Origin of the sequence: Mycolicibacter arupensis (genome assembly GCF_002086515.1) — a bacterium.
GTDB lineage: Bacteria > Actinomycetota > Actinomycetes > Mycobacteriales > Mycobacteriaceae > Mycobacterium > Mycobacterium arupense.
Map to the genome: position 1 here is coordinate 1 of NZ_MVHH01000004.1, position 57,343 is coordinate 57,343.

A 57,343-nucleotide genomic window follows, 5' to 3' on the forward strand; every position below is an offset into this window, starting at 1 on the left:
CCCGACGATCCGGCCCCCCGACCGACGCAGCACTCTTCTCGCTCAACTCAACCTCCCCGAGAGCTGCGCGAGCAGCTCGTCATCGCATCACACAGACCGAGCAGAAGCATCCAGTCGGTCGAAACCGTCCCGTTGGTAGAGCTCAACGCAGCTGGAGCGCCGGATCTTGCCGCTGGTGGTGATCGGGATCGCACCCGGCGGCACCAGGACCAGGTCACCGCTGACCAGGCCGTGCGCCTTGGAAAGCGCGGCCGTTACCTTGCGACGCACCTCAGTCAGCCTGTCCTGGATCTCCTCGTCGGATCCCCCCTTGTTCTTGAACTCGGCGATCGTAACAAGCTGCTCGGACTGGCCGTTCGGGATCGAGACCGCGGCCACGCGCCCACCGGTGATCTCCTGAACGGTGGCTTCGATGTCATCCGGGTAGTGATTGCGCCCATCGACGATCAGCAGGTCCTTGATACGTCCGACGATGTAGAGCTCGCGGTCGGAGATCACGCCGAGGTCGCCGGTCATCAGCCAGGGACCCTGTGGGGTGCCGGGTGACGGGTTCACCAGCTTGCCGCCGAAGGTGGCCTCGGTGGCCTGCTGGTTGTGCCAGTATCCGGCGGCCACGTTGGGACCGTGTGCCCAGACCTCGCCGACCTTGCCGTCCGGGTTCTCGGTGTGGGTCTCCGGGTCCACGATCCGGATGGTGCAGGCCCGGGGCACGCCACAGCTGACCAACTCGACTCCGCCGTCGGGACCGCTGAGCTCGGCCGTACCGGCGGCCAGTTTGGTGTAGTCGAACCGGGGTGTCGGCGGCGGGGTGCCGGGGGTGTTCGACGTGAGGTACACGCTGGCCTCGGCCAGACCGTAGCCCGGGCGCAGGGCGGCCGGGTTGATGTCGAACTTGGCGAAGCGATCGACGAAGCGGCGCAGGGTAGCGGCGTGGATACGCTCCGCGCCGAGACAGAACGTGTGCACATTGGCCAAGGTCAGTCCGGCCATGTCCTCATCGGAGGTACGCCGCACCGCCAGCTCGTAGGCGAAGTTGGGTCCACCGGTGAAACCGACCGGCTGGCGCGCCAACTCCTGCATCCAGCGTGCCGGCTTGGCCAGGAAGGCCATGGGGCTCATGTGGACGGTGTGCCGGCCCAGGACCATCGGGTAGATGACGGTGCCGAGCAGACCCAGATCGTGGTAGAAGGGCATCCAGGACACGATGTTGAGCTCGGGCGGCGGCGTTCCGCCGGTCAGCTCGAAGGTGTCTGAGGCCATCTGCAGCATGTTCGAGACCGCGTTGGTGTGGGTGACCATGACACCGGCGGGTGTGCGGGTCGACCCGGATGTGTACTGCAGAAACGCGATCTTCGTCTGCGCCGTGGCAGTGGGCGCCGACGCCGGTTCGGAGTCCAGATCCAAGGCGTCGATCTCGATCACCACGGGGGGTTTGCCGCCCAGACCCTTGATCGAGCTGGCGATGTCCCCCACCGCCGCCGAGGTGGTCAGGATGGCGACCGGGGCACTGTCGCGCAGCGCCGCCGACACCCGCTCGTCGTGCACGCCGAACATGGGAACCGGCAACGGTACGGCGATCAGACCTGCTTCCAGCGCGCCATAGAACCCGACGATGTACTCCAGGCTCTGCGGAGCCAGGATCGCGACGCGGTCACCCGGTGAGGCGCAGGTCGCCAGCTCGGCAGCAACCACCCGCACGCGGTTGCGCAACTGAGCCCACGTCACCGTTTCGCGGTAACCGGACGGGTCGACGTCGTAGTCGATAAAGGTGTAGGCCGGAGCGTCCGGCCTATCCCGCTCGAGGTTGGCCAGGATGGTCGGGATGTGCGTTTCAGTGACGGACATTGGTATGCCTTCTCCTTCTGCGCTGCCAGGTCTGGGACCTCAACCTGCTGATTAGTTCGTCCCCCGTCGAGAGTCGTGTACACGTGCTCTCCGAACTGACGGTTTCGCTGCGCAAGGTCCCTACGCAGCGGAAGTATGCAATTGGATTAGCGACATTGGGGATGCTGGTCCCGCGGGTTGAAGTCTCGCGGACACCCCTAGCGGAATGCTCAGCTGAAAGTGTCGGCCGCTACGCAGGCCGGCTGGATGCACTGCCGGATGAGAACTGGGGCGGGGACTTCCGGGCGCAGCGATCGCCCGGCCGACACGGCCGGTGCGGAGAATTCGACCAACGCCACGGGTATCCCTTCTGGATGTTTGCAACGTGCGCTAAAACTCCTTGGACCCCGACATCCCAGGCGTTTCCCTCCGCGGAGGCTACCACGTAAGCACTGCTGACAGGCAATTTATGGCCCACATACAGCGCAAACGCAGCAGATCCGCCATAGTAGCGGACAAGTCTTTAGCCCGCACCACAAGCAACTTCGGCAACAAGAGTTAATTCACATGCGGATTACCGAATCGCGCGTCAGACCTGGCAATATTGCGTGATCTTGTTCTCGATATCGCCGACCAGTTCCGGCAGGTGATCATTGACGTAGAAGTGGTGTCCCGGAGCGGTGAACACCCTCGCACTGAACTCGCCGGTCGTGCGTTGCGCCCACGGACCCACCTTTTCCTCGGTGGCGACGTCATCTTCGTCACCATGGAACGCGAATATGGGACAGGTCACCCGAGCGTCGGGGGGGCAGTCGTAGTTCGCGATGGCTTTCAGCCCGCGCAACGTCGGAAGAATCTTCGCCGCGAACTCTTCATTTTCCAAGAATTCGGGGTTAACGCCCGTCATGCTGCTGACCGCATCAAGCAGGCCACGATCGGATTCGGGAATGTTGTCGTAGCCGGCTCGTCCCGGTGCCCCGGCCGCCGACACGAACAGCGCCGCGATCCGGTGCCCGTCCGCCTCGAAGCGGCGGGCTACCTCGAAGGCCAGCAGCGCCCCCATGCTGTGGCCGAAAAAAGCGACCGGCCCATCGCCCGGGCTCGGCGGGGCAACCGTCTTACAGACCTGGTCGGCAAGGTCTTCGATACTGGTGAAGGCGCCAAGATCGTGTGTTCCACCCTTACCCGGGTACTGCACCCCGATGCGCTTGACATCGGTGGTGAACGCCTTGGAGAACGGAACGTAGTACTGCGGCGATCCGCCGGCGTGCGGGAAGATGTAGAGCTTCGGCGTACGGTCAGTCACCCGGCAACCCTACCGGCGTAGCCCAGCGGCCAAAGCACTGCGAGCCGGGATGTCAGCCCGCCGCCGCATCCCGCTCGACAAACGGTGAGCCCAGCCGCGGGATGCCGGCGTAACCGTGCCGGCGGCCGCGCGCGGCTCCGCGGCGGATCAGGGCGGCCGTTCCGACGAATCCCGCGTGGTCGACCGCGACGAACGGTGTCAGCAGTCGGTTGTGCACGAATCCGATCGCCAGACCGGAAGCCGGATCGGCCCAGCCCATGGACCCACCCAGACCGACGTGGCCGAATCCGGGCAACGCAGTCCCATAGGGGATCGCGTGATAGCCGAGATGGAATGCCAGTGGAAGCCCGATGGTGCGGTCCAGCTCGAGGGTGCGCCGGCCGGTCAGGCCCCCCACCAGGCGACGCGACAGCAGCTGGGTGCCATTGATCTGCCCACCGTTGGCCAGTGCGCCGTAAAGCCGGGCCAGACCCCGGGCGGTAGTCACCCCGTTGAGGGAGGCGGCCTCGGTGTCCAGGAACGGGGTGTCGCCGCGCACGGTGTCCATCACGCCCGGGAAGTAGAACGCGCCGAACCCTCCCGACCGCCGCATCCCTGCGGCCCGGGGCGCCAGCAGATCCACGAGCGGGCGCCGCCGGCTGCGCTGGGGCATGATGATCTCCGCCGCGACAGTCGGCGCACTGACCGGCGGCCTGCCCAGGTGCAGGCCATCGGTGTCCAGCGGCCCGGCTAACTCGCTGCGGAACAGCTCACGCATGCCCATTCCGGTGACGGAACGCGCCAGCCCGGAGACCAGCCAGCCATAGGTGAGCGCGTGATAGGCGGGTTTGCCGCGTTCGGGTCCAGGCTTGGCGGCCGCCATCCGGGCCTCCATCGTCATGTGGTCGAGAAGGTCTGACCGCCTGGCGCCGTTGAGGTGGGTCAGTCCCGCCCGGTGGCCCAACAGCTCGCGAACCGTGATCGCAGCTTTGCCGTTGGCCCCGAAGTCCGGCCAGTACTGCGCCACCGGCACGTCATACTCGATCAGTCCCCGGTCCACGAGCCGGTGAATGACCGTCGATGCCGCACCCTTGGTCGCCGAGAACACCATGGCCCCGGTATCGACCGACCACGGCACCCGTCCCGCCCGGTCCGACCACCCGGTCCAGACGTCCACAACGGGCTTGCCGTCGAGGTAGACCGCGAGAGCACCACCACCGAACCGGCGGCCTGGGAACATTGCCGCGAAAGCGCGCACAGCACAAGCGAAATTGGGATCGGCAGCGCCGTGCACGTTCGCCGGCAGCGCTGCCCCGCGAACCCTGAGATGCTGTGTCATAGCGGGGAATCTACCGCGCCGACGGTCCAACATAAGTTGGATTACGGCCATTGAGTCCAGATCGTGTCCGCTACTCCCAGATGGCGCCGAGAATGCGCTGCGCAGCCAACGCGGGAGTCAGGTCCCCGCTGAGCACCTGCTGCTCCACCTCGGCACGCAGTGCGCGCACGGCCGGACCCGAGAGCGCGCGGTCGAGTACAGCGTCACGGACCAGCTGGCGCGTCCAATCCACCTGTTGCGCCCGTCGCCGGGCATCGAACTCGCCGGCGTCGATCAGCGTTTGTCGATGCCGCTCCACCGTGTCCCAGAACTCCGTCAGCCCCGTTCCTTCGATAGCGCTCATCGTCAGAACCGGTGGTAGCCAGAGCGTTTCGCGGGGATAGATGAGCCGGATCGCGGTGGACAACTCCCGTGCGGCGAGCCGCGCCTCGGCGAGGTGGTTGCCGTCGGCCTTGTTGACCACCACGATGTCGGCCAGTTCCAGCACACCCTTCTTGATGCCCTGCAACTGGTCGCCGGTGCGGGCCAGCGTCAAGAAGACGAAGGTGTCGACCATGTTGGCCACCGTGACCTCGGACTGACCGACGCCGACGGTCTCGATCAGGATCACGTCGAAGCCGGCGGCCTCCAGCAGCACCACCGTCTCCCGAGTCGCCTTGGCGACCCCGCCCAGGGTGCCCGACGTCGGCGACGGACGGATGTAGGCGCGTTCGTGCGTCCCCAACCGCTGCATCCGGGTCTTGTCGCCCAGGATCGAACCACCGGTGCGGGTCGACGACGGGTCGACCGCCAGTACCGCGACCCGGTGGCCCTGCTCGATGAGATGCATGCCGAGGGCTTCGATGGTGGTCGACTTGCCCACGCCGGGTACGCCGGTGATCCCCACCCGTCGAGCCCCACCGGCGTCCGGCAGCAGCGCCAGCAGTAGTTCCTGCGCCTGCTGTCGGTGGTCGGGGCGGGTGGACTCGACCAGGGTGATGGCCCTGGGCAGCACGGACCGGTCCCCGGAGCGCACCGCTGCCGCCAGCTCGGCAACGGTGTCAGAAACGTTGTCGGCCATCTATTTCTGGTCTGCCGCCGGTTCCGTCTGGTCGGCGAGCTCGTAACCTCGCCGGGACGCGAGCGTGTTCAGCAGATCCACCGCGGCGTCGGCGATCACCGTGCCGGGCGGGAAGATCGCGGTTGCCCCCGCGGCGTACAGCTCGTCGAAGTCGCCGGGCGGGATGACTCCCCCGACCACGATCATGATGTCGGGCCGGCCCACCTGCGCCAGTGCGTCCCGCAGTGCCGGCACCAGCGTCAGGTGTCCGGCGGCCAGCGACGAGACCCCGACCACGTGCACGTCGTTGTCGGCGGCCTGGCGCGCCACCTCGTCGGGGGTGGAGAACAGGGCGCCCACGTCCACGTCGAAGCCGATGTCGGCGAACGCGGTGGCGATCACCTTCTGGCCACGGTCGTGGCCGTCCTGGCCCATCTTGGCCACCAGGATGCGGGGCCGACGGCCATCGGCCTCGGCGAACTTCTCCACCAGAGCGGTTGCGCTAGCGATGTTGCTGCCCTTCCCGACTTCGTCACGGTAGACCCCAGAGATCGTACGGATCTCGGCCTGATGGCGACCGTAGACCTTCTCCAGGGCGTCGGAGATCTCCCCGAGGGTGGCCTTGGCCCGGGCGGCGTCGATGGCCAGCGCCATCAGGTTGTTGCCCAGCCCGTCCTCGCCGGCCGGACCGGTGGCGCCGGCCGCCCGGGTCAGCTCGGCCAGCGCGGCCTGGCAGGCCGCCTCGTCGCGCTCGGCGCGCAACTGCTCGAGCTTGGCCAACTGCTCGGCGCGCACCCGGCTGTTCTCGACCTTGAGGACTTCAATCTCCTGGTCCTCGGCGACCTGGTACTTGTTGACGCCGATCAGCGGCTGACGCCCGGAGTCGATGCGGGCCTGAGTGCGGGCAGCGGCCTCCTCGATGCGCAGCTTCGGGATGCCCTCGCTGATGGCCTGGGCCATACCGCCGTGCGCCTCGACCTCCTCGATGTGCGCCCGTGCCCGCTGCGCCAACTGATGGGTCAGCCACTCCACGTAGTAGGAGCCGCCCCACGGGTCGATCGGCCGGGTGGTGCCCGACTCCTGCTGCAGCAGCAACTGTGTGTTGCGGGCGATGCGGGCGGAGAAGTCGGTGGGCAGCGCCAGCGCCTCGTCGAGGGCATTGGTGTGCAGCGACTGGGTGTGGCCCTGGGTGGCGGCCATCGCCTCGATACAGGTGCGCGCGACGTTGTTGAAGACGTCCTGCGCAGTCAGCGACCACCCCGACGTCTGCGAATGGGTGCGCAGCGACAACGATTTCGCGCTCTTGGGGTCGAATCGAGCGACCAGCTCACTCCACAGCAGGCGGCCCGCACGCAGCTTGGCGACCTCCATGAAGAAGTTCATCCCGATGCCCCAGAAGAACGACAGCCGAGGCGCGAACTTGTCGATGTCGAGCCCGGCTTCCAGACCGGCCTTGATGTAGTCCACGCCGTCGGCAAGCGTGTACGCCAACTCCAGATCGGCTGTGGCACCGGCTTCTTGGATGTGGTAGCCCGAGATGGAGATCGAGTTGAACTTCGGCATCTTGGCGCTGGTGTAGGCGAAGATGTCGGAGATGATCCGCATCGACGGCTTGGGCGGATAGATGTAGGTGTTGCGCACCATGAACTCTTTGAGGATGTCGTTCTGGATGGTGCCGGCCAGCTTCTCCGGCGGTACCCCCTGCTCCTCGGCGGCCACCACATACAGCGCCAGGATCGGCAGCACCGCACCGTTCATGGTCATCGACACGCTGACCGCGCTCAGGTCGATCCCGTCGAACAACTGCCGCATGTCCAGAATGGAATCGATGGCCACGCCGGCCATTCCGACGTCGCCCTGCACCCGCGGGTGATCAGAGTCGTAACCGCGGTGGGTGGCCAGGTCGAACGCGACCGACAGCCCCTTCTGGCCGGCGGCCAGGTTGCGGCGGTAGAACGCGTTGGAGTCGGCCGCCGTGGAGAATCCCGCGTACTGGCGGATGGTCCACGGCTGGTTGACGTACATCGTCGGGTACGGCCCACGGACGAACGGGGCCTCGCCGGGAAAGCTGTCCAGCGGGTAGCCCTCGGCTACCGCGGCAGCGCGATCGGCGGCGGTGTACACCGGCTTGACCGCAATGCCTTCGGGCGTCTGCCATTCGAGCTGCTCGGGTGTGTAACCGTGCGCTGCCGCTGCCGCGGCGATGTGCTCGGCCACGGCACTTTCCGTGACTTCGGCGACCGGGGACGCGTCCGGATCGCCGTGCAGCGCCACCTCGGCAAAGCTGCCGATGGTGCCATGTGAGGTGCTGGTGGTCATGGCTCTTAGGCCCCCAATCGGTTCAAAATGTCCGACAATGCCTGCACCGCATCAATTTTCATGGTCAGGTAGTCGTCCGGCTTCGGATCGTCGTCAGCGCCGCCAGCCAGCGCTTTCGCCGGCCCAGCCAGGTAAACCCGGTCGACACCGGCGGCCCGAGCCGCCGCGATGACGCCGGCCGCCTCCGACCCGTACCGGCCATCGGTCCCGCACAGCACCGCCACACCTGACCCGCCGGCCTGCGCCACCGCCGCCGCCACCTGCTCGGCCTCCACCGGGCCGGGGTTGATCACCGCGATTCCGCCGGAGGCCAGCAAGTTGGCGGCGAACGTGGTCCGAATGTTGTGCTCGGCCATCGGCCCCAAGGGCAGCAACAGCGCCTGCGGCCGGGCGCCGGTGCGTGCCAGGAAGGCGTCGGAGCGGTCACGCAGCGCCTCGAATTGCGCGGCGTAGCGGCGCAACCCGGCCGCACTGGCTTCGGTCGCCGCAGGCGGCAACGGCGGTTCGTCCAGGTTCGGGTACTCGTTGACCCCGGTGATCGCGCTACGCCGGTGCGCGATGTCCTCGGCCCTGGCGGCCGCCACCTCGGCGATCCGCTCGCCGATGTGCCCACGCGCGGCCTCAAAGCCGCCGAGTCCTTCGATCTCCTGGAACTGGCTCCACGCCTGCTGAGCCAATTGCTCGGTGAGGTCTTCGACAAACCAGGACCCGCCTGCCGGGTCGAGGACCTGGCCCAGGTGCGACTCCTCCAGCAACAGCAGCTGGGTGTTGCGGGCGATCCGGCGGGCGAAGCTGGCCGCGGTGCCGGGCTGGCCACCCGGGATCACCGAGTCGAACGGCCACACCAGCACGGTGTCCGCCCCACCGACGCCGGCACCGAAGGCGGCCAACGTGGTGCGCAGCATGTTCACCCACGGATCCCGTTGGGTCATCATCGCCAGTGACGTCTCGGCATGCACGACGGCGGCACCGGCTTCCGGCGCCCCGGCCACCTCGGCGACCCGCGCCCACAGCTGGCGCGCCGCGCGGATCTTGGCGATGGTGATGAACTGGTCGTCATCGGCGGCGATCCGGAAGCTGATCTGACGTGCCGCGTCGGCGACCGACAGGCCGGAATCGGTGAGCAGGCGCAGGTAGGCCACCGCGGCGGCCAGCGCACCCGCCAACTCCCCGGATGCCCCGGCGCCCAAGTTGTGAAGGGCCGGGCCGTTGACGGCGATGGCCCGAACCCCGTGGCGACCGGCCGCGCGCGAGGCCACCGCGAGCACCTCGTCGATCGACGGTGCCTGGTATCCACCCAGCGGCGCGATCAGCGGGTCAGCACCCAGGTCCACCGAAAGGCCGGCGCGGCTGTCTGGGGCAATCGCATCGATCAACGCCAGCATCGTGTCTGCGGCCGTCGTGTAGTCGCCGGCCTGCGCCCCGTCCAGGAGCACGGGAACGAGCTCCAGATAGACGTCGCTGAAGACCCCCCGCAGCTCGGCTGCCGGCACTCCCCCGTCCCCGACCCGTAGGGTCACCGCGCTGGTTCCGTCAGTCAGAGCGCTCAGTACGGCCGCGTTGACGTCGGCCGCAGACCCCGGCCCGCCGGCGGGAAAGACCTCGGCAACCTTCCATCCGCTGAGGACGTCACGCCGGGCGTCCGCGCCGCGCACGTAGGGCCAGTTTCCCGGCAACGGAGGCTCGGGCAGCGCGTCGAACGCGGTGTAGAGGGGTCGAATGGCGAACCCGACCTGGCCCGCCAATCCCTCCACGGCGGTGTCCAGCAGCCGCTCGGGCTCACCACCGGTCTGTGCGTCGATCTCGGCCGGCTCGCGGCGCGCGCTCTTGGCCAGCACCCCGGCCACGGCGGCACGCCACCGGGCCCGGGCCTGCTCCATGCCGGCGGATTCGGCGGACACGTCGATGGACACCGGCGACTCCTGTGGTTACTCGCGAGTAGCTGATGAATCGCTACTCGACACGTGCCAACCAGGCTAAATGATGCCGCTCGGCCGACACGGACGAGGTACGTCGAGCGTGGAAACGCCCATTGCGCGACGCCGGCCGTTAACCCCCGGGCCGTAGGCTGGGGACTTGTGACGTCCGCTGCGACCCGAATCCCGCAGGTGCTGCGTGGCGCGTGGGCGGCGTTCATCGGCACCGCGCGCCAGGTGGCACTGCGGCGGTTGGCGTTGACCACAACCGTGCTGGCGAGCCTGGTCGCGGTGGCGTTGCTGGTGCCGGTCCCCACGGCTGTGCAATTGCGGGACTGGGCGCAGACCTTGGGCCCGTGGTTTCCGCTAGCGTTTCTGGCGGCACACACCCTGGTCACCGTTTTCCCCTTCCCCCGCACCGCCTTCACGCTGGCCGCCGGACTTCTGTTCGGCCCGTGGCTCGGCGTCGTCCTGGCGGTGGTCGCCAGCGCGCTGAGCGCGGTAGCGACCCTGATCCTCATGCGGGTGTTCGGGTGGCAGGTGAGCCGGCTGGTGCGACACCCGCGACTGGATGCGGTCAACGCTCGGCTGCGTCGGCGTGGCTGGCCCGCGGTGGTGTCGCTGCGGTTGATTCCGGCGATCCCCTTCTCGGTGATCAACTATGCCGCCGGCGCCTCGGCGGTGCGAGCGCTGCCGTACACGCTGGCCACCTTGGTCGGACTGCTCCCGGGCACCGCGGCTGTGGTGGTGCTCGGCGACGCCCTGACCGGTGAGGTGAGCCCGCTGTTGTTCGCGGTGTCGGCATGCACCGCCGCTGTCGGGGTGGCCCTGTTGGCCTATGAGATCCGCATGCACCGCCGGCACCGGCCTGGCCCCGACACGCAGGCATATCGCATCGATCCCGCCGAACCGGCGGCCATCGGCTGATCGCGGCCGATCAGGCCCGACGCACCTGCGGAATCAGGCGTACCTTGCAACCGTGAGCTGATCTAGCGTTAGGGCGTCTGATGAGCAGGTGGCGGCGGCGTTCGGCGCAGCGATCCCCATCGGTGGCCGTGCTCGCCGATCTGGGACCGGGGCAGCGGGCCACCATCACCGGTGTGATGGCGCATGCTCCAGATGCGGTGGCGGCCCGCCTGCGCCAACTGGGTTTTCGTGCGACCGCTCGCGTCGACGTGATCCGCCGGGCGCCGCTGGGCGACCCCACGATCTACCGCGTCCAGGACACCGAACTGTGCCTGCGGCGCCGAGAGGCCCAGCTGATCCGGATCGACGCCGAGGGTGATGGCCGGCCATGACGAATTGTCACGACGACGCCGCCACGTCCATCGAACTGGCACAGGCACGCCGAATCGCCCTGGTCGGTAGCCCCAATGCCGGCAAGACCAGCCTGTTCAACCACCTGACCGGGTTGCGGGCAAAGACCGGCAACTATCCCGGCGTCACCGTGGGCCGCAGCGTCGGAGTGCTGACCGTCGGCGACGTCGAATTGGCCATCGAAGACCTCCCCGGCACCTACAGCCTGGATCCGATCAGCCCGGACGAGCAGGTGGTCGCCGACGTGCTGACCGGGGGTATCGGCGGCATGGACCGGCCCGACGCGGCCGTGCTGGTCGCCGACGCCACCACCCTGCGCCGCTCGATCGTGCTGGTGGGCCAGGTGCTGCGGCTGGATCTCCCCACCGCTCTGGTGCTGACCATGACCGACGAATTGCTTGCCCGGCAGGGCCGGATCGACCTCGATTCGCTCGCGGCCGCGCTGGGCATCCCCGTCCTCGCCGTCATCGCGAACCGCGGATCGGGCATCGAAGAGCTCCGCACCCTGTTGGAGTCCAGCCCCGCCTGGTCGCGTCCCGCAGTGCTGCCCCCCGCCGATCCAGATGCCCTCGAAGACTGGGGCAGGTCGGTGCTTACTGCCGCCGATTACGTTGCCCCACACCGTGATCAGCGAACCAGCCGAATCGACGGGGTGGTCCTGCACCCGCTGTGGGGCATCGTCATCTTTTTCTCGGTGATGTTCGCGTTCTTCCAGATCATCTTCACCGTCGCGGCCCCGCTGCAGGACCGTGTGGCCGCCGGACTGGACTGGCTGGGATCTGAAGTCAACACGCACCTGGGCGGCACGGCGGCCGGTGGCCTGATCGGCGACGGCATCATCGGCGGCGTCGGGACCGTGTTGCAGTTCCTTCCGCAGATCGTGCTGCTGTTCTTGATGATCGCGCTGCTGGAGAATGTCGGATACATGTCGCGCGCAGCGTTCCTGATGGATCGTGTGATGGCCCGAACGGGGCTGGAGGGCCGAGCATTCGTGGCGATGCTCTCCTCGTTCGCCTGCGCGGTCCCCGGGATCATGGCCACCCGCACCCTGCCGTCATCGCGTGATCGGATCGCCACGATCATCAGCGCCCCGCTGATGACGTGCTCGGCGCGACTGCCGGTCTACACCCTGCTCGTCGGGCTTCTGGTGGCCCCACAAGACCGGTGGTGGGGCTTCAGCGCCCAGGGCGTCACCATGTTCGGCCTGTACCTGGGCGGTGGCATCTCCGCCCTGCTGGCCGCATCGGTGTTCAAGTCGACGATTCTGCGCAGCGACCTGCTGCCGTTCACCATGGAGCTACCGCCGTATCGCTTTCCTTCCCCCACCGCAGTTCTGGTGGCGATCTGGTCTGCGGCAAAGATCTTCTTACGCAAGGCCGGAACCATCATCTTGGCGACGTCCATGGCGCTCTGGGTGTTGATGAATCTGCCGACTCGCTCCGCCGAGACCGCGCAACTGAGCCCGCCGCAGGCCTCCGCCTACGTCCTGGACCACAGCTATGCCGCAGGAATCGGCAGAGCCGTTGAGCCGGTCTTTGCCCCCCTGGGATTCGACTGGCGGATCGACATAGCGCTGGTCGGCTCCTTGTCGGCGCGGGAGGTGTTCGTCTCTACCCTCGGCCAGGTCTCGGCGGCGACCAACCCCACCGACCCACACCAGGCGCTGGCCGCGATGACCGACGAGCACGGAAACCGGGTCCTGACCACACCGACGGTGATCGCCCTGCTGGTCTACTTCATGTTCGCGCTGCAGTGCATGTCCACCGTCGCGGTCATGCGCCGCGAGACCAATACTTGGCGCTGGCCCGCCTTCGCCTTCGGCTACATGTTCGCCTTGGCCTGGGCGATGGCATTCGTCGCCACGTCGATCGCGACGGCGGTGGGCACATGATCCCCCTGCACGCCGAGGCGACCGGCGACCCGCAACGGGCCCGATGGGTGGTGATCAGCGACCGCATGCCCGCCGGTGGGCGGGTGCTGCGGGCACCGGGCCGGCTGGGCTCGTTGCAGGACGACGGCGTGATCGAGGAAATGACGGTCCACGCCGGCGACGTCGTGATCACGCTGGGCCCCGCGCAGCGTTGGCGGGACCGCGGCGACGAGATCCGCGTCGCCCTCGACGAGGCCCTGCGGGCGCCGACGCAGTGGCGAGTGGAGCCCATCGAGCCCGCCGGCGACCTGACGCAGATGGTTCAGGAGCTGCTCGCAGGGCCGATCAGCGCGATCGCCGCAGCCCACGGCGGAGCGATCGAGCTGGTGGGGATCAGCGGCGATCAGGTGCGGGTGCGGACGTCTGGGGCCTGCCGAGGTTGCCCGGCTTCGGAGACCACGCTGCACGACAGGCTCCAACACGAGTTGCGGCGCCGCTTCGGCGACCAGGTGACGGTCACGGTGGCGAACCCCTCGACCGCGGTGACGGTCGGTAGGAAACTGCTGACGTTGTTCGTCCGCTGAGGCCCGGCGGTCAATGGCGACCGCGCCGATAGCCAAAATTCCCGGCAAACAACACGAACCCCTGCTAAATCCAGCAACAATTCGGTGAAAGGCGGTCTAGCAATAGCCGACTGGGGTCCGTTCGCCGTTACAGTCTTCTTTAGTGCCATGTGCTGGCACAGCACAAATTGGATAGTGCTCGACGGAGTGAAGGGACCGGATCAATGGCTGATCGGAACGCCGCGGTGCGCAAGTATTTGACCGAAATGATCGGGACGTTCGTTTTCATGTTTGCCGTGCTCGGAATCGTCTTGTCCGGCACTGACTGCCTTGCCGCCGTCGCACTGGGTATCGGCTCGGTGTTGATGGTGATGGTCTACGCCAGTGGGCACATCTCGGGCGGCCACCTGAACCCGGCGGTATCGGTGGCCGCGTATCTGCGTGGCGCACTGCCCTTGAATGATCTGGGCCCCTATATCGTTGCGCAGTTAGTCGGAGCACTCGCCGCGTTCGGTGTCGGATTCGGGTTGTGGCACGACAGGTACGCCGCCGAGACACTCGACCTGAGTGGCGCGGTCTGGCCGGCATTTCTGGCCGAATTGGTATTCACCTTCGCTTTGTGCTATGTCGTATTGCACACCGCGACCAGCAAAGACAGCGCCGGCAACAGCTTCTACGGTCTGGCGATCGGATTCGTGGTGACTGTCGGTGTCGTCGCGGTCGGCGCCATCTCGGGCGGCGCGTTCAACCCGGCCATCACCTTCGGGCTGATGCTGTCGGGTGTCTTCGCCTGGAAGTTCCTCTGGGTCTATCTGATCGCCCAGGTGCTCGGCGCGGTCGTGGCCGCCTACGCCTACAAGGCGACCACTCTCGACGAGCACACCAGCGCCAGTCGACGAGGCTGAACTCCCGAAGCTACGACTCCAGGGCCCGTACGCCGCCGCCGGCGGTGTGCGGGCCTTGGGCCGTCATGGCGGCGAACACCACCAAGAGCAGCACCGCGGGCACAATGTTGGCGGCCCGGTTCCGCACCCGCAGGTGGATGCCGAGCGCACCGGCGAAGTACGCCGTCAACAGGCCGGTGGTGAGCCGGGCGACACCCGGGAAGCGGAACACCGACACCAGCCCCAGCGCGGTGGCGGCCTTGGCCACCGGAACCGCCCAGCGCACCTCGGCGGGAATCCGCATGGCGTCCATGTTCTTGGCGACATAGGGCACCGGGATCGCCGATGCCACCGCGTCACCGGCCAAGAACGCTGCCAGGGCCGCGTACGTCGGCCGAGCCGTCAGAACGCTCATGCCAGCCCGGGATCGAGTTGCGGGGGCAGCACGGTGCCCTCGACGGGCTTGCGGGCATCGGCCTCGGCCTTGGCGACCGCCTGCGCTATCGCCGGGTCGGTCTGGGTGGTGAACCAGTCGGCGACTTCCTCGCTGTCGTCTTCATGCCGGTTCGGGTGGTCGTCCACCGGTGACGGCTGGTAGCGGAAGACGCCGTCTTCGCCGGGAGCACCGAGCAGCTTGGTGAAACCCTGCAGGGCAGTGCCGAAATCGCTGGGCACCACCCAGACCTTGTTGGCCTCCCCGCGCGCCATCTCCGGCAGCACCTGCAGGTACTGGTAGGCCAGCAGCTCGGGCGTGGGCCGCGCGGCCTTGATCGCCGCGAAGGTCTTCTCAATGGCCTTGGCCTCGCCCTGCGCCTGCAGGTAGGCGGCGGCCCGCTCACCTTGGGCCCGCAGCATCCGCGACTGCCGATCCGCCTCAGCGGCCAGGATCGCCGCCTGCTTGGCGCCCTCGGCGGTCAGGATCTCGGACTGTTTCTGGCCTTCGGCCTGTTTGATGGCGGCTTCGCGCTGGCCCTCGGCGGTCAGGATCATGGCCCGCTTCTCGCGGTCGGCCTTCATCTGCTTCTCCATCGACGCCTGGATCGACGGGGGCGGATCGATGCTGCGCAGCTCCACCCGTGCCACCCGTAGGCCCCAGCGCCCGGTCGCCTCGTCGAGCACGCCGCGCAGCTGGCTGTTGATCACTTCGCGTGAGGTCAACGTCTGCTCCAGGGTCATCCCGCCGACCACGTTGCGCAGCGTGGTGGTGGTGAGCTGTTCCACGCCGACGATGTAGTTGCTGATCTCATAGACCGCGGCCTTGGGATTGGTGACCTGAAAGTAGACGACGGTGTCGATGTTCAGGGTCAGGTTGTCCTCGGTGATCACCGGCTGCGGGGGGAACGAGACCACCCGCTCACGCAGGTCGATGCGGGCCCGGACCCGGTCGATGAACGGCACTAACAGCGTCAGTTGACCACTGACGGTGCGGCTGTAGCGGCCCAGACGTTCGATCACCGCCGCCTCGGCCTGCGGGATCAGTGCGACCGACTTAGCGACCACGATCACCGCGAACACCACCAGTACGGCCAGCAGCAACAGCCCGGTTGTGACGCCTTCCATGACGCTTCCTTTCGTTACAGGATCTTGCCGACCACGGCGGTGGCCCCGTCGATGTGCATCACGGTGACCTGCTCCCCCGGTTCGAAGACGTCACCGTCGGTGAGCGGTCGGGCGGTCCACACCTCGCCGTTCAACTTCACCCTGCCGCCGTGCTGCTCGACGCGGTCGAGGACCAGCGCTGCCTTGCCCTGAAGCGCCAGCACCCCGGTCTCCCCGTCGGCCGTCGACCACAACCGGCGACGCAGCGCGGGACGCACCAAGACCAGCAACAACACCGACACCACGAGGAACACCGCACCATCGGTCCACAGCGGCCAGCCGGTCACGGCGCTGGTGGCCGCAGCCGACAGCGCACCACCGGAGAGCATGAGCAGGAACATGTCGCCGGTGAGTGCCTCGGCTCCGGCGAGCCCGAGTGCGAAGACCAACCAGATCAGGGCAGGCGGCATGCGGTCAGGATAGCCCGAGAACGCGCCGAACCTGTGTGGTCCGGCGGCGAACCTACGGGCAACTACACTGCCTTGCATCATGTGGTGCCCGAGTACTTCGCTGTCGGTGTGGGCCAACGCCTGGCTCGCCGGCCGGGCGGCCCCGGATGACGTGCTGGACGCATTATCGGCCTGGGCGCCAGTGCAATCAGTGGCCGCCTTCGACGCAGTCAGCATCGGTGAGTCCGGGATGGCGTGGACCGGGGGAACCGACGGCGGCACGGCTGCGCTGCTGCAGTTGGTGCGCGGCGCGGGCCTGGCCGCCGCCGGCGATGGCATCCGGCCGGTGTTTCCGGTGCCCGGCGATGTCCGCGGACTGCCCGCTGGAACCACTTTCCAGCAGGAGGCGATTCTGGCCGGTGAGGCCGTGCTGATCGCGGCGTCTGAGGCCGCACCCCCGGTCGGGCTGGTCCCGGCTTACTCCGAAGACACCGCTGCGGACGGTGACGACGTCGCCGAGTTGTGCTGGACGGTCTTCCCGTTGACCAGCGTGCCCGCCCCCGAACAGCACGATGTGGGCGATGCCGAATAGGCGTTGCGGTCGGCGGTTCGCACGGCGGCCGAAGCGCTGGGCTCCACCGGCTCACGCTGGGCCGATTACGGCGTGGAGGATCCGCGACTGCGGGTGGAGCAGATGATGGAAGCCGCTCTGGTACATAGGATTCCCGACCACGCACCCAGCCGCGCCGTACGGGTACTGCACAGTGCCGCGCACGTCGAGGCGATCATCGTGGTCAGCGCCGATCTGCTGACCGCCAGCGCCCAGACCTCGGCCGCGGTGCAGCGCGCCGTGGATATGGTCGCCCCGTTGACGGCGGTGGTGCGATCAGCACGCAGCGCGGCGGTGACGGCGATTCTGCACTCCGCCTGGCGGAGCTAGGACCGCCGTGCTGCTGCCTCGCTAGCCGGCCGGCGCCACCACAGCGACGCAGTGCGCCGATCCGCACGGCGCCCCGTCGACACCGAATCCGCAGCCCAGACCTTCCGGCCCGGGGGCGCGTTGCGGCGCGGCGCCGTCGCGCAGCTCCTCGATCAAGGCGCGGGCAAGGCGCGCCAACCGCGGATCGGCGTTCGGGGTGACCGCCCGGGCGTACGCGATGCCTGCCTCCCGTGCCTGTGCGTGGACCTCATTGTCCAGGTCCCAGATCACCTCGATGTTGTCGCTGAGAAAGCCGATGGGACACACGATCACCGCACGAACCCCGGCATCGGACAGCGCGGTCAGGTGGGCTTCGACGTCGGGTTCCAGCCACGGCACCTGAGGCGGCCCCGAGCGCGACTGCCAGACCTGGTCGTAGTCGGTGTACCCCGCGGCGGCGGCGACCAGGCTCGTGGCGTGCGCGACCTGACGGCTGTAGATGCTTGGCCCGTAGCGTTCGTCGGCGCGTACCGGGATGGAATGGGCGGTGAACACCAGCCGGGCGTCGGTCCGCAGATCGGCCGGCAGGCTGTCGGCCGCTGCGGCGATCGCCTCGGCGAACATCGTGACGAACAGCGGATGATCGAAGTACTGGCGCAGTTTGATCAGTTCCGGCGCGCCCGGGCCGGTGGCCCGACGTGCCCGAGCGATGTCCTCGGCGTACTGGTCACAGCCGGAGTAGCCGCCCCACGCCGATGTGGGAAACACCGCGGCACGCCGGACGCCGTCGGCCGCCATCTGCGCGACCGTGTCCTCGACATAGGGCTCCCAGTTGCGGTTGCCGAAATAGACGGGCATGCCAGGTAATTCGGCACGCAATACCTCTGCCAGCGCCCTGTTGATCCCGTTGATCGGCGATACTCCGCCGAAATGCAGATAGTGCTCGGCCACCGCGTCCAGCCGGGCTGCCGGCACGCCACGTCCCCGGGTGACATTCTCGAGGAACGGCCGAACCTGCTCGGGCCCTTCGGGCCCGCCGAACGACAACAGCAGGACGGCGTCGATGTCCATGGAGCGCCGCTCAGAGCAGCTGGGTGTGTGCGCCGCCGTCGGCGTAGACGATCGTCCCGGTGGTGGCGGGCAGCCAGTCGGACATCAGCGCGCAGACCGTCTTGGCCACCGGCGTCGGGTCCTTCATGTCCCAGCCGATCGGGGCCCGCTGGTCCCACCCCTCTTCGAGCAACCGGATCTGCTCCCCGGCGCCCTCACCGAGCGCTCCACCGACGATCGCGCTCATGGCCAGCGTCCGAATCGGGCCGGCCGCCACGAGGTTGGACCGCACCCCGACCTGACCGGCCTCGCGCGCCACGAACCGGTTGACCGATTCCAGGGCGCTCTTGGCCACCGTCATCCAGTTGTAGGCGGGCATCGCCCGAGTCGGGTCGAAGTCCATACCGACGATGGACCCGCCGGGGTTCATGATCGGCAGCACGGCCTTGGCCAGCGAGGCATAGGAGTATGCGGAGATGTGGATGCCCTTGGCCACGTCCTCGTAGGGCGCGTCGAAGAAGGGATTGACGCCCATACCGGTCTGTGGCATGAATCCGATGGAGTGCACCACACCGTCGAGCTTGTTGCCCTCGCCGATCACCTCGGTGACACGCGCAGCCAGGGTGTCGAGGTGTTCGTTGTTCTGCACGTCGAGCTCGAGCAGCGGCGCCGGCTCCGGCAGCCGGTCGATGATCCGCTGGATCAGCCGCAGCCGGTCGAACCCGGTGCACACCAGCTGCGCGCCGGCCTCCTGGGCGACCTTGGCGATGTGAAATGCGATGGAGGAGTCGGTGATGATCCCGGTGACCAGGATCCGCTTGCCTTCGAGAATGCCTGCCATGAAGTTCCCTATCTTCGAATCTGAACGGTTCGTTAGTGGCCCATGCCCATGCCGCCGTCGACCGGGATGACCGCGCCGGCGATGTATCCGGCGTCCTCGGAGGCCAGGAAGCTGACCGCACCGGCCACCTCCTCGGCGGTACCGACCCGCTTGGCCGGGATGAAGTCCAGCGCACCCTCCTGGATCCGCTCGTCGAGGGCCCGGGTCATCTCGGTGTCGATGTAGCCGGGTGCCACGACGTTGGCCGTCACTCCGGCCTTGGACAGCTCGCGTGAGATCGAGCGAGCCATCCCGATCAGGCCCGCCTTGGCGGCGGCATAGTTGGCCTGGTTGCCGATGCCCCACATGCCCGACACCGAGCCGATGTAGATGATCCGGCCAAAGCGCTTGCGCTGCATGCTGCGCGAGGCGCGTTGCGTCACCCGAAAGGCACCGGTGAGGTTGGCGTTGATGACCTCTTCGAAGCGCTCCTCGGTCATCCGCATCAGAAACGCGTCCTTGGAGATACCTGCGTTGGCCACCAGTACCTCGACCGGTCCCTGGTGCTCCTCGACCTCCTTGAAGGCCCGGTCGACGGCGTCGTTGTCGGTGACGTCGCACACCACCCCGAACAGTCCCTCAGGGGCACCGGATCCGCGGTGCGTGACCGCCACCTTGTGCCCGTCGGCGGCCAGTCGCTGCGCGATCGCCAGCCCGATACCCCGGTTTCCACCGGTGACGAGGACTGAACGGGACACAAATGCGGGCTTTACTGCGGGGGCTTCGCTGTCTGTCACCGGCATAACCTATCGAATCGACACGTTGACTCTGCGCACAGGGCGCGAGCTACTCGCACTTGTGCGCCACCAGCGCAGAGTCAGCTGATGGGGGCGGACCTTAGGCGGGCAGGCGGCGATTGAGCAGCAGCGCCGTGAACCCGGCCAGCGCCAGCACGAAGGCGCCCAGGCGCAGCCAGCCGGTGCTGGCCTCGCCGCGAATGGTCTCGAAGCCGATCTGGTCCTGCAGCGTGGCGTACACCTCTTTGAGCTGCTGCAGGCTCGAGGCGGTGTAGGCGCTGCCGCCGGAGAGGTCGGCGATCTTCTTCAGCGAGTCGTCGTCGACCGGCACCGGCTGACGCTGCTCGTTGATCTCCACGTAGCCGTAGGCCGTGCCGAACGAGATCGTCGACACCGGCACACCCTGGTCCTTGGCGGTGCGCGCCGCCGTGAACGCCCCCTTGGGGTTGTCGGGGTTGGACGGCACGGTTTCCTTACCGTCGGAGAGCAGCACGATCCGGGCCGGCGGCGGGGTGTCGCCGCCACCGATGACGGCGCCCACGGTGGCGATCGCCTGCAGCGCGGTGAAGATCCCCTCGCCGGTGGCGGTGCGGTCCGCCAGCTGCAGCTTGTCGATGGCCGCCTTGGTCGCCTCACGGTTGGTGGTCGGCGAGGTCAGCACGGTCGCCGTGCCGGCGTAGGCGATCAGCCCCAGGTTGATGCCCGCGGTGAGTTCGTCGGCGAACTGCTTGCCGGCCTCCTGCGCGGCCGCCAGCCGGGACGGTGCGACATCGGTGGCCCGCATCGACTGCGAGACGTCGATCACCAGCATCACCACGGCGCGGTTGCGCGGAATCCGGATGTCGTGGGTGGGTCCGGCCATCGCGACAGTGAACAGCAGCAGCGAGCTGACCAGCAGGACCGCCGACAGGTGGCGCCAGCGGGTCGGCGTCTTGGGCGCCACACTCTCCAGCAGTTCCATGTTGGCGAACCGCAGGATCCGCCGCTGCCGCGCCACCTGCATCAGGATGTACAGCACGACCAGTCCCAGAACCACGAACAGGAACAGGAAGAACCAGGGGTGGGCGAAGCCCGACAAGGTCATCGGCCCGAGTAGCGGCAATGTCATAACAGACCTGTCTGTGTACGGGTCGAGTTCACGGCGTCCCCGCCAGCGCGCCGCGCCGGCGTGACTCGACGAATCGGACGATGTCGGCGATCCAGTCCCGGTCGGTCCGCAACCCCAGCAACGGCGCGCCGCAGCTGCGCAAGGCGCGCGCGACGTCCGCGCGGTGGGCCACCGCCGCCCGGGCGAAGTCATCGCGAAGCTTGGCGTCGATGGTGAATTCGCGGGTGACACCGGACTCGGTGTCCTGCAACACCACGTCGCCGACGTCGGGCAGTTCGACATCGCGCGGATCGAGGACCTCGATGCCGAGTACCTCATGCCGAGCGGCGACCGCCCGCAGGGGGCGCATCCAGTTGATCGGGCCCAGGAAGTCGCTGATGATGACCGCCATGCCCCGTCGGCGCTCGGGCCGGCGCAGCGCATCAATAGCCGCCGCCAGATCACCACGCACCCCGACCGGGGCTCGCGGAATGGTGGCGATGGTGCGCAGCAGGGTCTGCTCGTGGTTGCGCCCGGAGCGGGCCGGCACGCGCACGACGTTCTGACCGTTGGTGACCAGGGCGCCCAGCCGGTTACCGCCGCCACTGTTGAGGTAGACGATGGCCGAGGCAGCGGCCACCGCCAGGTCACGCTTCTCACAGGTGGCGGTGCCGAAATCCATGCTGGCCGACATGTCCACCACCAGCCAGGTCTCCAGCTCGCGGTCGGCGATCATCTGGCGCACGTGCGGGTGGGTGGTGCGCGCCGTGACCGACCAGTCCATGCGCCGCACGTCGTCACCGGGCTGGTACAGCCGCGACTCCCCCGGCTCGGAACCGGGGCCGGGGATCAGGCCCAGGTGATCGCCGTGCAGCACGCCGTCGAGCTTGCGCTTGACCGTCAGCTCTAAGGTGCGCAGCGCCGCCGCGAGCTTCGGGTCGCGGATTCCTCCGCGCAGCATCGACGGCGGAGCGGTGCTGTTTCCGGGCGCCTGAGTCGATCCAGCCCCGGTGTCGGGGTCGCTCACCGACCGCCGGCCGCTGCCGCCGCGGTCGGGGCACCCGGTGCCGGCGAGTGCTGTTGCTGCTGCGGAACCGCGTTCACCTGGGGCAGCGGCACCGTCTGCAGCAGCCGGTTGATGACGATCTCCGGGGTGATCTCGTCGGCGAGTGCGTCGTACGACAGCACCAGGCGGTGCCGGAGCACGTCCGGGATGACCTCGATGACGTCCTGCGGGATCACGTAGTCGCGACCGCGAACCAGGGCCAGTGCCCGGGAGGCGGTGATGATGCCCAGCGAGGCACGCGGCGAGGCACCGAACGACAACCAGTTCTTCACGTCGGGCATACCGAACTGCTCGGGCTGGCGCGTTGCGGTGATGACCCGAACCACGTAGTCCACCAGCGCGTGGTGCACGAAGTTGTTGGCCGCCAAGGACTGCAGGCGCACCAGGTCGCCGGTGCTCAGGATCTGCTTGGGCTCCGGCGGGGCGACGCCCATCCGGTAGATGATCTCGCGCTCCTCCTCCGGCGAGGGGTAGCTGACGTTGATCTTGAACAGGAAGCGGTCGCGTTGCGCCTCGGGCAGCGGGTAGACACCCTCGTGCTCGATCGGGTTCTGGGTGGCCATCACCAGGAACGGGTTGGGCAGCGGGAACCGCTTGCCGCCGATGGAGACCTGGCGTTCCTGCATGACCTCCAGCAACGCCGACTGCACCTTGGCCGGCGCACGGTTGATCTCGTCGGCCAGCAGGAAGTTGGTCATCACCGGGCCGAGTTCGGTGTCGAACTCCTCGCGGCCTGCCCGGTAGATACGGGTGCCGATGATGTCGGTCGGCACCAGGTCCGGGGTGAACTGGATCCTGGCGAAGTTTCCACCCACCACCTTGGCGAAGGTCTCCACCGCCAGGGTCTTGGCGACGCCGGGAACACCCTCGAGCAGCACGTGGCCCTTGGCGAGCAGGCCGACCAGGATGCGCTCGACGAGCTGGTCCTGGCCGACGATGACGCGCTTGACCTCGAAGACGGCCCGCTCCAGCGCGTGTACGTCGGCGGCGAGCCCGCTACCGCCGACCGTGCCTGTCTCAGCACCGGCCGAGCCGGGGAAACCGCTGGCGCCCGCGGGCGTCCCATCCGATGACGTCATCGACAAATCCTCCACAAAGGTCGGTCAGACACAACTGCTTGCACGGCACGCGGCCGAGGGGCAGCGTTGTGCCCGCGTTCAACTATTCCAGGGTTCGCTGCATCCGTCGACGTAAGGGCTCGTCGGGAATGCTCAGTACTCGATTATCCGGGTCAGGTACGGCGTCATTCCGGAGGTCCGGACCGGGCTGACCACCACCTTGCCTGCACTTCCCGAGGCCTCCAGCATCTTGCCGCCACCCAAGTACATCGTGACGTGCTGGCCGCCGCCGGGCCCATAGAACATCAGGTCACCGCGACGGGCCTGACTGGGGGGAATGTGCCGGCCGGCGTTGTATTGATCGCCGGAGAACCGCGGGATCAGTACCCCGACGCCGGCGAACGCGTAGCGCATCAGCCCCGAACAGTCGAAGCCGACTGTGCCCGCACCCGAGTCGACTCCCTTGCTCGGGCCGGTCAGCGATCCACCGCCCCAGGAGTAGGGCACACCCATCTGCGCGCCGCCGCGACGAATGACGTACTCGATGGCTTGCTTGCCGTGCACCCGCTTGCCGGGCGACACGTTGCCGGCGGCCTCGTCGCCGACGTTGAAACCCAGGCCGGACAGGAATTTACGGCCCAGATCCATGGTGGTCTGGGTGGCGTTGGCGGTGGCCTGCAGTGAGGCGTTGGCGATCGCCAACGGGTCACCAGGCGCACCGGCGCTGATCGTGGCCGGCAGCGTGGGGTCCCAGCCGGGGTCGGCCGCGGCCGGGGAGGCCAGGCCCAGCATCACAGGAATCGCCACCAGGAGCGATCCCACGAGGCGCGATAGTCGTAAGGAAATCTGTTGCATTGCTCCGCCGTCAGTACTCGATGTATCGGACCACGAAAGGCGTCATACCGCTCTTGCGTACTGGTGACACCTTCACCGTCTGGCCCACGTCGGGGGCCTCCAGCATCAGGCCGTTGCCGAGGTAGAGCGTCACGTGCTGACTGCCACCCGGCCCGTAGAAGATGACATCGCCGCGCCGCGCGAGCGCCGACGGGATCTGGCGCCCCATCTTGTACTGCGAGCCCGAGTAGTGCGGCAGCTTGATGCCGACCCCGGCGAACGCGTACAGAATCAGGCCGGAGCAGTCGAACCCGACGGTGCCCGAACCGGAGCCGATCCCCCGACCCGGTCCCGCGGCGGTACCGCCGCCCCAGGAGTAGGGCACACCGCGCTGGGAAAGCCCACGGCGAATCACGTATTCGGAGGCCTGCTTGCCGTAGACCCGGGGAATCTGGCCGTTGTTGATACCGGTGGAGTCGGGCTTGGCCAGTCCGATGGACTGCAGGAATTTCTGGCCCAGATTGGCCGTCACCTGCGCCGAGGTCTGGGAAATCCCGAGCACCTGATTGATGACCGCGATCGGGTCACCGGGGACATCGGCGCTGGGGATCATCGGCAGGGTCGGATCCCAGGGACCGTCCCACTGCGCGGGCTGACTGGCCGCCATCGGGCCGGCAACGGAAGCGCCGGGATTTCCCCACCGGTCGCCACTGGGGCCGCCGGGCGACGCGTGGCCGTCCTGAGGCTTGTCGTTGCCGCGGGCGGCGGCGAGCTTGGCCTGGGCCTGGCTGCGGCGCGCGGCCAACCGGTCGATCTCGCCCTGCTGCTCACCGAACTTGCGTTGGGTGTCGGTGAGGGCGGCCACGGCGGCGTCCTGGCTGGACTGCGCGTCGGCGACGGCCTGGTCGGCCTTCTGCTTGGCCAGCCGCGCGGCCGACTCCTTGTTCAGCTGTTCGGTACGGGCCCGCTTGAGGTTGTCCAGGGCCTGCTGCGAACTCAGCGCCAGAGACTGGCCGGCGGCGGCCGTGGCGATCATCTCCGACGGATTTGCCGCGGTCAGGTAGCTGTCCGAGGGACCGTTGACGTAGGTCGATGCGGCAAAGGTGTTGAAGCGGCGCTGCGCGGCGGCGATCGCCGCGTCGGCCTCGGCGATCGCCTGGTGGCCTGCTTCCACCTCGTGTTGGGCGGCTTCGGCGTCCTCGCGAGCGGTCTGCAGATCCACCAGGGCCTTGTTGACGCCCTCCTTCTCCTCGGCGATCTGGGCGCCCAGATTCTGCAGTTGCTGGTTGGCGTCGGCGACGTCGGCGATCAGGGCGGCGATACCGTCGGGGTCCTGCGCGGGCTGGGCCGTGGCCAGCCCGGGGGTGCCCAGCAGCATGGCGGCACTGAGCACAGTCACCGTCGCGGGCTGGGTCAAGCGGGTGGCCAGTCGGAAAGCAGAGCCATCGGAGCCACAGCGGATGCGTCTCATTCGGCTTGGTTCTCCTCGGACTCTTAGCAGGCGGCGCCGTGCTTCGGCCGGTGGCAAAAGCACAGAAACAACAGGGACAACAGCTGCGCCTTTTGAGACCATACGTCACATAAGTCACTGGAGAAACGTTCGTAACAAACTACAATCGTGTAATTGAGCTGGTTGTGACCATTCGGTGACCTTTTAATTTGCCGACGAGCACCGTCAGGCGGACAATAGTCGCCCAGATTCCAGATTTATGGAGGTATTGCCGCTAATCGGCGGCAGCGGTGCGTTCCGCGGCCAGTTTGCTGCGGCGCTGCAGAAAGCGGGTGCCGACGGCGGCCGCCGCCACCCCCACCAACAACACCACCGTCAGGCCCGTCCAGGGCAGATCGGGGGTGGTCAATTCATGCAGAAAATTCTGGGCCGACACCACCGGATCACCGGTTTTGGCGTGGTCCTCGGCGGCCTCGAGTTTGGAGCGGTGAAACTGTCCGCTGTAGCTGCCGACATAGTTGGTACTGACGACCAGCACCGTGGAATCCGGATAGTCGTAGCCGACCACGGTGGCGACATCGCGCAGTGCGGTGTCCATGCCGGGGTTACGGGCGACTTCGACGATCTTGAGGTCGATGCCGTCTCGGCCCGCCTGCGCCACCACCTCGCGCAGTGCCGGCACATCGGCGGCCGGTGCGCTCACCCCGTCGGCGGCGACAGCAACCTTGACCAACGCCATGCAGTCATCGGGCGGGGTGGCGGGGTCCAGGCCGACGGTGATGCAGAGCTCGCCGGGAATGTAGGCCGGCGGGTGCAGGATCGTCACGGTTGAAGACGGTATCAACCCCGGCCAAGTGAGGTGAACCTTACTTTATACAGGACAATCGTACTGTTAGAGTGAGCCCGCCCGTCGGCGCGGACCCGTCGATGGAGGAGAACTCGATCTCGGGGAGTTGAAGTGAGCAGCAAAGATTCGGTGAATTCGTTCGGAGCCCGCGACACCCTCACGGTCGGTGACGCGGAATATCAGATCTACCGCCTCGATGCCGTTCCCGGCACCGAGAAACTCCCCTACAGCCTCAAGGTTCTGGCCGAGAACCTGCTGCGCACCGAAGACGGCGCCAACATCACCCGAGACCACATCAACGCGATCGCCAACTGGGACCCGGCCGCCGAGCCCAGCATCGAGATTCAGTTCACCCCGGCCCGCGTGATCATGCAGGACTTCACCGGCGTGCCCTGCGTGGTGGACCTGGCCACCATGCGTGAGGCCGTCACCGCCCTGGGCGGCGACCCGAACAAGGTCAACCCGCTCTCTCCCGCCGAAATGGTCATCGACCACTCCGTGATCCTCGACGTGTTCGGCACCTCGGACGCCTTCGAGCGCAACGTCGCCCTGGAGTACGAGCGCAACGCCGAGCGTTACCAGTTCCTGCGTTGGGGCCAGGGCGCTTTCGACGACTTTAAGGTCGTTCCGCCCGGCACCGGCATCGTCCACCAGGTCAACATCGAATACCTGGCCCGCACTGTCATGGTGCGCGACGGGCAGGCGTACCCCGACACCTGCGTGGGCACCGACAGCCACACCACCATGCAGAACGGCCTGGGCGTGCTGGGCTGGGGCGTCGGCGGTATCGAAGCCGAAGCGGCCATGCTGGGTCAGCCGGTATCGATGCTGATCCCCCGCGTCGTCGGCTTCAAGCTGACCGGCGAGATTGAGCCGGGCGTCACCGCCACCGACGTGGTGCTGACCGTCACCGAGATGCTGCGCAAGCACGGCGTGGTGGGCAAGTTCGTCGAGTTCTATGGCAAGGGCGTCGCCGAGGTACCGCTGGCCAACCGCGCCACCCTGGGCAACATGAGCCCGGAGTTCGGCTCCACCTGCGCGATCTTCCCGATCGATGAAGAGACCATCAACTACCTGCGCCTGACGGGCCGCACCGACGAGCAGCTTGCGCTCGTTGAGGCCTACGCCAAGGTTCAGGGCATGTGGCACAACCCCGACCGCGAGCCGGTCTTCTCCGAGTACTTGGAGCTGGACCTGTCCACGGTGGTCCCCTCGATCGCCGGTCCCAAGCGCCCGCAGGACCGAATCCTGTTGTCGGAGAGCAAGATCGCTTTCCGCAAGGACATCCACAACTACGTCGAAGAGCAGCACCCGACGCCGGAGACCAAACTCGATGAAGCCATCGAGGAATCCTTCCCGGCCTCCGACCCGGTCTCGCTGTCCTTCGCCGACGATGGTGCCGTGGACGTGCAGTCCGCCGCCAACGGCGCCGAGGGCCGGCCGAGCAAGCCGGTGCGGGTCAAGGGCGAGCGCGGCGAGTTCATTCTCGACCACGGTGCAGTCGCGGTCGCGGGTATCACCTCCTGCACCAACACCTCCAACCCGTCGGTGATGATCGGTGCGGCCCTGCTGGCCCGCAACGCCGTCGAGAAGGGCCTGTCGTCCAAGCCATGGGTCAAGACCAACATGGCACCGGGCAGCCAGGTCGTCACCGACTACTACGAGAAGGCCGGCCTGTGGCCCTACTTGGAGAAGCTCGGCTTCTACCTGGGCGGTTATGGCTGCACCACCTGTATCGGCAACACCGGCCCGCTGCCCGAGGAGATCTCCAAGGCGGTCAATGAGCAAGACCTGACCGTCACCGCAGTGCTGTCGGGCAACCGCAACTTCGAGGGCCGCATCTCCCCCGACGTCAAGATGAACTACCTGGCCAGCCCGCCGCTGGTGATCGCCTATGCCTTGGCCGGCACCATGGACTTCGACTTCGAGACCGACTCGCTGGGTAAGGACTCGGACGGCAACGACGTTTTCCTGCGCGACATCTGGCCGTCGGCACAGGAGATCGACGACACCATCAAGTCCGCGATCAGTCAGGACATGTTCCGTAAGTCCTACGCCGACGTGTTCGCCGGTGACGAGAACTGGCGCAACCTGCCCACCCCGGACGGCGACACCTTCGCCTGGGACGAGGCGTCGACCTACGTGCGCAAGGCGCCGTACTTCGACGGCATGGGTCTGGAGCCCGAGCCGGTCTCGGACATCAAGGGCGCCCGGGTGATGGCCCTGCTGGGCGACTCGGTGACCACCGACCACATCAGCCCGGCCGGCCCGATCAAGCCCGGCACCCCCGCCGCGGACTACCTGGACTCCCACGGCGTGGAGCGCAAGGACTACAACTCCCTCGGTAGCCGTCGCGGCAACCACGAGGTCATGGTCCGCGGCACCTTCGCCAACATCCGGCTGCAGAACCGGGTGCTCGACACCATCGGACTGGAGGGCACCCAGGGTGGCTACACCCGGGACTTCACCCAGGAGGGTGGCCCCAAGGAGTTCATCTACAACGCCTGCGTGAACTACCAGAAGGCCGGCATTCCGCTGGTGGTGCTCGGCGGCAAGGAGTACGGCTCCGGCTCGTCGCGTGACTGGGCGGCCAAGGGCACCACGCTGCTGGGCGTGAAGGCGGTCATCACCGAGTCGTTCGAGCGCATCCACCGCTCGAACCTGATCGGCATGGGCGTGATCCCGCTGCAGTTCCCGGTCGGCGAGAGCGCCCAGTCGCTGGGCCTGGACGGCACCGAGACCTTTGACATCGTCGGTATCGAAGAACTCAATGCCGGCAAGACGCCCAAGACGGTCAAGGTCACCGCCACCAAAGAGACCGGCGAGAAGGTCACCTTCGACGCCGTGGTGCGCATCGACACACCCGGCGAGGCCGACTACTACCGCAACGGCGGCATCCTGCAGTACGTGCTGCGCAACATGCTGAAGTCCGCTACGACCGCGTAGACGGCGATCACCTGATGCCCAGGGTCAGCGAGGATCACCTGGCGGCCCGGCGCCGTCAGATCCTCGATGGCGCACGGCGGTGCTTCGCCGCCTACGGCTACGACCAGGCGACGGTGCGGCGACTCGAACAGACGGTGGGCTTGTCGCGCGGGGCGATCTTCCATCACTTCCGCGACAAGGACACCCTGTTCTTCGAGTTGGCCCGCGAGGACGCCGAGCGGATGGCTGACCTGACCTCACGTGAGGGCCTGATCGCCGTGATGCGGGACATGCTGGCCGCGCCCGAACAGTTCGACTGGCTGGCGACCCGGCTGGAGATCGCCCGCAAACTGCGCCACGACCCGGAGTTCAGCCGTGGCTGGGCGGAGCGATCAGCCGAATTGGCCGCTGCGACTACCGATCGGCTGCGCCGCCAGAAGCAGGCTGGCCGGCTGCGCAACGATGTCGCGGCGGACGTGCTGCACTGCTATCTGGATCTGGTGCTCGACGGCCTGATCGCGCGACTGGCATCCGGCGAGGACCCGGAGCGGCTCTCCGCGGTCCTCGACCTGGTTGAAGACTCGGTGCGGCACAGCTGATTTCGCGGCTAGGCCGGTTTCTGCACCGAGCGTGCATTCAGATCGGGTTTCTCGGCGAAATCTCGTCCTGAGTGCACGTTCGGCGACGTGCTCCCACGCGCGCTAGAGCGATCGCGCGCGGTGGTTGGGGCCACCGCGGCTGCGCATCGCCGCACCGGACTCCCGCAGCATGCTGTGCACCGACCCGTAAGAGCGTCCCGTCGATGCCGCCAGGGTTCGGATACTCGCTCCGCCCTCGTAGGCGGTGCGCAACTCGACCAGCTGCCGATCGCGCTGCTTCTTGAGTTTCGCCGTCGTTGCCACGTCCCTCACCATCCCTCGCCGCCTTGACGGGTTCAGCGTAGGAAGGCGCCGCCCCAACCGGGCGACTTTGAGGGAAATGCCGCTGGCCCGCTAGGCGAGCTCGATCAGATCGCGGTAGTCCGCCGACCAATGATCCTCGGTGCCGTCGGGCAGCAGCACCACGCGCTGCGGGTCGAGTGCCTCGGCCGCGCCCGGGTCGTGGGTGACCAGCACCACCGCACCCGCGTAGCTGCGCAGCGCGTCGAGCACCTGCTCCCGCGAGGCCGGGTCCAGGTTGTTGGTGGGCTCGTCAAGCAGCAGCACGTTCGCGGTGGACGCCACCAACCCCGCCAGCGCCAGTCGGGTCTTCTCGCCACCGGACAGTGTCCCGGCCGGCTGCTCCAGCTGCGGCCCGGTGAACATGAACGCACCCAACAGGCCCCGCAGATCCTGCTCGGAGGTGTCGGGGGCCGCGTGCCGAATGTTCTCCCACACGCTGGCCGCGTTGTCGATGGTGTCGTGCTCCTGGGCGAAATAGCCGATCTTGCACCCGTGGCCGGGCTCCAGTTGACCTGCGTCGGGGGTTTCGACGCCGGCGAGCAGTCGCAGCAGGGTGGTCTTGCCGGCGCCGTTCAGTCCCAGCACCACCACCCGCGATCCCCGGTCGATGGCCAGGTCGACACCGGTGAAGATCTCCAGCGAGCCGTACATTTTGGTCAGCCCCGACGCCATCAGCGGGGTCTTCCCGCAGGCCGATGGTGTCGGGAACTTGATTTTGGCGACCTTGTCGGCCGCCCGCTCGTCGTCGAGTTCGGCCATCATCCGCTCAGCGCGGCGCAACATGTTCTGCGCCGCAACGGCTTTAGTCGCCTTGGCGCCCATCTTTGCGGCTTGCGCGCGCAGCGCTCCGGCTTTGCGTTCGGCGTTGGCCCGCTCGCGGCGCCGCCGCTGCTCATCGGTGGCTCGGGCGTCAAGGTACTTCTGCCAGCCCATGTTGTAGACGTCGGCCTCACCGCGCACCGCGTCGAGGAACCACACCCGGTTGACCACGTCGGCCAACAGGTCCACGTCGTGACTGATCAACACCAGTCCCCCGTTGTGGTTTTTCAGGAAGTCACGCAGCCAGCCGATGGAGTCCGCGTCGAGGTGGTTGGTCGGCTCGTCGAGCAGCAGCGTGGTGCCCGAACCCGCACCGCCCGCGCCGCCCTCGCCTGCGGCGAACAGGATCCGAGCCAGCTCCACACGGCGGCGCTGGCCACCGGACAGGGTCCGCAACGGCTGGGTCAGCACGCGGTCCGGCAGCCCAAGACTGGTGCAGATCCGGCCCGCCTCACTCTCGGCGGCGTAGCCGCCCAGGGCGGAGAATCGCTCTTCGAGCTGACCGTAGCGGCGGATGGCACGGTCGCGCTCGGCCTCGTCGACGACCTCGGCCATCCGCACCTGCTGCTTCTCCAGGTCGGCCAGGATGGTGTCCAGCCCGCGGGCCGAAAGCACCCGGTCACGGGCCAAGACGTCGAGATTGCCTTCCCGGGGGTCCTGCGGCAGATACCCGACCTCGCCGGTGCGGGTGATGGTGCCGGCGTAGGGCTCACCCTCACCGGCCAGGATGCGCAGCGTGGTGGTCTTGCCCGCGCCGTTGCGGCCCACCAGACCGATCCGATCCCCCGGCTGCACGCGCAGGACCGAGTCCACCGAGTCGAGCAGGGTGCGCGCTCCGGCGCGGACCTCCAGGCCCGTTGCGGTAATCACGCGCGCGTACTCCTGTCGTGTTCGAGCTACTTATCGTCGGTGAAGACCGGTGGGCGCTTCTCGGCGCGCGCAGCGACGGCTTCCTCGAAGTTGCTGGTCAGCAGGCGCACGTAGAGCTGTCCGAGCCCCTCGGCCTGCATATGCCCCTCCAGACTACCGGCGTCGAGTCCGCTCCAGAGCGTCCGCTTGGTCAATTCGGCCCCCGGCCGAGAGAAACCGGCGATCCGCTCGGCCATGTCGAAGCAGGTCTCCAGCAGGTCCGGCTGCTCCACCACGCGCGAGACCAGGCCGATTCGCTCGGCCTCGGCGGCATCGACGTCGCGGCCGGTGAGCATGATCTCGAAGGCCCGCGACGACCCGATCGCCCGCGGCAGCAGATAACTCAGACCCAGTTCGCTGGCGGTCAACCCATTGTTGATGCCGGCCGCCCGGAAGTAGGCACCCGACGCGGCGACCCTGATGTCGGCCGCCAGTGCCAGGCACAGGCCACCGCCGATCGCCGCCCCGTTGACCGCGGCGATCACCGGCTGGTGCAGGCGCCGAAGCCCCAGGATGATGTCGTCGAGCAGTTCCATGGACCGCAGTCCGAACGTGGGCCGGGTCAGGCCCGCGACGTGCGGCACCGAGCCCGCGGACTTGTGGTCGGCGCCCGAGGAGAATCCCCGGCCCGCCCCGGTCAGCACCACCACCCGCACCGAGTTGTCGTAGCTGATTTCGGCCAGCATGTCGCGCAGCGGAACCATGACGTCGAATGCCATGGAGTTCATCCGCTCCGGACGATTCAGCGTGATCAGGGCGACGTGTGGACGCGGCCGCTCGACAAGGACGAACTCGGATTCAGAAGGCACCGATGCACGCTATCGCGTGCCGGTGATCAGAGCTGTTCGGGCTTGCCCTGTGCGGCCTGCTCGGCCAGTGCGGCCTCCACGTCGAGGTCCTTGACCTGCTGGACCAGATTCTCCAGAGCCGCGGCGGGTAACGCACCAGGCTGGTTGAACACCAGGGTGCCCTTCTTGAACGCCATCAGCGTGGGAATGGAGCGGATCTGGGCGGCAGCGGCCAACTGTTGTTCGGCCTCGGTGTCGACCTTGGCGAACACCACGTCCGGGTGCTTTTCGGAGACGGACGCGAAGGTCGGTGCGAACGCCCGGCACGGCCCGCACCAGGACGCCCAGAAGTCGACCAGCACGATGTCGTTGTCGGCGATGGTCTCTTCGAATTTCGCTGCGGTCAGGTCTTGAGTTGCCATGACCGGGTCAACGCTCAGTTGTCCCGCGGTGTTCCCGGCTGCACACCGCGCTGATCTGGCCGGGAACGGAAGTCGCCGCCGTGGCTCGGCGGCGACTCCCTCTCACGGCAGCGGTCAGCGGAACGTGTCCTTGATGTTCTCACCGGTCTTCTTGACGTTGGCCTTCAGCTGATCCTTCTTGCCTTCAGCCTCGGTGTCCTTGTCACCGGTGACCTTTCCGGCTTGTTCCTTGACTTTGCCGCTCGCGTTCTGCGCGGCATTTTTGGCCTTGTCGACGATTCCCATGGGGAGTAGTCCCTTCAATTTGGTGGTCAACTGCACACTGCAGCCGACCGTGTTACGACTGCGCCGTCGGCGTTGCCGTCAACCTGCCCGCCGTTTCCGGGTGCAGGAGGTTAGAGATTGTGCCGTGAGCGGCGGGCAGCAGCGACCAACTTCCGGCGGCCCCGCCGTTGCTAGTAGTAGTGGCGACGACCGCCGATCGCGTGGCCCGCTCTCCCGGCGAACATCAGGATCAGGCCGACAATCAAGAGGACCACGCCGATGGAGAACAAGACGTTCGCGTAGGCGAAGGCAGGGACAAGGGCGGGCAGGACAAGCCCAAGAACGATGAGGATGACTCCGAGGGAAATCATTGCGGTTACCCGACTTTCTGGCGATGCCCAAGTCAGCCACGACCTGGTGGTGATGGTCTGATTCGTGGGTCGTACTCGTTGGGTATGCCCGCGTTGGAGCACTGGCAAACCACTTTTCCCTTCCGCCCGCCGAGACATCGCGGCAATTCTGGAACCTCCGAACCGTGAGGAAATCCAGACCGCCGGCGCATACACAGCCCACACACAGCTCAGAGCAAGGTGGTGGACAGCCGCACCGCCGACGGTGATATGACGTAACCAGGACAGCCGCACCCGCGCGGTCCACGATTGGAGCATTTTGATGTCTGCCCGTTGTCGCACCGCTCTCGCAGCTTTTGCGCTAACCGGAACCACCGCATGGATTTTCCCCGCGCTGGCACACGCGCAGGGTGACCACGTGATGGGTTCGGTCTCCTCGGTCTCCGGCAACACCGTCGAGGTCGCCCGCCCGGCCGGCACCGCCACGGTCGAACTGACCGAGAGCACCCGCGTGTTCGAGTCGGTGCCAGCCCAGCGCGGCGAGATCACCGCCGGTACCTGCATCAAGGCCGGCGCCGGGCGCGACAGCACTGCGGCCGAGGGCGGCGCCATCACCGCGAAGTTCGTGGCGATCACCACCACCGTGGACGGTCAGTGCCCACAGCCGCCGGCTTCGTCGGCCGACAATCCGGCACCGGCCAAGCCGCACCATGGTGTGCGCGGTGTCGTCGAATCGGTCGCCGGTGACACCCTCACCGTCGCCGGCCCCAACGGCCCGACCACGGTCACCGTCAACGACGACACCCACTACCGCCGGATGATCACCGTCAGCGCCCCGTCGATCAGTGCCGGCAAGTGTCTCGCCGCCGGCGGGACCACCGACGCCGAGGGCGTGCTGCAGGCCAGCCGGGTCACCGTGTGGGCCGGCAACGGCGGTTGCCCCGAACCTCCGGCGTAGCGGCCGACCCTACCCCAGCACCTTGCCGTAGGTCTGCCGGCCCATCAGGTAGGTGGCCTCGACGGCCACGTCACGCAGCTCGGCCGGCGGGACACGGCGCGGGTTGTGTGACAGCACCACCAGGTCGGCGTACTTGCCGGGTTCCAGGCTGCCGATCTCGGTGTCCAGCCGCAGTTGCCAGGCCGCATCGAGGGTCTGTGCCTTGATCGCCGCATCCACGCTGATGCGCTGCTCGGGGGCCAGCACCCGGCCACTGCCCTTGGCGGTCCGGTTCACCGCGGTGGCGATGTTGCCGAGGGGGCTGGGCGGGGTAACGGTGCCGTCATTGTGGAACGACAGGTGCAGACCAGCGTCCAGGGCGGACCGCGCCGACATCCAGTGCGAGCCGTGCTCGGGACCGAACAGCTTGTCCACCAGCGCATCTCCCCAAAAATAGAGGTGCTCGACGAACATGCTCGGGGTGACTCCCAGCCGCGCGGCCCGGTAGAACTGGTCGGGTCGCATGGCCCCGACGTGTTCGATCCGGGGCCGCAACGCCGGCGGCGTGCGCGCCTGTTTGAACGCGTCCAGCACCACGTCGATGGCGGCATCACCGTGGACGTGGCAGGAGACCTGCCAATGCTGGTCGACGAACGCCTTGATCAGCTCCTGGATCTGCCGGGGCGAGTAGTTCATTCGTCCGCGGTGATCAGGGCCCAGCCCCATGCCGGCAGTGGTGGCGTTGGTCAGATACGGGAAGGTGGTGAAAATGTTGCCCTGCCAGGGCGAACCGTCCGCCCACACCTTCATGCCGATCTTGTCGAACAGCACGTCGGCGCGAGCTCTCTTGCCGCGCACATTCTTCGGGTCGGCGGCCAGGTCTGCGGTGCCGATCTCGTAGGCACGCACCCGCACGGCGCAGTCGGCCTGCTGGGCGAGGTTTCCGAACACCTCGGATTGCGTCCGTGCTTCGTAGGAATGTTCGGTGGCGGTGGCGATTCCGGCCCGGGCAAGCTGGGCGTAAGCCCAGCGCAGGTTGTCGCCGGCATTGGCCGTGATCGCGCCGGAGAAAGGCGCGACCAGCGCCATCACCGCCGCGGCCTCGCGCACCTCGCCGGTCAGCTGGCCGTCGGGCCCGTGCAGATAGCGCGCACCCGCCGGGTCGGGGGTGGTCTTGGTGATACCGGCGGCGGTGAAGGCGGCGGTGTTGCCGTAGGCGGCGTGCCCGCTGTTGGCGATGATCACCACCGGGTTGTCCGGGGCCAGCCGCGACAGCTCGGCGGCGCTGAAGGGCTGCAGTCCGGTCTGCAGCAGTGGGTCAACCCCGTTCAGCAGGATCGGCTGCCCCTTGGGGGTGTCCGCCACCGCCTCGGTCAGCTTGGCGAACACCCCGCCGGCGGTGGGCACCGTGAACGGGCGCACGTCGATGGCCGGCGGAGCCAAGGTGGAGCCCATCTCGAACGGATGCCCGTGGGGCTCGACGAATGCCGGCAGCAGCGCGCGCCCGCGCAGATCCACCACGGTGGTCTCCGCGCCCCGCAGCCGCAGCACGTCCTCGGCGGTGCCGACCGCAGTGATCCGACGGTCGGCGACCGCCAGCGCTTCGGCCTCCGGGGCACCGGGTGCCACCGTCACCACCGGGCCGCCGATGAAGATGACGTCGGCGCCCCGGGGCCGCGATCCGCACGCGGACAGTCCCCCCACTGCCGTTCCTGCCGCCGCGGCGGCCACCCCGGCCATGAAGCGTCGTCTGTTCGTAGTCACGGTGTCCGCTCTGTGTCAGTCGCAATCGGTGCGACGAGTCTTTTGAGGCTGATCGGGCCCGCGGATCAGGTGAGGTGGTCGTAGTCGCCGCGCACCCACGCCGCATGGCGATCCGCCGAGAACCGGACGGCGGCCGCGGCATCGGAGTCGATGGCGTTGGTGTGTAGTCCGTAGATGCGATCGAAGCGCAGCTCCCCGAGGGTGCCCGCCATCCGCTGGACGACGGCGGCCGACAGCGGAATGCGGTTCGGATAACTGCGTAAGAACGCCACGGTGCTCCGGTCGGGGTTCGGGAAGATGGTGTCGCCCACCAGCAGCACACCGCGGCCACCGGCGCCGGCATGCCAGCAGGCGACGGAACTGCCCGGAAAGTGGCCGCCCACTTGGACCACCGTCAGCTCCGGAGCCAGCTCGAGCCGTCCCGACCAGTATGTGATTGCCGGGTCCGGCCGCATCACCCACTGCTTGTCGGCGGCGTTGACATACACCGCCACCCCACCGAGACGCCGGCTCCACTCCACCTGGGCGCCGAACATGTGCGGATGACTGGCGACAACCCCGAGCACCGGGCCATGCTCGAGCACCGCAGACACTGCGGCGTCGTCGAGGAAGCCCGAAGGATCCCACAGCACGGTGCCGGCGGAGGTGGAGAGCAGCTTCCCCAGTTGACCGATCCCGAGCGGAGGATTGCTGCCGATCCCGATCAGCCCGGGTTCCAGTTCAAAGGCGTAGGACTGCATGCCCTCGGCGATCAATCCGTCCAGTGTGGCCCAATGCTGGCCATCGGGCGGCACCCATTGCCGATCGTCGGCGCAGATCGCGCACACCTGCGGCGTCGCTGCGTGTTCGACACCGCAGGTCCGGCAGAGCCAGAACACCGATGCCGCCACGGTCAGACCGTGAAGCCGACTGCGCGCATCATCTCGCGGCCCTCATCGGTGATCTTGTCCGGACCCCAGGCCGGTTCCCACACCCAGTTGACGTCAGCCTTCTTGACCAAACCGGTGCCCACCGTGGCGTTCTGGATCTGCTCGACGATCATGTCCTGCAGCGGGCAGGCCGGCGAGGTGAGCGTCATGGTCACGACCGCTACCGAACCGTCGTCGTCCTGGCGGACCGACAGGTCATACATCAGGCCCAGGTCCACGACGTTGATGCCGATCTCGGGGTCGATGACGTCGTGCATCGATTCCTCCAGTTCGGCGAGCAGCTCGTCCGGTCCCAATTCGCTCATCGGTTCACCTCCTGGGTCGAGACACTGACGGATGCCAACGTCTGATCTTGTGCCTTGGTAAGTGCCTGCGCCAGAGCATCCTTGAAGGCCATCCAGCCCAGCAGCGCGCACTTGACCCGCGCCGGATACTTGGCCACCCCGGCGAAGGCGACGCCGTCACCGAGGACCTCTTCATCGCCTTCCACGGTGCCACGGGAGGACACCATCTCGTGGAATGCGTCGAAGGTCGCACTCGCCTGCGGCACGGTCTGCCCGATCACCTGGGAGGCCAGCACCGATGTCGCCGCCTGCGAGATCGAGCAACCCTGACCGTCATAGGAGACATCGGCGATGTGCGCGCCGTCGGGCGACAGCGCCACGCGCAGGGTGAGTTCGTCGCCGCAGGTGGGGTTCACGTGATGTACCTGCGCACCGTACGGCTCGCGCAGACCACGATGCTGCGGATGCTTGTAGTGGTCGAGGATCACCTCTTGGTAGAACTGCTCAAGACGCACCGCTCACGCTCCCGAGAAGAATTCGACGGCGCGGCGAACGCCGGCCAACAGGCGCTCCACCTCTTCACCGGTGTTGTAGACCGCGAACGACGCGCGCGCGGTGGCGGCCACATTGAACTTGCGGTGCAACGGCATGGCGCAGTGGTGGCCCACCCGGACCGCGACACCGTCGTCGTCGAGCACCTGGCCGACATCGTGCGCGTGCACTCCGTCGATCACGAAGGACACCGGCGAACCGCGGTCGAGCATCGTGGTCGGTCCGATGATGTGCACGCCGGGGATGGCGGACAGCCCCTCCAAAGCCGCGGCCACCAGCGCGTGTTCGTGCGCGGCTACCGCCTCCATACCGATGGCGTCGAGGTAGCGCGCTGCCGCCGCCAGCCCCACCACCTGGGAGGTCATCGGTGTGCCCGCCTCAAAACGTTGCGGCGCAGCGGCATAGGTGCTCGAGGTCATCGTGACCGTCTCGATCATCGATCCGCCGGTGAGGAACGGGGGCAACGCCGCCAACAGCTCCCGCCTGCCGTACAGCACACCGATCCCATGCGGACCCAGCATCTTGTGGCCGGAGAACGCGGCGAAGTCAACTTCCAGAGCGTGGAAGTCCACCGGTTGATGGGGAACCGATTGGCAGGCGTCCAGCACGGTGAGCGCACCGACCGCGCGGGCCCGTGACACCAGCTCGGCGACCGGGGCCAGCGCTCCGGTCACATTCGAGTGGTGGGTGAACGCAACGACTTTGACCCGCTCATCGAGGTCCAGTGAATCCAGGTCGATACGTCCGTCTGGTGTCGCCGTGTACCACCGCAACGTCGCACCGGTACGTCGCGCCAACTCCTGCCACGGGATCAGGTTGGCGTGGTGTTCCAGTTCGGTGGTGACGATCACGTCTCCCGGGCCCACCGCCGCTTCAAAGCGGCTGTCGCCCAGCACATAAGACACCAGGTTGAGCGACTCGGTGGCATTCTTGGTGAACACCAGCTCGTCCGGATCGGCGCCGACGAACCGAGCGATCGCCGAACGGCCGTCCTCGTAGGCGTCGGTGGCCTCCTCCATCAGCTGGTGCGCTCCGCGGTGTACTGCGCCGTTGGAGTTCAGCACAAAATCCCGCTCGGCATCGAGCACCGGCAGGGGTCGCTGCGAGGTGGCCCCGGAGTCGAGGTAGGCCAGCCGGCTGCCGCCGCGCATGACACGATGCAGGATCGGGAAGTCCGCCCGAATCGCGTCGATGTCCGGTGCCGCCGGACGACTGACCGAGAGCGTCATCTCAGGCCCCCGCCGCTGCCGCCTGCTCGGTGAAACGCTCGTAGCCGTTCGCTTCGAGCTCATCGGCGAGTTCCGGTCCGCCGGACTCCACGATTCGTCCACCGGCGAAGACGTGCACGAACTGCGGCTGGATGTAGCGCAGGATCCGGGTGTAGTGGGTGATCACCAGCACGCCACCGTTCTGCGTCTCCTGGTAGCGGTTCACGCCCTCGCTGACCACGCGCAGGGCGTCGACGTCCAGGCCGGAGTCGGTCTCATCGAGAATCGCGATCTTCGGCTTGAGCAGGCTCAGTTGCAGGATCTCGTGACGCTTTTTCTCCCCACCGGAGAAGCCCTCGTTGACGTTGCGTTCGGCGAACCCGGAGTCGATGCCCAACTCGGCGAAAGCCTCCCGCTGCTCCTTGATCCAGGTGCGCAGCTTCGGTGCCTCACCGCGCACCGCGGTGACCGCGGTGCGCAGGAAGTTCGACATCGACACACCGGGCACCTCGACGGGGTACTGCATCGCCAGGAACAGACCCGCGCGGGCGCGCTCGTCGACGCTCATCGCCAGCACGTCTTCGCCGTCGAGGGTGATCGACCCGGACGTCACCGTGTACTTGGGGTGCCCAGCGATCGCGTAGGACAGCGTCGACTTTCCGGAACCGTTCGGACCCATCAGGGCATGTGTCTCACCGGAGTTCACCGTCAGGTCGACCCCGTGCAGGATCGGGATGTCGGCGGTGCCGTCGTCTCCGGCGGGCGTCACACTGACATGCAGGCCCTTGATTTCCAATGTGCTCATTGCTGATTCGTGTCCTTCGATGATGCGTTCGGATTTAGGTGGTCTCGGTGACCGCGAGTTCACGCTCGACGGCCTCGGTGAGGCGCTCCCGTACGGCCTCGACGGGGATCTTGGCGATGATCTCGCCGAAGAAGCCGCGCACGATCAGGCGCCGGGCCTGGTCTTCGGGGATGCCACGCGCCTGTAGGTAGAACAGCTGGAGATCGTCGAATCGGCCGGTGGCGCTGGCGTGTCCGGCCTGCACGATCTCCCCGGTCTCGATCTCCAGGTTGGGGATCGAGTCGGCCCGGGCGCCGTCGGCCAGCACCAGGTTGCGGTTCACTTCAAAGGTGTCGGTGCCGATGCCGGTAGCGCGGATCAGCACGTCGCCGACCCAGACGGTGTGGGCGTCGGGCAGTCCCGACTCGGGATCACCCTGCAGCGCGCCCTTGTAGAGCACGTTCGACCGGCAGTGCGGCCGGGCGTGGTCGACCAGCAGACGCGATTCGAGGTGCTGACCGGCGTCGGCGAAGTACAGACCGAGCATCTCGGCGTCGCCACCCGGGCCGTCGAATCGGACCCGGCCGGTCAGCCGCACCAGATCCCCGCCCAACTGCACCGCGGTGTGGCGCAACACCGCGTCCTTGCCCAGCGCCGCATGGTGGCTGGTGACGTGGACCAAATCCTGCTCCCCGTCGGCGATCCACACCACGGTCAGCGCAGCCCCGTCACCGACGACGAATTCGACGTTGTCGGCGTAGGTCCCGCCGCCGCGGACATCGATCACGACGGTGGCGCGCGACAATTCCTCGGCGCGCAGCTGCAGATGGCCGTAGGCCGTGGTGCCCGCACCGGGACCGGTCACGGTGATCGTGATCGGCTCGGCGATCTCGGCGCCCTTGGGCACGGTCACCACGGTCGCACTGCCGAATGCCGAGTACGCCTGGGCTGCGACACGGTCGGCGGGAACGCCTGCGGCGCCCAGGCGATCGTCGTCGCGCGGGACCGTCTCGGACCGAACGCTCTCCGGACCGTCCACCTCGATGCCGGCGACCCCGTCGGCCACAGCCGAACCGTCGTGTAGGCCACGCAGCCTGCGCAGCGGGGTGAACCGCCAGGCTTCGTCACGACCGTGTGGCACCTCGAAGGCGTCCACATCGAATGACGTGAACTGCATCCCCTTGTGGAAGCCTTCGGCCGCGTTGGTCAGGTTGGTACCCGCGATGGAGCTCGTCACCTAGCCCACCGAGCCTTCCATCTGCAGCTGAATCAGCTTGTTGAGTTCGAGCGCGTATTCCATCGGCAGTTCCTTGGCGATCGGCTCGATGAACCCACGCACCACCATCGCCATCGCCTCGTCTTCGGTCAGGCCCCGGCTCATCAGGTAGAACAACTGGTTCTCGCTGACCTTGGACACGGTGGCCTCGTTGCCGACGGTGACGTCGTCTTCCCGGATGTCGACGTAGGGATAGGTGTCGCTGCGGCTGACGTTGTCGACCAGCAGCGCATCGCATTTCACGCTCGACTTGGCTCCGTGTGCGCCCTTGTGGATCTCCACCAGGCCCCGGTAGGAAGACCGGCCGCCACCGCGCGACACCGACTTGGACACGATGTTGCTGGACGTGTTGGGCGCCAGGTGCAGCATCTTGGCGCCGGTGTCCTGGTGCTGGTCCTCGCCGGCGAAGGCGACCGAGAGCACCTCGCCCTTGGCGTGTTCGCCGGTCATCCAGACCGCCGGGTACTTCATGGTGACCTTGGAGCCGATGTTGCCGTCGACCCATTCCATGGTGGCGCCGGCCTCAGCCCGGGCGCGCTTGGTCACCAGGTTGTAGACGTTCACCGACCAGTTCTGGATGGTGGTGTAGCGGCAGCGACCGCCCGGCTTGACCACGATCTCCACCACCGCCGAGTGCAGCGAGTCCGAGGTGTACACCGGTGCGGTACAGCCCTCGATGTAGTGCACGTAGGCGTCTTCGTCGATGATCATCAGCGTGCGCTCGAACTGGCCCATGTTCTCGGTGTTGATCCGGAAGTAGGCCTGCAGCGGGATGTCGACATGGACTCCCTTGGGCACATAGATGAACGATCCCCCGCTCCACACGGCGGTGTTGAGCGCGGAGAACTTGTTGTCTCCGGCGGGGATCACCGTGCCGAAGTACTCGCGGAACAGCTCCTCGTGCTCCTTGAGCGCGGTGTCGGTGTCGAGGAAGATGACGCCTTGCGCCTCAAGGTCTTCACGGATCTTGTGGTAGACGACTTCGGACTCGTACTGAGCCGCCACACCACCGATGTAGCGCTGCTTCTCGGCTTCGGGGATACCCAGGCGGTCATAGGTGTTGCGGATGTCGTCGGGCAGGTCGTCCCAGGTCTGGGCCTGCTTCTCGGTGGACCGCACGAAGTACTTGATGTTGTCGAAGTCGATCCCGGTCAGGTCCGAGCCCCAGTTGGGCATCGGCTTCTTCAGGAACGTCCGGTACGCCCGCAGCCGGGCCTGCAGCATCCACTCCGGCTCGTTCTTCTTCGCGGAGATGTCGCGCACGACCTCCTCGGAGATACCCCGCTGGGCGGCCGCACCGGCGGCGTCGCTGTCCGCCCACCCGAATTCGTACCGGCCCAGCGACGCGATCGTCTCGTCCTGGGTCGGCTCCGCGGTTGCTTCGGTGGCCTCCGGCGTGAGTGTCATGGTGACGCTCCTTCGGTGTTCGTGATGGCTTCGGTGCAGTGTGTGCGCCGAAGATCGGTCGATACTGCTAATGCTTCCTGGTGACGGCGCCGGCCTTCCCGGCTCGGTTGGTCAGTGGCACATGGGTGGTGCAGACGTAGCCGCCGTCGGCGATAGTCGCCAACCGCTGTACGTGGGTGCCCAGCACCGCTGCCATCGCCTCCTGCTCGGCCTGGCACAGCTCCGGGAACTCCTTGGCGACGTTGGCGATCGGGCAGTGGTGCTGCAGGATCTGCACTCCCGGAACGCCCCCCTCCACCCGTGCGGTGGTGGCGGCGTAGCCGGCCTCGGACAGCGCACCGGCAATGCGTTCCGCGGTGGCCTCCAAGTCGCCGTCGGCCGAAGCCGCGGCAACGTTGTTCAAGATGACATCGATGCGCTGACGCGCGAAGTCGGCCACCGCATCCTCACCGCCGATCACGTGCAGTTGGCGTATTGCCGCAACCGCGAGGTCGTCGTAGCGGTGACCAAGCTTGCCGCGGCCCGCTTCGGTGAGCTGGAACCGCTTCGCCGGACGCCCCCGCCCCACCTGCTGCCAGGACGCCGCCGCATGCGCTTCGGCATCACCCATCTCGATCAGGGCGTCGAGGTGGCGACGCACCCCGGCGGCCGACAATCCCAATCGGGCGCCGATCTCCCCTGCCGTGATCGAGCCGGACTCCATCAGCAGGCGTACCACCGCGTGACGCGTGTCGTGGCCGCTGGCGGCGTCCGTCGCCGGCGAGGCACCTTCGGTAACCGCACCGCCGGGACCCTGCCCGGCGGTTTCGGTAGCGGCCTGCCCCTCGGCCTCGATTTTCACAACACCAGTGTGACGCAATTCCCGGGCTCGGTCTAGAAAGGGTTACCTCAGTTCAGGCGGGTTGCGCCGTTGCGCTGATCACATCCGGCGCAGGCCCCAGCGGCCCCGGCCGTCGCCGAGGGGCCGTTACGCTGCTGGGATGTCCCCTCGCCGGCATTCGCTGAGCACATCGATCGCGCACCTGCACGGCGATGAGCGCACCGTCGGCTCCCCACTGAATACCGCTGAACTGGTCGCATTGCGGCGCACTCGGCTGTTCGGGGCCACCGGAACGGTGCTGATGGCGATCGGCGCGCTCGGGGCCGGGGCGCGGCCGGTGGTGCAGGATCCGACCTTCGGAGTCCGGCTGCTGAACCTGCCGTCGCGGCTGTCCACGGTGGCCTTGACCATGACCACCACGGGCGCGGTGATGATGGCGCTGGCCTGGCTGATGCTGGGACGGTTCGCCCTGGGACGGCGACGGATGTCCCGCAGCCAGCTGGATCGCACGCTGCTGCTGTGGATGTTGCCGCTGCTGGTGGCCCCTCCGATGTACAGCAAGGACGTCTACTCCTACTTGGCGCAGAGCCAGATCTCCCGGCTGGGCCTAGACCCCTATCGGGTGGGGCCGGCACCGGCCTTGGGCCTCGATCACGTCTTCACCCTCTCGGTTCCCAGTCTCTGGCGCGAGACGCCGGCGCCCTATGGCCCCCTGTTCCTGTGGATCGGGCGCGGAATATCGGCCTTGACCGGCGAGAACATCGTCACCGCGGTGCTGTGCCACCGGGTGGTGGTGCTGCTCGGGGTCGGTTTGATCGTGTGGGCGGTACCGCGGCTGGCGGCCCGCTGCGGAGTCGCCGAGGTCAGCGCCCTGTGGTTGGGTGCGGCCAACCCGCTGCTGCTGATGCACCTGGTCGCCGGCATCCACAACGAGGCGCTGATGCTCGGCCTGATGCTGACCGGCACCGAGTTCGCCCTGCGCGGGATCACCGCCGCCCGGCCCCTGGTGCCCTCGCTACGGGACCACCCGACCTGGAGTGACTGGGCGCCACTGGCCGAACTGCTGGCCGGCGCGGTATTGATCACGATGTCCTCGCAGGTCAAGCTGCCGTCACTGCTGGCCCTGGGCTTCGTGGCGATGGCCCTGGGCTGGCGCTGGGGCGGCGACCTGCGGGCCTTCCTGCTGGCCGGCACCAGCATGTCGGCACTGGCGGCAGCGGTGACCGGTGTGATCGGCTGGGCCAGCGGACTGGGCTTCGGCTGGGTCTTCACGCTGGGGACCGCCAACGTGGTGCGCAGCTGGATGTCGCCTCCGACCCTGATCGCGCTCGGCACCGGCCAGGTCGGGATCCTGCTGGGGTTGGGCGACCACACCACCGCGGTGCTGTCGCTGACCCGCGCGATCGGCGTGCTGATCATCGCGGTGCTGGTGGTCTGGCTGCTGCTGGTGGTGTTCCAGGGCCGGCTACACCCGGTCGGCGGGCTCGGGGTCGCACTGGGAATCACGGTCCTGCTGTTCCCGGTGGTTCAGCCCTGGTACCTGCTGTGGGCGATCATCCCGCTGGCCGCGTGGGCCACCCGCCCCCAATTCCGGATCGCGGTGATCGGGGTGACCCTGGTGGTGGGCATCTTCGGACCGACGGCCAACGGCGACCGTTTCGCCCTCTTCCAGATCGTGGACGCGACCCTGGCCAGTGCCGTCGTGGTGCTGGGCCTGTTCCTGCTGACCTATCGGCGGCTGCCGTGGCGCGCGTTGCCCCGGGCCTCCGAGGGCGCGACGGGCGATCTGCCCGCCCAGGAAGCCACCCCCCGAGCGGCCGCCACCACCGACGCTTACGCTGATTCCCCGTGAACTCAGCTGTCGCGGTGCGTTTGTGCGGGGTGCGCAAGCGTTACGGCACCGGTCCATCGGCGGTCGACGCAGTCGCCGGCCTTGATTTCGAGGTACAGACCGCCGAGGTGTTCGCCCTCCTGGGCCCCAATGGTGCCGGTAAGACGACGACGGTCGAGATGTGCGAAGGCTTCGTACGCCCCGACGCCGGCACCATCGAGGTCCTCGGCCTGGACCCGGTCGCCGACAACGATCGGCTGCGGGAACGCATCGGCGTGATGCTGCAGGGCGGCGGTGGCTATCCGGCCGCCCGCGCGGGCGAGATGCTCAAACTGGTGGCCTCGTACTCGGCGAACCCGCTGGACCCGCAGTGGCTGCTGGAGACCCTCGGCCTGACCGAAGCGGCGCGCACCACCTACCGGCGGCTCTCTGGAGGCCAACAGCAACGACTCGCCTTGGCCTGCGCACTGGTCGGCCGCCCGGAGCTGGTGTTCCTCGACGAGCCCACCGCCGGCATGGACGCGCACGCGCGCCTGCTGGTGTGGGAGATGATCGATGCGTTGCGCCGCGACGGCGTGACGGTGGTACTCACCACCCACCATTTGCGCGAGGCCGAAGAATTGGCCGATCGGCTGCTGATCATCGACCATGGCGCCGTGGTGGCGGCCGGCACGCCGGCGGAATTGACCCGCAGCGGGGCGCAGGGACAGTTGCGTTTCACCGCGCCGCCCCGATTGGATCTGTCGCTGCTGGTCACGGCGTTGCCGGAGGGATATCGGGCCAGCGAGGTACTGCCCGGCGAATATCTCGTCGAGGGGGCAGTGAATCCGCAGGTGCTGGCGACGGTCACCTCCTGGTGTGCCCACCTGGACGTCTTGGCCACCCAACTGCGGGTGGAACAGCGCAGCCTCGAGGACGTGTTCTTGGAGCTGACCGGACGGGAGCTACGCCCATGAGTGCTCAGCAGGTGTTCGCACCCGGCACCTTCACCCCCGATCCGCGTCCGGCCAGTGTGCCGGCGATGCTGGCCGCGCAGTATCGGTTGGAGCTGACCCTGCTGCTGCGCAACGGCGAGCAACTGTTGCTGACGATGTTCATCCCGATCACCCTCCTGATCGGGCTGACAGTGCTGCCGCTCGGCCCCTTCGGGGAGGGCCATGCCGAACGCGCGACCACGGTGCTGCCGGTGATCATGTCACTGGCGGTGATCGCCACCGCGTTCACCGGCCAAGCCATCGCCGTGGCGTTCGATCGGCGTTATGGGGCACTCAAGCGCCTGGGCGCCACGGCACTGCCGGTGTGGGGTGTGATCGCCGGAAAGTCGTTGTCGGTGGCCACCGTGGTGCTGTTGCAGTCGGTGGTGTTGGGAGCGATCGGCATCGCCTTGGGCTGGCGGCCGACGGTGGCCGGACTGGGGCTGGGCGCGGTGATCATCGCGCTGGGAACCGCCTGTTTCGCCGCGCTGGGCCTGTTGCTCGGCGGTAGCCTGCGCGCCGAGATCGTGCTGGCCGGCGCCAATCTGCTGTGGTTCGTCTTCGGAGGGTTCTCGGCCCTGACGGTGGAGACCGATCTGGTGCCGGAAACGGTGCGCTGGCTGGCCCGACTGACGCCCTCCGGCGCGCTCACCGAGGCGCTGGCGCAGGCGCTGAGCGTGTCGCTCGACTGGTTCGGCATCGCGGTGGTGTGCGGGTGGGGCGTGGTGGCCGCCATCGGCGCGGTGCGGTGGTTCCGGTTCAGCTGACCTACTACGGGATGTAGTTAGCGATCCTCTACGATCAGCCCGTGGGACGGTTCCTGATGCGCCTGGTCGACCTGCTCCCAGAACCGGGCCTGCGCACCCAGCGATGGCTGGCCGCTGCGGTGGTGTTCACGCAGGGATTCATCTCGGTCACCGGAGCGATCGTGCGCGTGACCGCCTCAGGTCTGGGGTGCCCTACCTGGCCGCAGTGCTTCCCGGGCAGTTACGTCCCGGTCGCGGTGTCGGAGGTGCCGCGGATCCATCAGGCCATCGAATTCGGCAATCGCATGGTGACTTTCGCAGTGGTGATCACCGCCGCACTGGCCGTGCTGGCCGTTATTCGGGCGCGGCGGCGCACCGAGGTGCTGGTGTATGCCTGGCTGATGCCCGGCTCCACCGTGGCGCAGGCGGTGATCGGCGGGATCACGGTACGCACCGGGCTGGCCTGGTGGACGGTGGCCGTTCACCTGCTGGTCTCGATGCTGATGGTCTGGCTGGCCGTGCAGTTCTTCGCCAAGGTCGGCCAGCCCGATGACGCCTCGGCCGTGGTGATCCAGCGGGCCCCGGCAGCGTTGCGCTGGCTGACCGCGCTGTGCGCCGCCGTATTGGCCGCGGTATTGGTCACCGGAACCCTGGTGACCGCCGCGGGACCGCACGCCGGCGACAAGAGCGCGGCCCGCACGGTGGCCCGCCTCAAGGTGGAGGTGTCCACCCTGGCCCACCTGCACGAGTCCCTGCTGATCGGATTCCTCGGGCTGTTGGTGGGACTGGCCTTCGGGCTGGCGGCGGTGCGGGCGGCCGCTCCGGTGATCCGCCGTCTGACGGCGGTGATCGTCCTGGCCCTGGCTCAGGGGCTGATCGGCGTCGTCCAGTACTTCACCGGGGTGCCTGCCGTGCTGGTCACCCTGCACGTGGCCGGTGCCGTGCTGGTCACCGGAGCGACCGCGGCGCTATGGGCGTCGCTGCGCGAGCGGGCCCAGCCCGAGTCGCTCTAGGGCCGCGCCGACCTCGACGGCGAACCGCCGCTGCGCCCGGTCCCGCTGCTCGGCGTCGAGCTCGTCAAAACCCCATTGCGGGGCGATCAGATCCAAACTGACCAGGCGCGCGTCCGCCGCGCCACCGGCGACGTCCGCACGGGCGTAGAGCAGTTCCTCGATCCGGATGCTCAGACGCTCCGCGGCAGCCCGCAGCGCGGCACGCCCGATGTCCCACAGCTCGAAGTCCGGATCGCAACCCGCGGCACCGAATGCGTGCGAGCGGCCGGCGCCGAAGAACACCAGCGCGGTGACGTCACGCGGCGATTCGCCGGCATACGTCGGCACGCCGTCGCACTGCAGGTCTGCCAGGTAGCGGCGGTCGGCGTTCCAGGCCACCACTTCCGGGGGATTGAGTAGATGAGTCACCCGCGTCGTCCAGTCCAGGAACTCGGCGTGCCGCCGCGGGGCGCCCCCGGCGGTCCGCAGAATCACCAGATCCGCCGCCAGGGTGTCGGGGTGGTCCCAGGGCAGTTGACGGGCGTGCAGCCCGCGCTGACGCAGCGCCGCGACCAGCCCGGCGTCACCGCCGGAACCGGAGCCGTCGTGCCGACCGCCCCGCGGATCGACCGCCAGGACGATGCGCGGATGGAAGATCTCGGGCCGGGCCAGCTTCATGCAGACCTCATAGTCGGAGATGATAGTCACCATGCACGCCGTGGAAGTGGCCGCGACCGGTGGCCCCGAAGTCTTGACCTACGTCGACAGGCCGCAGCCCTCCCCCGGCCCCGGCGAGGTGTTGATCCGAGTCGAGGCCGTCGGGGTCAACTACATCGACACCTACTTCCGCTCGGGGATCTATCCGGCCGCATTGCCCTTCGTGGTCGGCAGCGAGGCTGCCGGAACCGTGGCCGAGGTCGGCGCGGGTGTGAGCACGCTCGGCGTCGGCGATCGTGTGGTGACGGCTGCGGCCACCGGCGCCTACGCCGAATACTGCACAGCGCCAGCGGCTTTGGCGGCGCCGATCCCGGCCGGGGTTGACGCCGGTGTGGCCGCGGCCGCGCTGCTGAAAGGCCTGACGGCGCACTACCTCATCACGTCGGTGTACGCGGTGCAACCCGGAGACACCGTGTTGCTGCATGCCGGAGCCGGCGGGGTGGGCCTGATCCTGACTCAATGGGCCACCGCGCTGGGAGCCCGGGTGGTCACCACCGTGTCGAGTCCGGCCAAGGCGGAGCTGTCGCGGCAGGCCGGGGCCGTGGCGGTACTCGACTACCCCGGCTCGGGTGACGCCGCCGCGGTCGAGTTCGGCGCCCGCATCCGGGAGCTGACCGGGGGCGTCGGGGTGGCCGCGGTGTATGACGGCGTCGGCGCCACCACATTCGACGCAAGCCTGGCCAGCCTGGCCGTGCGGGGCACGCTGGCACTGTTCGGCGCGGCCAGCGGCCCGGTGCCGCCGGTGGATCCGCAGCGCCTCAACGCCGCCGGATCGGTGTACCTGACCCGGCCCAACCTCGCCCACTTCACCCGGACGGCCGAGGAGTTCTCTTGGAGGACGGGCGAACTCTTCGCCGCTGTCGAGAGCGGCACGCTCGAGGTGACGGTCAGCCGGCGCTATCGGCTCGCCGACGCGGCCCAGGCCCATCGCGACCTGCAGGGCCGCCGCACCGTCGGCTCGATCGTGCTCGAGGCTTAACCGACCCCGCGGTCGGCGTCCCAGCCGTCGGGCAGCAGCGGCATCCGGGGGCCGTCGGCGAATTCCGTCCCTTCCAACCGGGTGAGCCCGGTGACGCGGGTCCGGGCGCTCGGTGCGCGTGCCGAGCGCCCCAGGTTCCCCGCGCCGCGATCCGATACCGGTGCCGGTTCCCAGTCGGGGGTCACCTCGATGGTCAGATCCATCACGGCGTCAGCGTGACCCGCTCTGGTGTGGCGTCGCCGGAGACGATTGGCCCGGCGGGATTCTGCGGCCGCCGCGACCGAGCCGGTCTCGGGGGTGGGAGTCTTGCGCTTGGCGCTGTCCGCCGCGGAAGCGTGAGCGCCAAGACCTGATCCGTAGTCGATCCGGGGCCCGCCCCCGATCAGGTAGGGAAACAGTGGCGGACCGGCGGGCACGGGCGCCGGCGGCGCTGGAGCCGGCGGTGCCGCTGCCGCACCGGCCGGGGCGGCAGCGGGCGGAGGCGCCGGTGGTGGCGGTGCAGCCGCCACCGCCGAGCCGACCGCGACAGCGGGCACATCGGCGACGACGGCGGGAGTCACCGGCACGGCGCCGCCCACCGGCACCGGCTGCGGCAGACCGGCCAGGCCGGCGAGTCCCGACAGGCCCCCGACAGGTGCCACCACCGCACCCGCTGCGGCGGCCATCGCCGCGGGCTGGCTTACCGCCTGCAACAACTGGGCGATGTGGGTGGGCCAGTCGAACAGCACCAGTGCCGCGAAGTACTGCAGCGCCGGGACGATCTGGCTTGGGTCCTGGGTGATCATCAAGAAGTCCTGGTAGAGCTCCAGAGTGCGCGCGAGGTACCAGATCGGTTTGGTGGCATCGGCGTAGAACTCGTAACCGATGCCGTTGATCGCCTTCGCGGCCGGGTCCCAATTGATCCCGAAGTTCCGCAGGAAGTCCGCCACGGCGGTCGTCACGCCGTTGGTGATGGGATCGAGTCCCGGGCGTCCTGTTTCTATGCCAAGGCTTTTCAGAATCGGCTCCAGGTAGTCCAGTAGCCACTGCAGTGGATTCTCGGTGATCGGTTCGGGCGTCCACGGTGAGGTGGCCGATGCCGATCTCTGGATCGGTGCCGCCGCGGTGGCAGCGGGGGTCGCCGCCATCGACGCCTCACAGGCCGCCTGATAGAGCGCCATGGTGGTGGCGGCCTGCATCCACATCCGGAAGTAGTCGGCCTCGTTGAGGGCGATCGGAATGGTGTTGATCCCGAAGAAGTTGGTCGCCACCAGTGTGCCGTGGGTGGCGTGGTTGGCGGCCAGCTCCGGCAGCGTCGGCATCGCCGCCACCGCGGCGCTATAGGCCGCGGCCGCCTGCTCGTGCAGCAGCGCCATCCGGGCGCTGTCCGCTGCGGCGCGGTGCAGCCACGCCAGGTACGGCAGGTGCGCCGCCTGATATTGCTCGCCCGCAACGCCCCGCCACACCCCGGACTCCGAAGCCAAGAGCGCGGTCAGATCCGCCGCGGTGTCCGCGTAGGCCGCGCTCAACGACGTCCATGCCCCCGCGGCGCTGAGCAGCGGCCCGGGGCCGGGGCCCGCACTGAGCAGGGCCGCATGCACCTCGGGCGCAGACGCCATCCACACCGGGCCGAACACGAGGATTCACTCTAGCGAATCCGTTATTTCGGCTAGACGAACTCTGCCTATTTCGTCGTGTCGGCCAGACCGGCGGGCAGCAAGGGCAAGCGCGGCCCGTCGTCCATTGCACCACCGAGCAGGACCGTCAGCCCCGCGGCCGGACTGCCGGTGCGGACCCCGGCCCCGGCGAACCCGCCGGCCCGCTGGGGCGACGCCGTCACGTCCGCCGGAACCGGATCCTCCCATTGCGGGCTCACCTCGACGGTGAGGTCCATGACAGCGTTACCGGGCCGGCGCATCGCGGCGCGCCGCCGGCGACGGGCCCGCCGCCGTTCTCCCTCCGCGGCGCCCGCCGAGGCCGCGGCCGCAGAACCCCGCGGCTCGCAGGCCCTGCGGGACGCGGCCGCTCGGGCGGACATGCCGGAGCCGGAACCGATGCCGGGCGGGCCGAGCAGATACGGCGGGAAGAAGGGCGCGGCTCCCGGCGGAGGCGGCGCAGCGGGCGGGACGGTCCCGCCGACGCCCGCCGGGGCCGGCGCAGCGGCAGGCGCCGGGGCGGACGAGGAGGGAATCGCCGGTGTCGGGGCTCCCGCCGGCGACGATCCAACGCCGGCAAAGGCATCGGGCGTCACATCCAGCGGCAGCGGAGCAAGCGGCTGCGGTGGACCGGCCACGCCGGCCAGTCCGGCCACACCTCCCACCGCGCCCACCGGGGCGACCAGCACGCCGAGCGCAGCGGCGAACAACTGGGGCGATTGGGCCAGCCATGAGCCAATCTCGGCGAGGTGTGTCGGCCAGTCGAACTCCGCCAGCTGGACCAGATACTGGAATCCCAGCGCGGGATTCTGCTGGAAATTCACGCCGAGCTGCTGAAAGTCCTCCCACAGTTCCAAGGCCCGCACCAGCCAGAACATCGGCTGATTGGGATCGACGTACTCGTCGTAGGCAATGCCGTTCATCATCGCGTGGGCGGGGTCCCAGTTGATCTGACCGTTGCTGACGGTCTGCAGAATCTTGGCGACCAAGTGATCCAGGGGGTCGTTGACGGTGGGGTCGGTGCCCTCGTCGGCAGCTGCGGGCTGCGCATCGGCTTTGAGGATCTGCGGTGCCGACGCGGCCTGCGGCGCCGAGGACACCGCGGCTCCGGCCACGGCCTGATAGGTCGCCATCGTTGTCGCGGCCTGAACCCACATCCGCACGTAGTCGGCCTCGTTGAGCGCCAGCGGAATCGTGTTGACCCCAAAGAAGTTGGTCGCCGCCAGCACGTCGTGGGCGATGTGATTGGCGGCCAGCTCCGCCATCGTCGGCATGGTGGCCAGCGCGCCGAGGTAGGCCGCGGCGGCTGCCTCGAAACGGGCGGCCGTCGTGGCGCTGTCGGCTGCGGTTCGATTCAGCCAGGCCACGTAGGGCATGTGGGCCGCCACATATGCCTCCGCGCTGGGGCCCCGCCATGCGCCGGCCCGAACGGCCCCCAAGGTCGCCATGAGTTCGGAGGCAGCGTCGGCGTATTCCGTACCCAACGCCGCCCAGGCGGCCCCGGCAGCCAGCAGCGGACCCGGCCCCGCCCCGGCGCTCAGCAGTGCCGAGTGCACCTCCGGTGGCGATGCCATCCAGAACGGAGTCGGTACGGTCACGGGCCACCAACCGACCAGTTAATGAATATGGTTTTCATTATCGAAAATTGAAGACCGCGTGCGCCCACCGGCACCAGATGCGCAAGCCCCCTATTGCCTGCGTCGCTGCTGTGAAGCCGATGCCCAGCTGGCACCATCGTTCACATGCCGACCCCGCCGTTCATCGTCGAGCTCCGCACCCACATCGGCCATGCGCCGCTCTGGCTGATCGGGGTGACGGCGGTGGTGATCCGCGACGATGAAGTGCTGCTGGTCAAAAGGGCCGACAACGGCGTCTGGGCACCCGTGACCGGAATCGTGGACCCCGGCGAGGAGCCGGCGGACGCCGCCGTGCGGGAGGTGGCCGAAGAGACCGGTGTGACCGCGATTCCCGTCCGGCTGGCCTGGGTCCACGTCACCGCACCGGTGACGCACGTCAACGGCGACCAGGCGCAATACCTCGACCACGTCTTTGTTCTGCGCTGGGTGGCGGGAGAGCCCTATCCCGCCGACGACGAGAGCACGGCTGCGCGGTGGTGTGCGCGCACTGCACTGCCCGACATGCCGGAGCGGATGACGGCCCGCATCGACGCAGCGTTCGCGGCGGGTGCGACAACCCGGTTCGAGTGGAGCCGAAGTCCCTAGGACAAGAGCCTAGAAGAGGGTGGGCAGCCCGATCGCTGAGTCGACTGCCAGCGCGCAGAAGACCAGCGCCAGATAGTTGTTCGACTGCAGGAACAACCGCAGAGGCTTGATCGGCTCACCACGCCGCACGCCCGCGTAGAGCTGGTGGGCCATGGCCAGGAACCAGGCGCCGGCCAGGACCGCGACCGCCGCATACAGCCACCCCGCAGCAGGCACCAGCGCCAGCGTCGCCAGCACGGTCGCCCAGGTGTAGACCACGATCCGGTGGGTGACCACATGCTCGCTGGCGACCACCGGCAGCATGGGCACCCCTGCCGCCGCGTAGTCCTCCTTGTAACGCATCGCCAGCGCCCAGGTATGCGGCGGCGTCCAGAAGAAGATCACCAGGAACATCACCACCGCGGGCCAGCCGATGGTGCCGGTGACCGCCGACCAGCCGATCACCACCGGCATGCAGCCGGCCGCCCCACCCCACACCACGTTCTGGGACGTACGGCGCTTGAGCATCATCGAATAGACCAGCACGTAGAACGCGATCGTGGCCACGGCCAGCAGGCCCGAGATCAAGTACGTAGTGCGCCACAGCCACAGGAACGAGCCGACACCGAGCCCCAGGCTGAACACCAGGGCATTGCGGGTCGGCACCGCCTCGCGGGCCAGCGGGCGAAGCGCAGTGCGCTTCATCACCTTGTCGATGTCGGCGTCGACGACGCAGTTCAGCGCATTGGCGCTGGCAGCCGCCAGCATCCCGCCGATCAGCGTGTTGAAGATCAGCAGCGGATTCACCGTGCCGCGGTCAGCCAACAGCATCGCCGGAATGGTCGTGACCAGCAGCAACTCGATGATCCGGGGCTTGGTCAGCGACAGGTACGCCAACAACGTGCTGCGCACGGCGCGTATTCGGCGCGGCTGCGCGCGCTCGCGAATACTCACGTGATGACTCCTAGGATGGCAGCTGCGACGCCAGCTTCTACTACCGACGATGGTAGACCGCCTGGCCAGGTCGTCCGAATCGCAGGGTCAATTCGCTCCGCAATACACACGGCGACCGCACCTGCAACACTGCGCTCGCCCGCACTAGGGTGAGAGAAGCAACTCGGCCTGTTGTGAAGACCCAATCCCGAAGATGAGGACCTGAAGTTCGTGACCACTGCTGCAGAGATCTCCGCTCTTACCGCCCCGCACCACCCGGCAGACTGGGCCGAGATCGACTCCGTCGCGGTCGACACCGCCCGGATCCTGGCCGCTGACGCGGTGCAGAAGGTCGGCAACGGCCACCCGGGCACCGCCATGAGCCTTGCGCCGTTGGCTTACACGCTGTTCCAGCGGGTCATGCGCCACGATCCCTCCGACACCGACTGGCTGGGCCGCGACCGTTTCGTGCTGTCCTGCGGACACTCCAGCCTGACCCTCTACATCCAGCTCTACCTGGGTGGTTTCGGGCTGGAGCTGGCCGACATCGAAGCTCTGCGCACCTGGGGCTCCAAGACCCCGGGCCACCCGGAGTTCCGCCACACCAAGGCCGTGGAGATCACCACCGGCCCGCTCGGTCAGGGTCTGGCCTCGGCGGTCGGCATGGCGATGGCGGCGCGCTATGAGCGCGGCCTGTTCGACCCGGACACCGCGCCGGGCGAGAGCCCGTTCGACCACTTCATCTACGTGATCGCCTCCGATGGTGACGTTCAGGAGGGCGTGACCAGCGAGGCGTCCTCGCTGGCCGGCGTCCAGCAGCTGGGCAACCTCATCGTGTTCTACGACCACAACAAGATTTCCATCGAAGACGACACCGCGATCGCATTCAGCGAGGACACCGCGGCCCGCTACCGCGCCTACGGCTGGCATGTCCAGGAGGTCGAGGGCGGGGAGAACGTGACCGGCATCGAGGAGGCGATTGCGGCGGCTAAGGCCGTCACCGACAAGCCGTCGTTCATCTCGCTGCGCACGATCATCGGTTACCCGTCCCCCGGCAAGATGAACACCGGGGGCATCCACGGCTCGGCGCTGGGCGCCGACGAGGTGGCAGCCACCAAGTCCGCGCTCGGTTTCGATCCCGAGAAGGCGTTCGACGTGCGCGAAGACGTGATCACCCACACCCGCGCCCTGGTGGCGCGAGGCAAGCAGGCCCACGCCGAGTGGCAGGAGCAGTTCGAGGCGTGGGCAGCCCGCGAGCCGCAGCGCAAAGCGCTGCTGGACCGCTTGCTCGCCGGTGAGCTGCCGCAGGGCTGGGACGCCGAGCTGCCGCACTGGGAGCCCGGTTCCAAGGCCGTCGCCACCCGCGCGGCATCCGGCAAGGTCCTCAACGCCGTGGGCGCGAAGCTTCCCGAGTTGTGGGGCGGCTCAGCCGATCTGGCGGGCAGCAACAACACCACCATGGACGGGGTGAAGTCGTTCGGCCCGACCTCGATCTCCACCGGCGAGTACAGCGCGGACCCGTACGGCCGTACCCTGCACTTCGGGATCCGTGAGCACGCCATGGGTTCGATCCTGTCCGGCATCGTTTTGCACGGACCTACCCGCGCCTACGGCGGCACCTTCCTGCAGTTCTCGGACTACATGCGGCCGGCGGTGCGGCTGGCCGCGCTGATGGACATCGACCCCATCTACGTGTGGACGCACGACTCGATCGGGCTGGGTGAAGACGGCCCCACCCACCAGCCCATCGAGCACCTCGCGGCGTTGCGTGCCATCCCCCGGCTCTCGGTGGTGCGTCCGGCCGACGCCAACGAGACGGCCTACGCCTGGCGTACCGTGCTGGCTCGCGGCGCAGACAGCGGCCCGGTGGGGCTGATCCTGACCCGGCAGAATGTGCCGATCCTGGAGGGCACCGATGCCGAGGGTGTCGCGCGCGGCGGCTACGTGCTCGGTGGTCTCGATGCCGCCGGTACCGATCAGCCCGACGTCGTGCTGATCGCCACCGGGTCGGAGGTGCAGCTCGCGGTCGAAGCGCAGAAGATCTTGGCGGCCCAGGACATCACCGCTCGGGTGGTGTCGATGACCTGCCTGGAGTGGTTCGAATCTCAGCCGGTCGACTACCGCGACGCGGTGTTGCCGCCCTCGGTGTCGGCGCGAGTTGCCGTCGAAGCCGGCATCGCACAGTGCTGGCACAAGATCGTCGGCGACACCGGCGAGATCGTGTCGATCGAGCGCTACGGCGAATCAGCCGACTACCAGACGCTGTTCCGCGAGTTCGGCGTGACCGCGGAGGCCGTCGTCGCCGCGGCCATCAGAACCCTGGACAACTGACATCGGTCGACTGGTCGATCGAGAAGGAGCGCAACATGACTCAGAATCCGAAGCTTGCCGCTCTGGCCGCCGCCGGCGTGTCGGTATGGCTCGATGACCTGTCCCGTGACCGGCTGACCTCGGGCAACCTCGTCGAACTCGTCGCCACCCGCAGCGTGGTGGGGGTGACCACCAACCCGACCATCTTCCAGAAGGCGCTGGAGAAGGGACATGCCTACGACCAGCAGCTGGCCGAGCTTGCCGCTCGTGGCGCCGACGTGGACGCGGTGATCCGCACCGTCACCACCGATGACGTGCGCAACGCGTGCGACGTGCTGGCTGCGGCGTGGGAGGCCTCCGACGGCGTGGATGGGC

General features: G+C 67.9%; 53 protein-coding genes and 1 pseudogene (1 of these 54 cut by a window edge). 17 read left to right on the forward strand and 37 right to left on the reverse strand.

Going from position 1 to position 57,343, the window contains the following annotated elements; genetic code table 11:
- Positions 1-87: 87 nt before the first annotated feature.
- From BST15_RS03195 to mutA, 6 genes are all read right to left on the reverse strand, one after another.
- Positions 88-1,845 carry an AMP-binding protein gene (locus tag BST15_RS03195; RefSeq protein WP_046188363.1) on the reverse strand — a complete coding sequence of 586 codons (1,758 nt, stop codon included), beginning with the start codon at positions 1,843-1,845 and terminating at the stop codon, positions 88-90.
- A gap of 568 nt (positions 1,846-2,413) precedes the next feature.
- Positions 2,414-3,130, reverse strand: a complete 717-nt coding sequence (locus tag BST15_RS03200) for a thioesterase II family protein (protein ID WP_046188364.1) — start codon at positions 3,128-3,130, stop codon at positions 2,414-2,416.
- 52 nt (positions 3,131-3,182) lie between these two features.
- Positions 3,183-4,448, reverse strand: coding sequence for an esterase/beta-lactamase LipL (lipL, locus tag BST15_RS03205; RefSeq protein WP_046188365.1), 1,266 nt, complete (start codon positions 4,446-4,448; stop codon positions 3,183-3,185).
- A gap of 70 nt (positions 4,449-4,518) precedes the next feature.
- Positions 4,519-5,508, reverse strand: coding sequence for a methylmalonyl Co-A mutase-associated GTPase MeaB (meaB, locus tag BST15_RS03210; protein WP_046188366.1), 990 nt, complete (start codon positions 5,506-5,508; stop codon positions 4,519-4,521).
- Positions 5,509-7,806 carry a methylmalonyl-CoA mutase gene (scpA, locus tag BST15_RS03215; protein WP_046188367.1) on the reverse strand — a complete coding sequence of 766 codons (2,298 nt, stop codon included), beginning with the start codon at positions 7,804-7,806 and terminating at the stop codon, positions 5,509-5,511. It abuts the gene before it with no gap.
- A 5-nt stretch (positions 7,807-7,811) separates the two neighbouring features.
- Complete coding sequence (gene mutA, locus BST15_RS03220) at positions 7,812-9,719, reverse strand: methylmalonyl-CoA mutase small subunit (RefSeq protein WP_046188368.1); 1,908 nt, start codon at positions 9,717-9,719, stop codon at positions 7,812-7,814.
- A 165-nt stretch (positions 9,720-9,884) separates the two neighbouring features.
- Here mutA and BST15_RS03225 point away from each other — a divergent pair, with 165 nt between their 5' ends.
- From BST15_RS03225 to BST15_RS03245, 5 genes are all read left to right on the forward strand, one after another.
- Positions 9,885-10,649, forward strand: coding sequence for a TVP38/TMEM64 family protein (locus BST15_RS03225; protein ID WP_046188369.1), 765 nt, complete (start codon positions 9,885-9,887; stop codon positions 10,647-10,649).
- 80 nt (positions 10,650-10,729) lie between these two features.
- Positions 10,730-11,020 carry a FeoA family protein gene (locus BST15_RS03230; protein ID WP_046188370.1) on the forward strand — a complete coding sequence of 97 codons (291 nt, stop codon included), beginning with the start codon at positions 10,730-10,732 and terminating at the stop codon, positions 11,018-11,020.
- Entirely contained in the window at positions 11,017-12,930 is a 1,914-nt protein-coding gene (feoB, locus tag BST15_RS03235) for a ferrous iron transporter B (RefSeq protein WP_046188371.1), read from the forward strand. Before BST15_RS03230 ends, feoB begins: the two co-directional genes overlap by 4 nt.
- Positions 12,927-13,493, forward strand: coding sequence for a NifU family protein (locus BST15_RS03240; protein ID WP_046188372.1), 567 nt, complete (start codon positions 12,927-12,929; stop codon positions 13,491-13,493). Before feoB ends, BST15_RS03240 begins: the two co-directional genes overlap by 4 nt.
- A gap of 203 nt (positions 13,494-13,696) precedes the next feature.
- Positions 13,697-14,377 (forward strand): aquaporin, encoded by a 681-nt coding sequence (locus BST15_RS03245; RefSeq protein WP_046188373.1) that lies wholly within the window; start codon positions 13,697-13,699, stop codon positions 14,375-14,377.
- A gap of 10 nt (positions 14,378-14,387) precedes the next feature.
- On the opposite strand, the gene BST15_RS03250 is transcribed toward BST15_RS03245, so the two are convergent.
- From BST15_RS03250 to BST15_RS03260, 3 genes are read right to left on the reverse strand one after another with little or no spacing between them, the layout of a single operon-like run.
- Positions 14,388-14,771: a DoxX family protein gene (locus BST15_RS03250; RefSeq protein ID WP_046188374.1), complete on the reverse strand. Its 384-nt coding sequence runs from the start codon at positions 14,769-14,771 to the stop codon at positions 14,388-14,390.
- Positions 14,768-15,916, reverse strand: coding sequence for an SPFH domain-containing protein (locus BST15_RS03255; RefSeq protein WP_046188375.1), 1,149 nt, complete (start codon positions 15,914-15,916; stop codon positions 14,768-14,770). Before BST15_RS03255 ends, BST15_RS03250 begins: the two co-directional genes overlap by 4 nt.
- A gap of 14 nt (positions 15,917-15,930) precedes the next feature.
- Positions 15,931-16,365: an NfeD family protein gene (locus BST15_RS03260; RefSeq protein WP_046188376.1), complete on the reverse strand. Its 435-nt coding sequence runs from the start codon at positions 16,363-16,365 to the stop codon at positions 15,931-15,933.
- Positions 16,366-16,444: 79 nt separating this feature from the next.
- Here BST15_RS03260 and BST15_RS03265 point away from each other — a divergent pair.
- Positions 16,445-17,284: pseudogene (locus BST15_RS03265) on the forward strand (hypothetical protein).
- Between the two features lie 21 nt (positions 17,285-17,305).
- Here BST15_RS03265 and BST15_RS03270 read toward each other — a convergent pair.
- The 9 genes from BST15_RS03270 to BST15_RS03310 form a co-directional block, all read right to left on the reverse strand.
- Complete coding sequence (locus BST15_RS03270) at positions 17,306-18,334, reverse strand: ferrochelatase (protein WP_046686348.1); 1,029 nt, start codon at positions 18,332-18,334, stop codon at positions 17,306-17,308.
- Between the two features lie 10 nt (positions 18,335-18,344).
- Positions 18,345-19,154: an NADH-dependent enoyl-ACP reductase InhA gene (gene inhA / locus BST15_RS03275; protein WP_046189411.1), complete on the reverse strand. Its 810-nt coding sequence runs from the start codon at positions 19,152-19,154 to the stop codon at positions 18,345-18,347.
- Between the two features lie 32 nt (positions 19,155-19,186).
- Positions 19,187-19,936, reverse strand: coding sequence for a 3-oxoacyl-ACP reductase FabG1 (gene fabG1, locus BST15_RS03280; RefSeq protein ID WP_046189412.1), 750 nt, complete (start codon positions 19,934-19,936; stop codon positions 19,187-19,189).
- A 94-nt stretch (positions 19,937-20,030) separates the two neighbouring features.
- Positions 20,031-21,038, reverse strand: a complete 1,008-nt coding sequence (locus tag BST15_RS03285) for a VWA domain-containing protein (RefSeq protein WP_046189413.1) — start codon at positions 21,036-21,038, stop codon at positions 20,031-20,033.
- Between the two features lie 28 nt (positions 21,039-21,066).
- The gene (locus tag BST15_RS03290) at positions 21,067-21,978 is read right to left on the reverse strand and encodes a DUF58 domain-containing protein (protein WP_046189414.1); all 912 of its coding nucleotides are present in this window, start codon (positions 21,976-21,978) and stop codon (positions 21,067-21,069) included.
- Positions 21,979-22,040: 62 nt separating this feature from the next.
- Positions 22,041-23,162: a chaperone MoxR1 gene (gene moxR1 / locus BST15_RS03295; protein ID WP_046189436.1), complete on the reverse strand. Its 1,122-nt coding sequence runs from the start codon at positions 23,160-23,162 to the stop codon at positions 22,041-22,043.
- Positions 23,163-23,294: 132 nt separating this feature from the next.
- On the reverse strand, positions 23,295-23,933 hold the full coding sequence (gene ripB, locus BST15_RS03300; protein ID WP_409366518.1) for an NlpC/P60 family peptidoglycan endopeptidase RipB: 639 nt from the start codon (positions 23,931-23,933) through the stop codon (positions 23,295-23,297).
- A gap of 73 nt (positions 23,934-24,006) precedes the next feature.
- A complete protein-coding gene (gene ripA / locus BST15_RS03305; protein WP_083070806.1) occupies positions 24,007-25,446 on the reverse strand; it encodes an NlpC/P60 family peptidoglycan endopeptidase RipA in 1,440 nt (479 codons plus the stop codon).
- A gap of 253 nt (positions 25,447-25,699) precedes the next feature.
- A complete protein-coding gene (locus tag BST15_RS03310) occupies positions 25,700-26,251 on the reverse strand; it encodes an Rv1476 family membrane protein (RefSeq protein ID WP_082104171.1) in 552 nt (183 codons plus the stop codon).
- 132 nt (positions 26,252-26,383) lie between these two features.
- On the opposite strand from BST15_RS03310, the gene acnA reads away from it, so the two are divergent.
- Both acnA and BST15_RS03320 read left to right on the forward strand, forming a co-directional pair.
- Positions 26,384-29,218, forward strand: a complete 2,835-nt coding sequence (acnA, locus tag BST15_RS03315; RefSeq protein WP_046189416.1) for an aconitate hydratase AcnA — start codon at positions 26,384-26,386, stop codon at positions 29,216-29,218.
- 14 nt (positions 29,219-29,232) lie between these two features.
- The gene (locus BST15_RS03320) at positions 29,233-29,796 is read left to right on the forward strand and encodes a TetR/AcrR family transcriptional regulator (RefSeq protein WP_046189417.1); all 564 of its coding nucleotides are present in this window, start codon (positions 29,233-29,235) and stop codon (positions 29,794-29,796) included.
- Between the two features lie 102 nt (positions 29,797-29,898).
- Here BST15_RS03320 and BST15_RS03325 read toward each other — a convergent pair whose 3' ends face one another.
- From BST15_RS03325 to BST15_RS03350, 6 genes are all read right to left on the reverse strand, one after another.
- On the reverse strand, positions 29,899-30,099 hold the full coding sequence (locus BST15_RS03325) for a helix-turn-helix domain-containing protein (protein ID WP_234708183.1): 201 nt from the start codon (positions 30,097-30,099) through the stop codon (positions 29,899-29,901).
- A gap of 90 nt (positions 30,100-30,189) precedes the next feature.
- Positions 30,190-31,827, reverse strand: coding sequence for an ABC-F family ATP-binding cassette domain-containing protein (locus tag BST15_RS03330; protein WP_046189419.1), 1,638 nt, complete (start codon positions 31,825-31,827; stop codon positions 30,190-30,192).
- 26 nt (positions 31,828-31,853) lie between these two features.
- Entirely contained in the window at positions 31,854-32,675 is an 822-nt protein-coding gene (locus BST15_RS03335) for an enoyl-CoA hydratase (RefSeq protein WP_046189420.1), read from the reverse strand.
- A 26-nt stretch (positions 32,676-32,701) separates the two neighbouring features.
- Entirely contained in the window at positions 32,702-33,076 is a 375-nt protein-coding gene (gene trxA / locus BST15_RS03340) for a thioredoxin (protein WP_046189421.1), read from the reverse strand.
- A gap of 114 nt (positions 33,077-33,190) precedes the next feature.
- Positions 33,191-33,361: a CsbD family protein gene (locus tag BST15_RS03345; protein ID WP_083070807.1), complete on the reverse strand. Its 171-nt coding sequence runs from the start codon at positions 33,359-33,361 to the stop codon at positions 33,191-33,193.
- A gap of 170 nt (positions 33,362-33,531) precedes the next feature.
- On the reverse strand, positions 33,532-33,711 hold the full coding sequence (locus tag BST15_RS03350; protein WP_046189422.1) for a DUF6131 family protein: 180 nt from the start codon (positions 33,709-33,711) through the stop codon (positions 33,532-33,534).
- Between the two features lie 400 nt (positions 33,712-34,111).
- Between BST15_RS03350 and BST15_RS03355 the strand changes: the two genes are divergently transcribed.
- Positions 34,112-34,648 (forward strand): DUF5666 domain-containing protein, encoded by a 537-nt coding sequence (locus tag BST15_RS03355; RefSeq protein ID WP_198528276.1) that lies wholly within the window; start codon positions 34,112-34,114, stop codon positions 34,646-34,648.
- Between the two features lie 9 nt (positions 34,649-34,657).
- Here the strand turns inward: BST15_RS03355 and BST15_RS03360 are convergent, their stop codons facing one another.
- From BST15_RS03360 to BST15_RS03400, 9 genes are all read right to left on the reverse strand, one after another.
- Positions 34,658-36,391, reverse strand: coding sequence for an amidohydrolase (locus BST15_RS03360; protein ID WP_046189424.1), 1,734 nt, complete (start codon positions 36,389-36,391; stop codon positions 34,658-34,660).
- A 65-nt stretch (positions 36,392-36,456) separates the two neighbouring features.
- On the reverse strand, positions 36,457-37,281 hold the full coding sequence (locus tag BST15_RS03365) for an MBL fold metallo-hydrolase (protein WP_234708184.1): 825 nt from the start codon (positions 37,279-37,281) through the stop codon (positions 36,457-36,459).
- A gap of 2 nt (positions 37,282-37,283) precedes the next feature.
- The gene (locus BST15_RS03370; RefSeq protein WP_046189425.1) at positions 37,284-37,625 is read right to left on the reverse strand and encodes a metal-sulfur cluster assembly factor; all 342 of its coding nucleotides are present in this window, start codon (positions 37,623-37,625) and stop codon (positions 37,284-37,286) included.
- On the reverse strand, positions 37,622-38,119 hold the full coding sequence (gene sufU / locus BST15_RS03375; RefSeq protein WP_046189426.1) for a Fe-S cluster assembly sulfur transfer protein SufU: 498 nt from the start codon (positions 38,117-38,119) through the stop codon (positions 37,622-37,624). The genes BST15_RS03370 and sufU overlap by 4 nt, the downstream gene beginning before the upstream one ends.
- 3 nt (positions 38,120-38,122) lie before the next feature.
- Positions 38,123-39,385 (reverse strand): cysteine desulfurase, encoded by a 1,263-nt coding sequence (locus BST15_RS03380; RefSeq protein WP_046189427.1) that lies wholly within the window; start codon positions 39,383-39,385, stop codon positions 38,123-38,125.
- A 1-nt stretch (position 39,386) separates the two neighbouring features.
- On the reverse strand, positions 39,387-40,169 hold the full coding sequence (gene sufC, locus BST15_RS03385; protein ID WP_046189428.1) for a Fe-S cluster assembly ATPase SufC: 783 nt from the start codon (positions 40,167-40,169) through the stop codon (positions 39,387-39,389).
- Between the two features lie 34 nt (positions 40,170-40,203).
- Positions 40,204-41,325 carry a Fe-S cluster assembly protein SufD gene (gene sufD / locus BST15_RS03390; protein ID WP_046189440.1) on the reverse strand — a complete coding sequence of 374 codons (1,122 nt, stop codon included), beginning with the start codon at positions 41,323-41,325 and terminating at the stop codon, positions 40,204-40,206.
- A 60-nt stretch (positions 41,326-41,385) separates the two neighbouring features.
- A complete protein-coding gene (sufB, locus tag BST15_RS03395; RefSeq protein ID WP_083070809.1) occupies positions 41,386-42,831 on the reverse strand; it encodes a Fe-S cluster assembly protein SufB in 1,446 nt (481 codons plus the stop codon).
- 67 nt (positions 42,832-42,898) lie between these two features.
- Positions 42,899-43,672: a helix-turn-helix transcriptional regulator gene (locus tag BST15_RS03400; RefSeq protein WP_046189430.1), complete on the reverse strand. Its 774-nt coding sequence runs from the start codon at positions 43,670-43,672 to the stop codon at positions 42,899-42,901.
- Positions 43,673-43,811: 139 nt separating this feature from the next.
- Here BST15_RS03400 and mptB point away from each other — a divergent pair, with 139 nt between their 5' ends.
- Genes mptB through BST15_RS03420 form a run of 4 tightly spaced genes read left to right on the forward strand, consistent with a single transcriptional unit; the run spans position 43,812 to position 48,215 of the window.
- Entirely contained in the window at positions 43,812-45,503 is a 1,692-nt protein-coding gene (mptB, locus tag BST15_RS03405; protein WP_046189431.1) for a polyprenol phosphomannose-dependent alpha 1,6 mannosyltransferase MptB, read from the forward strand.
- A complete protein-coding gene (locus BST15_RS03410) occupies positions 45,500-46,438 on the forward strand; it encodes an ABC transporter ATP-binding protein (RefSeq protein ID WP_046189432.1) in 939 nt (312 codons plus the stop codon). The genes mptB and BST15_RS03410 overlap by 4 nt, the downstream gene beginning before the upstream one ends.
- Entirely contained in the window at positions 46,435-47,223 is a 789-nt protein-coding gene (locus BST15_RS03415) for an ABC transporter permease (protein ID WP_046189433.1), read from the forward strand. The genes BST15_RS03410 and BST15_RS03415 overlap by 4 nt, the downstream gene beginning before the upstream one ends.
- A gap of 56 nt (positions 47,224-47,279) precedes the next feature.
- Positions 47,280-48,215, forward strand: coding sequence for a COX15/CtaA family protein (locus BST15_RS03420; protein ID WP_046189441.1), 936 nt, complete (start codon positions 47,280-47,282; stop codon positions 48,213-48,215).
- Here the strand turns inward: BST15_RS03420 and BST15_RS03425 are convergent.
- A complete protein-coding gene (locus BST15_RS03425; protein ID WP_046189442.1) occupies positions 48,171-48,872 on the reverse strand; it encodes a hypothetical protein in 702 nt (233 codons plus the stop codon). The genes BST15_RS03420 and BST15_RS03425 overlap by 45 nt on opposite strands.
- Positions 48,873-48,903: 31 nt before the next feature.
- Here BST15_RS03425 and BST15_RS03430 point away from each other — a divergent pair, with 31 nt between their 5' ends.
- The gene (locus BST15_RS03430) at positions 48,904-49,890 is read left to right on the forward strand and encodes a quinone oxidoreductase family protein (RefSeq protein ID WP_046189434.1); all 987 of its coding nucleotides are present in this window, start codon (positions 48,904-48,906) and stop codon (positions 49,888-49,890) included.
- Here BST15_RS03430 and BST15_RS03435 read toward each other — a convergent pair.
- Positions 49,887-51,488, reverse strand: a complete 1,602-nt coding sequence (locus tag BST15_RS03435) for a PPE family protein (protein WP_083070814.1) — start codon at positions 51,486-51,488, stop codon at positions 49,887-49,889. The two genes, BST15_RS03430 and BST15_RS03435, sit on opposite strands and share 4 nt — an antisense overlap.
- 65 nt (positions 51,489-51,553) lie before the next feature.
- Positions 51,554-53,098: a PPE domain-containing protein gene (locus tag BST15_RS03440; RefSeq protein ID WP_083070815.1), complete on the reverse strand. Its 1,545-nt coding sequence runs from the start codon at positions 53,096-53,098 to the stop codon at positions 51,554-51,556.
- A 168-nt stretch (positions 53,099-53,266) separates the two neighbouring features.
- Here BST15_RS03440 and BST15_RS03445 point away from each other — a divergent pair, with 168 nt between their 5' ends.
- Positions 53,267-53,746, forward strand: coding sequence for an NUDIX hydrolase (locus tag BST15_RS03445; RefSeq protein ID WP_046188062.1), 480 nt, complete (start codon positions 53,267-53,269; stop codon positions 53,744-53,746).
- A gap of 9 nt (positions 53,747-53,755) precedes the next feature.
- Here BST15_RS03445 and BST15_RS03450 read toward each other — a convergent pair whose 3' ends face one another.
- Entirely contained in the window at positions 53,756-54,679 is a 924-nt protein-coding gene (locus tag BST15_RS03450; RefSeq protein WP_046188061.1) for a heme o synthase, read from the reverse strand.
- A gap of 210 nt (positions 54,680-54,889) precedes the next feature.
- On the opposite strand from BST15_RS03450, the gene tkt reads away from it, so the two are divergent.
- Together tkt and tal are read left to right on the forward strand one after the other, a co-directional pair.
- Complete coding sequence (gene tkt / locus BST15_RS03455) at positions 54,890-56,989, forward strand: transketolase (RefSeq protein ID WP_046188060.1); 2,100 nt, start codon at positions 54,890-54,892, stop codon at positions 56,987-56,989.
- A 35-nt stretch (positions 56,990-57,024) separates the two neighbouring features.
- Positions 57,025-57,343, forward strand: partial view of a transaldolase gene (gene tal, locus BST15_RS03460; protein WP_046188059.1) — the 5' end (the start) only. The gene runs 794 nt beyond the window's last position; only the first 319 of its 1,113 coding nucleotides appear in the window; the start codon lies at positions 57,025-57,027; its stop codon lies off the right edge, out of view.

Excerpts from the sequence above, each read along its gene's own strand:
- BST15_RS03195 (WP_046188363.1), bottom strand. The coding sequence starts at position 1,845 with ATGTCCGTCACTGAAACGCACATCCCGACCATCCTGGCCAACCTCGAG.
- lipL (WP_046188365.1), bottom strand. The coding sequence starts at position 4,448 with ATGACACAGCATCTCAGGGTTCGCGGGGCAGCGCTGCCGGCGAACGTG.
- meaB (WP_046188366.1), bottom strand. The coding sequence starts at position 5,508 with ATGGCCGACAACGTTTCTGACACCGTTGCCGAGCTGGCGGCAGCGGTG.
- scpA (WP_046188367.1), bottom strand. The coding sequence starts at position 7,806 with ATGACCACCAGCACCTCACATGGCACCATCGGCAGCTTTGCCGAGGTG.
- BST15_RS03230 (WP_046188370.1), top strand. The coding sequence starts at position 10,730 with ATGAGCAGGTGGCGGCGGCGTTCGGCGCAGCGATCCCCATCGGTGGCC.
- feoB (WP_046188371.1), top strand. The coding sequence starts at position 11,017 with ATGACGAATTGTCACGACGACGCCGCCACGTCCATCGAACTGGCACAG.
- BST15_RS03240 (WP_046188372.1), top strand. The coding sequence starts at position 12,927 with ATGATCCCCCTGCACGCCGAGGCGACCGGCGACCCGCAACGGGCCCGA.
- BST15_RS03245 (WP_046188373.1), top strand. The coding sequence starts at position 13,697 with ATGGCTGATCGGAACGCCGCGGTGCGCAAGTATTTGACCGAAATGATC.
- BST15_RS03250 (WP_046188374.1), bottom strand. The coding sequence starts at position 14,771 with ATGAGCGTTCTGACGGCTCGGCCGACGTACGCGGCCCTGGCAGCGTTC.
- BST15_RS03255 (WP_046188375.1), bottom strand. The coding sequence starts at position 15,916 with ATGGAAGGCGTCACAACCGGGCTGTTGCTGCTGGCCGTACTGGTGGTG.
- BST15_RS03260 (WP_046188376.1), bottom strand. The coding sequence starts at position 16,365 with ATGCCGCCTGCCCTGATCTGGTTGGTCTTCGCACTCGGGCTCGCCGGA.
- BST15_RS03270 (WP_046686348.1), bottom strand. The coding sequence starts at position 18,334 with ATGGACATCGACGCCGTCCTGCTGTTGTCGTTCGGCGGGCCCGAAGGG.
- inhA (WP_046189411.1), bottom strand. The coding sequence starts at position 19,154 with ATGGCAGGCATTCTCGAAGGCAAGCGGATCCTGGTCACCGGGATCATC.
- fabG1 (WP_046189412.1), bottom strand. The coding sequence starts at position 19,936 with ATGCCGGTGACAGACAGCGAAGCCCCCGCAGTAAAGCCCGCATTTGTG.
- BST15_RS03285 (WP_046189413.1), bottom strand. The coding sequence starts at position 21,038 with ATGACATTGCCGCTACTCGGGCCGATGACCTTGTCGGGCTTCGCCCAC.
- BST15_RS03290 (WP_046189414.1), bottom strand. The coding sequence starts at position 21,978 with ATGCTGCGCGGAGGAATCCGCGACCCGAAGCTCGCGGCGGCGCTGCGC.
- moxR1 (WP_046189436.1), bottom strand. The coding sequence starts at position 23,162 with ATGACGTCATCGGATGGGACGCCCGCGGGCGCCAGCGGTTTCCCCGGC.
- ripB (WP_409366518.1), bottom strand. The coding sequence starts at position 23,933 with ATGCTGGGCCTGGCCTCCCCGGCCGCGGCCGACCCCGGCTGGGACCCC.
- ripA (WP_083070806.1), bottom strand. The coding sequence starts at position 25,446 with ATGAGACGCATCCGCTGTGGCTCCGATGGCTCTGCTTTCCGACTGGCC.
- BST15_RS03320 (WP_046189417.1), top strand. The coding sequence starts at position 29,233 with ATGCCCAGGGTCAGCGAGGATCACCTGGCGGCCCGGCGCCGTCAGATC.
- trxA (WP_046189421.1), bottom strand. The coding sequence starts at position 33,076 with ATGGCAACTCAAGACCTGACCGCAGCGAAATTCGAAGAGACCATCGCC.
- BST15_RS03345 (WP_083070807.1), bottom strand. The coding sequence starts at position 33,361 with ATGGGAATCGTCGACAAGGCCAAAAATGCCGCGCAGAACGCGAGCGGC.
- BST15_RS03350 (WP_046189422.1), bottom strand. The coding sequence starts at position 33,711 with ATGATTTCCCTCGGAGTCATCCTCATCGTTCTTGGGCTTGTCCTGCCC.
- BST15_RS03355 (WP_198528276.1), top strand. The coding sequence starts at position 34,112 with ATGGGTTCGGTCTCCTCGGTCTCCGGCAACACCGTCGAGGTCGCCCGC.
- BST15_RS03370 (WP_046189425.1), bottom strand. The coding sequence starts at position 37,625 with ATGAGCGAATTGGGACCGGACGAGCTGCTCGCCGAACTGGAGGAATCG.
- BST15_RS03380 (WP_046189427.1), bottom strand. The coding sequence starts at position 39,385 with ATGACGCTCTCGGTCAGTCGTCCGGCGGCACCGGACATCGACGCGATT.
- sufC (WP_046189428.1), bottom strand. The coding sequence starts at position 40,169 with ATGAGCACATTGGAAATCAAGGGCCTGCATGTCAGTGTGACGCCCGCC.
- sufD (WP_046189440.1), bottom strand. The coding sequence starts at position 41,325 with ATGCAGTTCACGTCATTCGATGTGGACGCCTTCGAGGTGCCACACGGT.
- sufB (WP_083070809.1), bottom strand. The coding sequence starts at position 42,831 with ATGACACTCACGCCGGAGGCCACCGAAGCAACCGCGGAGCCGACCCAG.
- mptB (WP_046189431.1), top strand. The coding sequence starts at position 43,812 with ATGTCCCCTCGCCGGCATTCGCTGAGCACATCGATCGCGCACCTGCAC.
- BST15_RS03415 (WP_046189433.1), top strand. The coding sequence starts at position 46,435 with ATGAGTGCTCAGCAGGTGTTCGCACCCGGCACCTTCACCCCCGATCCG.
- BST15_RS03420 (WP_046189441.1), top strand. The coding sequence starts at position 47,280 with ATGCGCCTGGTCGACCTGCTCCCAGAACCGGGCCTGCGCACCCAGCGA.
- BST15_RS03425 (WP_046189442.1), bottom strand. The coding sequence starts at position 48,872 with ATGAAGCTGGCCCGGCCCGAGATCTTCCATCCGCGCATCGTCCTGGCG.
- BST15_RS03430 (WP_046189434.1), top strand. The coding sequence starts at position 48,904 with ATGCACGCCGTGGAAGTGGCCGCGACCGGTGGCCCCGAAGTCTTGACC.
- BST15_RS03435 (WP_083070814.1), bottom strand. The coding sequence starts at position 51,488 with ATGGCGTCTGCGCCCGAGGTGCATGCGGCCCTGCTCAGTGCGGGCCCC.
- BST15_RS03440 (WP_083070815.1), bottom strand. The coding sequence starts at position 53,098 with ATGGCATCGCCACCGGAGGTGCACTCGGCACTGCTGAGCGCCGGGGCG.
- BST15_RS03445 (WP_046188062.1), top strand. The coding sequence starts at position 53,267 with ATGCCGACCCCGCCGTTCATCGTCGAGCTCCGCACCCACATCGGCCAT.